Origin of the sequence: Streptomyces sp. NPDC012474, assembly GCF_042955185.1 — a bacterium.
Classification (GTDB): Bacteria; Actinomycetota; Actinomycetes; order Streptomycetales; family Streptomycetaceae; genus Streptomyces; species Streptomyces cahuitamycinicus.
Window position 1 is genome coordinate 115,344 of sequence record NZ_JBIBEP010000004.1, and the last position, 56,636, is coordinate 171,979.

The 56,636-nt window shown below is 71.6% G+C and carries 49 protein-coding genes and 1 tRNA gene (2 of these 50 cut by a window edge); 26 read left to right on the plus strand and 24 right to left on the minus strand.

From position 1 onward, the window contains the following. Positions 1–589, minus strand: the 5' end (the start) of a protein-coding gene (locus ACFY9S_RS11185) for an ABC transporter transmembrane domain-containing protein (RefSeq protein ID WP_391126586.1). 1,307 nt of this gene lie to the left of the window's left edge; only the first 589 of its 1,896 coding nucleotides appear in the window; it begins with the start codon at positions 587–589; its stop codon lies off the left edge, out of view. A 216-nt stretch (positions 590–805) separates the two neighbouring features. Here ACFY9S_RS11185 and ACFY9S_RS11190 point away from each other — a divergent pair, with 216 nt between their 5' ends. Further along, positions 806–1,789: a lysylphosphatidylglycerol synthase domain-containing protein gene (locus tag ACFY9S_RS11190; protein ID WP_391125755.1), complete on the plus strand. Its 984-nt coding sequence runs from the start codon at positions 806–808 to the stop codon at positions 1,787–1,789. Between the two features lie 262 nt (positions 1,790–2,051). Beyond that, positions 2,052–3,149 (plus strand): mechanosensitive ion channel domain-containing protein, encoded by a 1,098-nt coding sequence (locus ACFY9S_RS11195; RefSeq protein WP_391125758.1) that lies wholly within the window; start codon positions 2,052–2,054, stop codon positions 3,147–3,149. A gap of 33 nt (positions 3,150–3,182) precedes the next feature. Here ACFY9S_RS11195 and ACFY9S_RS11200 read toward each other — a convergent pair whose 3' ends face one another. Next, on the minus strand, positions 3,183–4,727 hold the full coding sequence (locus ACFY9S_RS11200) for a M1 family aminopeptidase (RefSeq protein ID WP_391125761.1): 1,545 nt from the start codon (positions 4,725–4,727) through the stop codon (positions 3,183–3,185). A 187-nt stretch (positions 4,728–4,914) separates the two neighbouring features. Here ACFY9S_RS11200 and ACFY9S_RS11205 point away from each other — a divergent pair, with 187 nt between their 5' ends. Beyond that, complete coding sequence (locus ACFY9S_RS11205; RefSeq protein WP_391125764.1) at positions 4,915–7,134, plus strand: NADP-dependent isocitrate dehydrogenase; 2,220 nt, start codon at positions 4,915–4,917, stop codon at positions 7,132–7,134. Between the two features lie 88 nt (positions 7,135–7,222). On the opposite strand, the gene ACFY9S_RS11210 is transcribed toward ACFY9S_RS11205, so the two are convergent. Beyond that, on the minus strand, positions 7,223–7,564 hold the full coding sequence (locus ACFY9S_RS11210; RefSeq protein ID WP_391125767.1) for a DUF5713 family protein: 342 nt from the start codon (positions 7,562–7,564) through the stop codon (positions 7,223–7,225). 82 nt (positions 7,565–7,646) lie between these two features. Here ACFY9S_RS11210 and ACFY9S_RS11215 point away from each other — a divergent pair, with 82 nt between their 5' ends. Beyond that, positions 7,647–8,432, plus strand: a complete 786-nt coding sequence (locus tag ACFY9S_RS11215) for an N-formylglutamate amidohydrolase (RefSeq protein WP_391125770.1) — start codon at positions 7,647–7,649, stop codon at positions 8,430–8,432. A 245-nt stretch (positions 8,433–8,677) separates the two neighbouring features. Here the strand turns inward: ACFY9S_RS11215 and ACFY9S_RS11220 are convergent, their stop codons facing one another. The 3 genes from ACFY9S_RS11220 to ACFY9S_RS11230 all read right to left on the minus strand — a co-directional run bounded on the left by ACFY9S_RS11220 (position 8,678) and on the right by ACFY9S_RS11230 (position 11,282). Continuing rightward, a complete protein-coding gene (locus tag ACFY9S_RS11220) occupies positions 8,678–9,208 on the minus strand; it encodes a hypothetical protein (protein WP_391125772.1) in 531 nt (176 codons plus the stop codon). A 5-nt stretch (positions 9,209–9,213) separates the two neighbouring features. Further along, positions 9,214–9,789 (minus strand): sigma-70 family RNA polymerase sigma factor, encoded by a 576-nt coding sequence (locus ACFY9S_RS11225; RefSeq protein ID WP_391125775.1) that lies wholly within the window; start codon positions 9,787–9,789, stop codon positions 9,214–9,216. 62 nt (positions 9,790–9,851) lie between these two features. Next, on the minus strand, positions 9,852–11,282 hold the full coding sequence (locus tag ACFY9S_RS11230) for a S8 family serine peptidase (protein ID WP_391125778.1): 1,431 nt from the start codon (positions 11,280–11,282) through the stop codon (positions 9,852–9,854). 169 nt (positions 11,283–11,451) lie between these two features. On the opposite strand from ACFY9S_RS11230, the gene ACFY9S_RS11235 reads away from it, so the two are divergent. After that, entirely contained in the window at positions 11,452–14,019 is a 2,568-nt protein-coding gene (locus tag ACFY9S_RS11235; RefSeq protein ID WP_391126589.1) for a CHAT domain-containing protein, read from the plus strand. A gap of 290 nt (positions 14,020–14,309) precedes the next feature. Here the strand turns inward: ACFY9S_RS11235 and ACFY9S_RS11240 are convergent, their stop codons facing one another. Beyond that, the gene (locus ACFY9S_RS11240; protein WP_391125781.1) at positions 14,310–16,028 is read right to left on the minus strand and encodes a LuxR C-terminal-related transcriptional regulator; all 1,719 of its coding nucleotides are present in this window, start codon (positions 16,026–16,028) and stop codon (positions 14,310–14,312) included. A gap of 98 nt (positions 16,029–16,126) precedes the next feature. On the opposite strand from ACFY9S_RS11240, the gene ACFY9S_RS11245 reads away from it, so the two are divergent. Beyond that, positions 16,127–17,212 carry a M12 family metallopeptidase gene (locus tag ACFY9S_RS11245; RefSeq protein ID WP_391125784.1) on the plus strand — a complete coding sequence of 362 codons (1,086 nt, stop codon included), beginning with the start codon at positions 16,127–16,129 and terminating at the stop codon, positions 17,210–17,212. A gap of 250 nt (positions 17,213–17,462) precedes the next feature. Here ACFY9S_RS11245 and ACFY9S_RS11250 read toward each other — a convergent pair whose 3' ends face one another. From ACFY9S_RS11250 to ACFY9S_RS11280, 7 genes are all read right to left on the minus strand, one after another. Beyond that, positions 17,463–17,540 (minus strand): 50S ribosomal protein bL37, encoded by a 78-nt coding sequence (locus ACFY9S_RS11250; RefSeq protein ID WP_370443954.1) that lies wholly within the window; start codon positions 17,538–17,540, stop codon positions 17,463–17,465. A gap of 162 nt (positions 17,541–17,702) precedes the next feature. Beyond that, entirely contained in the window at positions 17,703–18,890 is a 1,188-nt protein-coding gene (locus ACFY9S_RS11255) for a sn-glycerol-3-phosphate ABC transporter ATP-binding protein UgpC (protein ID WP_391125787.1), read from the minus strand. 26 nt (positions 18,891–18,916) lie between these two features. After that, positions 18,917–19,750, minus strand: a complete 834-nt coding sequence (locus tag ACFY9S_RS11260; RefSeq protein WP_142156932.1) for a carbohydrate ABC transporter permease — start codon at positions 19,748–19,750, stop codon at positions 18,917–18,919. Continuing rightward, entirely contained in the window at positions 19,750–20,709 is a 960-nt protein-coding gene (locus ACFY9S_RS11265; protein WP_391125790.1) for an ABC transporter permease subunit, read from the minus strand. The genes ACFY9S_RS11260 and ACFY9S_RS11265 overlap by 1 nt, the downstream gene beginning before the upstream one ends. Positions 20,710–20,779: 70 nt before the next feature. Then, positions 20,780–22,060 carry an extracellular solute-binding protein gene (locus ACFY9S_RS11270; protein ID WP_391125793.1) on the minus strand — a complete coding sequence of 427 codons (1,281 nt, stop codon included), beginning with the start codon at positions 22,058–22,060 and terminating at the stop codon, positions 20,780–20,782. Positions 22,061–22,516: 456 nt separating this feature from the next. Continuing rightward, positions 22,517–22,590, minus strand: a tRNA-Pro gene (locus tag ACFY9S_RS11275). A gap of 42 nt (positions 22,591–22,632) precedes the next feature. After that, on the minus strand, positions 22,633–22,854 hold the full coding sequence (locus ACFY9S_RS11280; protein ID WP_391125795.1) for a hypothetical protein: 222 nt from the start codon (positions 22,852–22,854) through the stop codon (positions 22,633–22,635). 264 nt (positions 22,855–23,118) lie between these two features. Here ACFY9S_RS11280 and ACFY9S_RS11285 point away from each other — a divergent pair, with 264 nt between their 5' ends. Further along, positions 23,119–23,463 (plus strand): cupin domain-containing protein, encoded by a 345-nt coding sequence (locus tag ACFY9S_RS11285; RefSeq protein ID WP_391125798.1) that lies wholly within the window; start codon positions 23,119–23,121, stop codon positions 23,461–23,463. Positions 23,464–23,476: 13 nt separating this feature from the next. On the opposite strand, the gene ACFY9S_RS11290 is transcribed toward ACFY9S_RS11285, so the two are convergent. After that, positions 23,477–24,514 carry a substrate-binding domain-containing protein gene (locus ACFY9S_RS11290; RefSeq protein ID WP_391125801.1) on the minus strand — a complete coding sequence of 346 codons (1,038 nt, stop codon included), beginning with the start codon at positions 24,512–24,514 and terminating at the stop codon, positions 23,477–23,479. Positions 24,515–24,625: 111 nt separating this feature from the next. Here ACFY9S_RS11290 and ACFY9S_RS11295 point away from each other — a divergent pair, with 111 nt between their 5' ends. Next, positions 24,626–25,789 carry a Gfo/Idh/MocA family oxidoreductase gene (locus ACFY9S_RS11295; RefSeq protein ID WP_391125804.1) on the plus strand — a complete coding sequence of 388 codons (1,164 nt, stop codon included), beginning with the start codon at positions 24,626–24,628 and terminating at the stop codon, positions 25,787–25,789. Between the two features lie 143 nt (positions 25,790–25,932). On the opposite strand, the gene ACFY9S_RS11300 is transcribed toward ACFY9S_RS11295, so the two are convergent. Then, a complete protein-coding gene (locus ACFY9S_RS11300; RefSeq protein ID WP_391125807.1) occupies positions 25,933–26,544 on the minus strand; it encodes a TMEM175 family protein in 612 nt (203 codons plus the stop codon). Positions 26,545–26,608: 64 nt separating this feature from the next. Then, positions 26,609–27,640, minus strand: coding sequence for a substrate-binding domain-containing protein (locus ACFY9S_RS11305; RefSeq protein WP_391125810.1), 1,032 nt, complete (start codon positions 27,638–27,640; stop codon positions 26,609–26,611). A 108-nt stretch (positions 27,641–27,748) separates the two neighbouring features. Between ACFY9S_RS11305 and ACFY9S_RS11310 the strand changes: the two genes are divergently transcribed. The 5 genes from ACFY9S_RS11310 (at position 27,749) to ACFY9S_RS11330 (ending at position 32,502) form a co-directional block, all read left to right on the plus strand. After that, positions 27,749–28,906, plus strand: coding sequence for a phytanoyl-CoA dioxygenase family protein (locus tag ACFY9S_RS11310; protein WP_391125812.1), 1,158 nt, complete (start codon positions 27,749–27,751; stop codon positions 28,904–28,906). Positions 28,907–28,914: 8 nt separating this feature from the next. Next, positions 28,915–29,691: an oxidoreductase gene (locus ACFY9S_RS11315; RefSeq protein WP_391125815.1), complete on the plus strand. Its 777-nt coding sequence runs from the start codon at positions 28,915–28,917 to the stop codon at positions 29,689–29,691. A 47-nt stretch (positions 29,692–29,738) separates the two neighbouring features. Next, a complete protein-coding gene (locus ACFY9S_RS11320; protein WP_391125818.1) occupies positions 29,739–30,743 on the plus strand; it encodes a Gfo/Idh/MocA family oxidoreductase in 1,005 nt (334 codons plus the stop codon). Further along, positions 30,740–31,762, plus strand: a complete 1,023-nt coding sequence (locus tag ACFY9S_RS11325; protein ID WP_391125821.1) for a Gfo/Idh/MocA family oxidoreductase — start codon at positions 30,740–30,742, stop codon at positions 31,760–31,762. The genes ACFY9S_RS11320 and ACFY9S_RS11325 overlap by 4 nt, the downstream gene beginning before the upstream one ends. Before the next feature lie 353 nt (positions 31,763–32,115). After that, the gene (locus ACFY9S_RS11330) at positions 32,116–32,502 is read left to right on the plus strand and encodes a hypothetical protein (protein WP_391125824.1); all 387 of its coding nucleotides are present in this window, start codon (positions 32,116–32,118) and stop codon (positions 32,500–32,502) included. Between the two features lie 117 nt (positions 32,503–32,619). Here ACFY9S_RS11330 and ACFY9S_RS11335 read toward each other — a convergent pair whose 3' ends face one another. From ACFY9S_RS11335 to ACFY9S_RS11355, 5 genes are read right to left on the minus strand one after another with little or no spacing between them, the layout of a single operon-like run. Next, positions 32,620–33,639: a Gfo/Idh/MocA family oxidoreductase gene (locus ACFY9S_RS11335; protein WP_391125827.1), complete on the minus strand. Its 1,020-nt coding sequence runs from the start codon at positions 33,637–33,639 to the stop codon at positions 32,620–32,622. Between the two features lie 18 nt (positions 33,640–33,657). Continuing rightward, entirely contained in the window at positions 33,658–34,560 is a 903-nt protein-coding gene (locus tag ACFY9S_RS11340) for a sugar phosphate isomerase/epimerase (protein ID WP_358277435.1), read from the minus strand. 1 nt (position 34,561) lies between these two features. Beyond that, positions 34,562–35,473, minus strand: a complete 912-nt coding sequence (locus tag ACFY9S_RS11345) for an ATP-binding cassette domain-containing protein (protein ID WP_391125830.1) — start codon at positions 35,471–35,473, stop codon at positions 34,562–34,564. Between the two features lie 5 nt (positions 35,474–35,478). Continuing rightward, complete coding sequence (locus ACFY9S_RS11350; protein WP_351333550.1) at positions 35,479–36,558, minus strand: ABC transporter permease; 1,080 nt, start codon at positions 36,556–36,558, stop codon at positions 35,479–35,481. Continuing rightward, entirely contained in the window at positions 36,558–37,577 is a 1,020-nt protein-coding gene (locus tag ACFY9S_RS11355; RefSeq protein WP_189588023.1) for a sugar ABC transporter substrate-binding protein, read from the minus strand. Before ACFY9S_RS11355 ends, ACFY9S_RS11350 begins: the two co-directional genes overlap by 1 nt. A 321-nt stretch (positions 37,578–37,898) precedes the next feature. On the opposite strand from ACFY9S_RS11355, the gene iolC reads away from it, so the two are divergent. The 8 genes from iolC to ACFY9S_RS11395 all read left to right on the plus strand — a co-directional run bounded on the left by iolC (position 37,899) and on the right by ACFY9S_RS11395 (position 49,265). Beyond that, on the plus strand, positions 37,899–38,876 hold the full coding sequence (gene iolC / locus ACFY9S_RS11360; protein ID WP_391125834.1) for a 5-dehydro-2-deoxygluconokinase: 978 nt from the start codon (positions 37,899–37,901) through the stop codon (positions 38,874–38,876). Positions 38,877–38,940: 64 nt separating this feature from the next. Then, positions 38,941–39,819, plus strand: coding sequence for a deoxyribose-phosphate aldolase (locus tag ACFY9S_RS11365; RefSeq protein ID WP_391125837.1), 879 nt, complete (start codon positions 38,941–38,943; stop codon positions 39,817–39,819). 13 nt (positions 39,820–39,832) lie between these two features. After that, entirely contained in the window at positions 39,833–40,726 is an 894-nt protein-coding gene (gene iolB / locus ACFY9S_RS11370) for a 5-deoxy-glucuronate isomerase (RefSeq protein ID WP_391125840.1), read from the plus strand. Then, complete coding sequence (iolD, locus tag ACFY9S_RS11375; RefSeq protein WP_391125843.1) at positions 40,723–42,597, plus strand: 3D-(3,5/4)-trihydroxycyclohexane-1,2-dione acylhydrolase (decyclizing); 1,875 nt, start codon at positions 40,723–40,725, stop codon at positions 42,595–42,597. The genes iolB and iolD overlap by 4 nt, the downstream gene beginning before the upstream one ends. A 41-nt stretch (positions 42,598–42,638) precedes the next feature. Continuing rightward, positions 42,639–44,132, plus strand: a complete 1,494-nt coding sequence (locus tag ACFY9S_RS11380) for a CoA-acylating methylmalonate-semialdehyde dehydrogenase (RefSeq protein WP_391125846.1) — start codon at positions 42,639–42,641, stop codon at positions 44,130–44,132. A 22-nt stretch (positions 44,133–44,154) separates the two neighbouring features. Further along, positions 44,155–44,940, plus strand: coding sequence for a UTRA domain-containing protein (locus ACFY9S_RS11385; protein ID WP_391125849.1), 786 nt, complete (start codon positions 44,155–44,157; stop codon positions 44,938–44,940). Positions 44,941–45,017: 77 nt separating this feature from the next. Next, complete coding sequence (gene galE / locus ACFY9S_RS11390; protein WP_391125852.1) at positions 45,018–46,115, plus strand: UDP-glucose 4-epimerase GalE; 1,098 nt, start codon at positions 45,018–45,020, stop codon at positions 46,113–46,115. 6 nt (positions 46,116–46,121) lie between these two features. After that, entirely contained in the window at positions 46,122–49,265 is a 3,144-nt protein-coding gene (locus ACFY9S_RS11395) for an EAL domain-containing protein (RefSeq protein ID WP_391125856.1), read from the plus strand. 49 nt (positions 49,266–49,314) lie between these two features. Here the strand turns inward: ACFY9S_RS11395 and ACFY9S_RS11400 are convergent, their stop codons facing one another. Beyond that, positions 49,315–51,123 carry a glycoside hydrolase family 15 protein gene (locus tag ACFY9S_RS11400; RefSeq protein WP_391125859.1) on the minus strand — a complete coding sequence of 603 codons (1,809 nt, stop codon included), beginning with the start codon at positions 51,121–51,123 and terminating at the stop codon, positions 49,315–49,317. 192 nt (positions 51,124–51,315) lie between these two features. Between ACFY9S_RS11400 and ACFY9S_RS11405 the strand changes: the two genes are divergently transcribed. From ACFY9S_RS11405 to ACFY9S_RS11425, 5 genes are read left to right on the plus strand one after another with little or no spacing between them, the layout of a single operon-like run. Then, positions 51,316–52,143: a glycosyltransferase gene (locus ACFY9S_RS11405; protein WP_391125862.1), complete on the plus strand. Its 828-nt coding sequence runs from the start codon at positions 51,316–51,318 to the stop codon at positions 52,141–52,143. Next, positions 52,140–53,426 (plus strand): glycosyltransferase, encoded by a 1,287-nt coding sequence (locus ACFY9S_RS11410; RefSeq protein ID WP_391125865.1) that lies wholly within the window; start codon positions 52,140–52,142, stop codon positions 53,424–53,426. Before ACFY9S_RS11405 ends, ACFY9S_RS11410 begins: the two co-directional genes overlap by 4 nt. A 9-nt stretch (positions 53,427–53,435) precedes the next feature. After that, the gene (locus ACFY9S_RS11415) at positions 53,436–54,821 is read left to right on the plus strand and encodes a lipopolysaccharide biosynthesis protein (RefSeq protein WP_391125868.1); all 1,386 of its coding nucleotides are present in this window, start codon (positions 53,436–53,438) and stop codon (positions 54,819–54,821) included. Continuing rightward, positions 54,818–55,795 carry a glycosyltransferase gene (locus tag ACFY9S_RS11420; protein ID WP_391125870.1) on the plus strand — a complete coding sequence of 326 codons (978 nt, stop codon included), beginning with the start codon at positions 54,818–54,820 and terminating at the stop codon, positions 55,793–55,795. Before ACFY9S_RS11415 ends, ACFY9S_RS11420 begins: the two co-directional genes overlap by 4 nt. After that, entirely contained in the window at positions 55,792–56,616 is an 825-nt protein-coding gene (locus ACFY9S_RS11425; RefSeq protein ID WP_391125873.1) for a polysaccharide deacetylase family protein, read from the plus strand. Before ACFY9S_RS11420 ends, ACFY9S_RS11425 begins: the two co-directional genes overlap by 4 nt. 7 nt (positions 56,617–56,623) lie before the next feature. Here the strand turns inward: ACFY9S_RS11425 and ACFY9S_RS11430 are convergent, their stop codons facing one another. Next, a protein-coding gene (locus tag ACFY9S_RS11430; protein WP_391125876.1) for a family 16 glycosylhydrolase crosses the window boundary here: on the minus strand, positions 56,624–56,636 show its 3' portion. It continues 809 nt past the right edge of the window; 13 of the gene's 822 nt are visible here — the last part of the coding sequence; the start codon falls outside the window, past its right edge — the gene reads right to left on this strand; the stop codon is at positions 56,624–56,626.

Genomic DNA, 56,636 nt, shown 5'->3' on the forward strand with positions numbered 1-56,636 from the left:
GGGCCGGGATCACGAACACCGGCAGCAGCACCAGTGCCAGCAAGGTGATCTGCCAGGACAGCGTGAGCATCACCGCGAGCGTGAGCAGCAGGGTGACGAGGTTGCTGACCACTCCGGAGAGGGTGTTGCTGAACGCGCGCTGGGCTCCGATGACGTCGTTGTTGAGCCGGGAGACCAGGGCGCCCGTACGAGTGCGTGTGAAGAACGCGACCGGCATGCGCTGCACATGGTCGAAGACGGCGGTCCGCAGATCGAGGATGAGATGCTCGCCGAGCGTCGCCGACAGCCTGCGGCCGAGGATGCCCAGCGCCGCCTCCGCCACCGCGATCAGCGCGATGAGCAGGGCGAGACGTACGACGGTGCCCTCGTCGCCGTGCGACACGATCGTGTCCACGACCGACCCGGCCAGCACGGGGGTCGCCACGGCCAGCAGGGCGGTGCCCACACCGAGCAGGACGAAGAGGGCGATGCGGCGCCGGTGGGGGCGGGCGAACGCGCCGATGCGGCGCAGGGTCGCCAGGGCGAAGGGGCGGCGCTCCCGTTCGGCGTTCATGACGCTGTGCAGCTGTGTCCACGCTGTGGTCTCCATGCTCATGGCAGCAACCGTAGAACCTCAAGCAATCTTGAGGTCAAGAAGCTCGCGTTCGGGCCCCGACATCCCGCACAATCAGCCCGATCCCCCTCTTCCCCGTCCCTCCGCGCAAAGGCCCCGATGACGCTCCCCACGCAGCCGCTTCCCGCGCGCAATCCCCAGTCCCCGCTCCCGCAACCCGCAGTTGGCCCGTCCTGGACAGGCTCCGGGGATGTGACAGCGGTACAACTCCCCGAACTCCGCCCGGGGCGACTCCCCCGTCGCGTCCCGGTGCGCCGCCTGCGGCAGATCCTGTGTCTGCTCCCGCTCCTGCTCGTCACCGTCGTCGCGGTGCAGCACCGTTCGGTGCTGGCCGCGGGTTTCGCGCATCTGCGCACCGCCGAGTGGCCCTGGCTGCTGGCCGCGGCCGGGGCGACCTGTCTGACCTGGGTCGCCGCCTCCTGCACCCGGCAGGGCGCGGTGGTCGAACGGCTGCCCCGACGGCGGCTGCTGGCCACGCAGTTCGCGGCGGGAGCGGCCAACCACCTGCTGCCGACCGGTCTTGGCGCGAGCGCGGTCAACCTGCGGTTCATGACGGTGTGCGGGCTGCCGCTCGCCCGCTCCTCGGCCGCCCTCGCCCTGTACCTGCTGGCCGAGAGCATCGGCCGGGTGGCGCTGCTGGGTGCCCTCCTCATCGCGTTCCCCGACGCGCTGCGGCTCGGCGCGCTGGTGCCGGAGACGGCGTTCGGCCCGCTGCTGGCCGGTGTCGCGGTGGTGCTCGTGATCGCCGTGGCCGTGCTCGCCCTGGTACGGCGGCTGCGCTCGGCCCTGGTGTCCTTCCTGCGGACGGCTCTCGGCGAGGCGCGTTCGGTGCACACCCGCCCGGCACGGGTCCTGGCGCTGTGGGGCGGGTCCTTCGCCTTCCCGGCGCTGCAGGCGTCCGTGCTGGTGCTGACGGGGCGGGCGCTGGGGCTGGACATCCCGCCCGCGCACATGGCGGTGGCCTACCTGGCGGCGACGGTCGCCGTCGCGCTGGTGCCCACGCCGGGCGGCATCGGCTCGGTGGAGGCGGCGTTGGTCATGGCGCTGGTGGCGGCGGGCGGCCCGGCCGCGGTGGCCACCGCCGTGGTCCTGGCCTTCCGGGTCATCACCGTCTGGCTGCCGCTGGTGCCGGGCGCGCTGACGCTGGCGGCGCTGGTGCGGCTGAAGGTGATCTGACCGGGTGGCGCGCCGGCTCGTCACGCGGCAGGAGCGCGCGTGACAGTGCGTCATGTGCGCTGACTCACCCTCCGCTCACCCCCGTCCGCGGTACGGAACCCCGTGCGGGATACGGCAGGATGAACGATCGTGCCGACCGCAGGTCAGGGTGGTCGGGCACCTTCGAGCATCCCGGAAAACGAGCAGGTGACGACGTGACGAGACTTCACATCCGGCCGTTGGCGACGGCGTTCCCCGTGGTTCCCCGCCCCGGAGGTGACCGGTGAACCGGGCCCTCACCGTGGACGATCTGCTGTTCGCCGGCATCGCCCTCGCCTCGGGCCTGCTGGCGGCGTTCGCGCTGCGCCTCCTGTTGCGCTGGCTGGGCAGGCACGCCGACCGCACCCGCTGGAGCGGGGACGACGTCATCGTGCACGCCCTGCGGGCCGTGGCGCCCTGGGCCGCGGTCGTGGGCGGCGTGGCGGGCGCGGCCGCGGTGCTGCCGCTGACCCGCACGGTGCAGCACACCACCAACCAGGTGCTCACCGTGCTGCTCATCTTCGTGGCGACGGTGTCCGCGGCGCGGGTGGTCACCGGACTGGTGCGCACCGTCACCCAGTCCCGTTCCGGTGTCGCCGGATCGGCCACGATCTTCGTCAACATCACCCGGATCCTGGTCCTGGCGATCGGCTTCCTGGTGGTGCTCCAGACACTGGGGATCTCCATAGCCCCGCTGCTCACCGCCCTGGGTGTCGGCGGCCTGGCGGTCGCGCTGGCGTTGCAGGACACCCTCGCCAACCTCTTCGCGGGCATCCACATCCTCGCGTCCAAGACCGTCCAGCCCGGTGACTACATCAAGCTCAGCAGCGGCGAGGAGGGCTACGTCGAGGACATCAACTGGCGGCAGACGACGATCCGCAACCTGTCCAACAACCTCGTCGTGCTCCCCAACGGTCAGCTCGCGCAGGCGAACATGACCAACTTCATGCGCCCCGAGGAACAGCTGACCATCCTGGTCCAGGTCGGGGTGGCCTACGACAGCGACCTGGAGCACGTGGAGCGGGTGACCAACGAGGTCATCGCCGAGACGATGACCGAGGTCGAGGGCGCGGTGCCGGACCACGAGCCGATCATCCGGTTCCACACCTTCGGCGACTCCCGGATCGGCTTCACCGTCGTCCTGGGCGTCGGGGAGTTCAGCGACCAGTACCGGATCAAGCACGAGTTCATCAAACGTCTGCACCAGCGCTACCGCGCGGAGGGCATCCGCATCCCCGCCCCGGCCCGGACGGTGGCGTTGCAGCAGGGTCCGGCCGGCATCCCGCAGCAGCGGACCGGCGCGATCGAGCCGAGCGGACTGAGTCCCGCCCGGCTCGACTGAGGGTTCGTCCCGATCAGGCTGCGGAGCCGCTCGTCACAGCGTCGCGGAGTTCTCGTGGTGGTGGCTGTCCCTCCGGTCGCGCGGTGCCGAGAGGGACGCCTTCGCCGGCGTCACGGTCCAGTCCGGGTGGCCCGGCATCCGGGGCGTCTTCGTGCCGTACAGCCAGTCCCGCAGGAAGCCGGTCAGGTCCTGGCCGGAGACTTCCGAGGCGACGGCGATGTAGTCCTGCGTGGAGGCCGAGGAGTCGCGGTGGCGCGCGAGGAAGGCGCGCTCGACAGCACTGAAGGCGGCCTCGCCGATCTGCTGCCGCAGCGCGTAGAGGACGAGGACGCCGCCGAGGTAGCGCTGACTGTCGAACAGGTTGGCCGCGTTGGGTGCGGCGACCGGCCCGGAGGTGCTGCGCCACTGGTCACCGAGGGCGTAGGTGTCCTTCATCCGGGCTTCCATGGTGGTCATGCCCTTGGAGTCGGGCCAGCCGCGCTCGTAGCGGTAGAGCAACCCGTAGAAGTCGGCGTGTCCCTCGTTCAGCCACAGGTCGGCCCAGGTGGCGGGGCTGACGCTGTTGCCGAAGTAGGAGTGGACCAGCTCGTGCATCATGTGCGAGCCGATCTTGCTCTCGTCCTGGAGGAGGTAGTTCGGCTTGTAGATCGTGAGGGTCTGGGTCTCCAGACCCGTGAAGTCGAAGGCGTCCGGGGCGTCGTTGTTGCAGGGCAGCAGGCCGTACGTCTCGAAGGGGTAGGCGCCGAGCCGCTGCTCGACCCACGACACCAGCGCCGGGGTGAGCGCCAGGGCCGGTTCCAGGGCGGCGGCCCGGGCGACGGGGACGACGTCCCGCAGCGGCAGGCCGTGGGGGCCCTGCCGGTCCTTGATCACATAGTCGCCGACGGTGATCTGGACCACCTCGGTGGCGATCGGCGAGCGCGAGCGGTACGTGTACGCGGTCCGGTCGCCGGACAGCTGCTCGGTGCGCACCAGCCGGCCGCTGGCGACGCCCCGCAGTCCGGTGGGCACGGTGAGCCGGAAGGTGAAGTCGGCCTTGTCGGAGGGGTGGTCGTTGCAGGGGAAGACGGTGTGCGCCAGGTCCGGCTGGCAGCACACCGCGAACCCGTCCGGGGTGGCCACCCAGCCGCCGGCGGGCGGCGGGATCCGGCGCGGGTCGGCGCCGTAGGCGACGCGCACCGTGATCCGGGTCTTGGCGGGGAGCTTCCGGGCGGGGGTGATCCGCAGCTTCTCGGCCACCTGCTCGAAGGCGGCCGTGCGGCCGTCGACCCGGACGGAGCGTATGTCCAGGCCGTGCGCGTCCAGGGAGAAGCGGCTCAGGGCCTGGGTGGTGCGCAGGGTCAGGGTCGCGCAGGCCTCGACGAGTTTGGTCGTGGCGTCGTACGCGAAGTCGAGGTGGTAGGCCGAGACGCGGTATCCGTCGTTGCCCAGGTCAGGGTAGACGGGGTCGCCGAGGGTCTCGGGACCCGGGCCGGCGCCGGTCCTGCCGGCCGCCTGGGCCGGTATCCCCGTGGTCAGTGCCGCCGCCGTGCCGAGAAGCGCAACGGCCGGGGCCGTCACTCTGGTGCGATATCTCATGGTCCGCTTTCGCTCGTACGGCCGGGTGGTCAGGTCCGGCCGTGGCTTGGAGTGAGTGATCTCTCTCCAGGACACGCGAGCGGCGCCATCGGTTGCACAGAACTGGTCGCGGACCCCTGTCGAGCCGAGGCCGGTCACGAGATATCTTGATGTCGAGCAATGTTGCAGACGTGGAGCGGAGCACCCGGTGACTGACTCGACCATCATCTATACGCACACTGACGAGGCCCCCGCCCTGGCGACGTATTCCTTCCTGCCGGTGGTCCGGGCGTACGCCTCGCAGGCGGGTGTCGCCGTGGAGACCCGCGACATCTCGCTGGCCGGGCGCATCATCGCCCTGTTCCCGGAGTACCTGACCGAGGACCAGCGCATCCCGGACGCCCTCGCGGAGCTCGGTGAGCTCGCCAAGACGCCCGCCGCCAACATCATCAAGCTGCCGAACATCTCGGCGTCCATCCCGCAGCTCAAGGCCGCCGTCGCCGAGCTGCAGGGCCAGGGCTACGCGCTGCCCGACTACCCGGACGACCCGAAGACCGACGAGGAGCGCGAGATCCGCGCCCGCTACGACAAGGTCAAGGGTTCCGCCGTGAACCCGGTCCTGCGTGAGGGCAACTCCGACCGGCGCGCCCCCGCCTCGGTCAAGAACTACGCCAAGTCCCACCCGCACCGCATGGGCGCCTGGTCCTCCGAGTCCCAGACCAACGTGGCGACCATGGGCCAGAACGACTTCCGCTCCACCGAGAAGTCCGTCGTGATCGCCGAGGACGGCGCGCTGCGCATCGAGCTCGTCGGCGACGACGGCACCACCACGGTGCTGCGCGAGTCCGTACCCGTGCTCGCCGGTGAGGTCGTCGACGCCTCCGTGATGCGCGTCGCCGCGCTGCGCGAGTTCCTGACCGCGCAGGTCGCCGAGGCCAAGGCGCAGGGTGTGCTGTTCTCGGTGCACCTGAAGGCGACGATGATGAAGGTCTCCGACCCGATCGTCTTCGGCCACGTGGTGCGCGCCTTCTTCCCGAAGACGTTCGCGCAGTACGGCGACAAGCTCGCCGCGGCCGGCCTCACCCCGAACGACGGTCTGGGCGGCATCTGGAAGGGCCTCGACGCCCTGCCGGAGGGCGCGGAGATCAAGGCCTCCTTCGACGCCGAGCTCGCCGAGGGCCCGGAGCTGGCGATGGTCGACTCCGACAAGGGCATCACGAACCTGCACGTCCCCTCGGACGTCATCGTCGACGCCTCCATGCCGGCCATGATCCGCACCTCCGGCCACATGTGGGGCCCGGACGGCCAGGAGCACGACACCCTCGCGGTCCTGCCGGACTCCTCCTACGCGGGCGTCTACCAGGCCGTGATCGAGGACTGCCGGGCCAACGGCGCCTTCGACCCGTCCACCATGGGCTCGGTGCCGAACGTCGGTCTGATGGCGCAGAAGGCCGAGGAGTACGGCAGCCACGACAAGACCTTCGAGGTCCCCACCACGGGCACCGTCCGCCTGGTCGACGGCAACGGCACCGCGCTCATCGAGCAGGCCGTCTCGGCCGGCGACATCTTCCGCGCCTGCCAGACCAAGGACGCGCCGATCAAGGACTGGGTGAAGCTGGCCGTCACCCGCGCCCGCGCCACCGGCGACCCGGCGGTGTTCTGGCTGGACGAGACCCGCGCGCACGACGCCAACCTGATCGCCAAGGTCAACACCTACCTCGCCGAGCACGACACCGAGGGCCTGGACATCCGGATCCTCAACCCGGTCGAGGCGACGAAGCTGTCGGTGGAGCGCATCCGCCGCGGTGAGAACACGATCTCGGTCACCGGCAACGTGCTGCGTGACTACCTGACCGACCTGTTCCCGATCCTGGAGCTGGGCACCAGCGCCAAGATGCTGTCGGTCGTCCCGCTGATGGCGGGCGGCGGCCTGTTCGAGACGGGTGCGGGCGGCTCGGCGCCGAAGCACGTGCAGCAGCTGGTCAAGGAGAACTACCTGCGCTGGGACTCCCTGGGTGAGTTCTTCGCCCTGGTTCCGTCCTTCGAGCAGCTGGCGAAGGTGGCGGGCAACGCCCGCGCCCAGGTCCTGGCCGACACCCTCGACCGCGCCACGGCGACCTTCCTCAACGAGGACAAGTCCCCGACCCGGCGCGTCGGCGGCATCGACAACCGCGGCAGCCACTTCTACCTGTCCCTGTACTGGGCGCAGGAGCTGGCCGGACAGACCGACGACGCGGACCTGGCGAAGGCCTTCGCCCCGCTCGCCGAGACGCTCGCCGCGAACGAGCAGAAGATCGTCGACGAGCTGGTCGGCGTCCAGGGCAAGCCGGTCGACATCGGCGGCTACTACCAGCCCGACCCGGCGAAGGCCGCGGCGGCCATGCGCCCGTCCACCACGTGGAACGAGGTCCTGGCGTCCCTGAGCTGACGCCCCGGGCCCCGGCGGCCCACCCGCTCCGCCCCGGCCGGCACCACGCCCGGCCGGGGCGGAGCCGTGTTCGCCCTTCCGCGCGCCCTCACCACTCCCGGGTGGCGATCAGCTCCTCCACGTCCGCGTCCGGGAAACCGTACGCACGCGCGACGAAGCCGAAGTCCTCGGCTATCTCCTCCCGGGCCACCGTCTCGATCTCGCTGCCCGCCGCCTCGAACGCGGCCTGGAGATCGTTGAACTCCTCCGTGGCCGCCCGGGTCAGCGCGTGCAGCGCGTCGAGGCCGGCGGGGCGCTCCCGCTCGATGCGCTCGCACAGGGCGAGCAGGATCGCGCGGCCTCGGTCCACGACGTGGTCCGGGTAGTAGGCGTCCTCGTACAGCCCCCGGAGGAACGGATGGGTGCTCGCCCGCTCGTTGCTGATCGGCATGGCGTCCTCGGCCTCGCAGGTCTCGGTGATGTGGCACCTTGATCCTGCCGGACACCACTGACAACGCCCTCGGAGCCGCCCCGTGACCGATGCGCCACCCTTCGAGCTGCTGCCGGGGGCCGCGGACTCCCCGGTGATCCTCCATGTCCCGCACTCCGCGCGGGAGATACCCATCGCCGTGCGGGCGGGGATCGTGCTCGGCGACGAGGAGCTGGCGCGGGAGCTGGACCACATCACGGACGCGCACACGGCGGAGATCGCCGAGCGGGCGGCCGGGCTGGCCGGCATCACCCCGTGGCGGTTCGTCAACCGGCTGTCGCGGCTGGTCGTCGATCCGGAGCGGTTTCCGGACGAGCGGGAGGAGATGCTGGCCGTCGGGATGGGAGCGGTCTACACGCGGACCACGCACGGCGGGGCGCTGCGGCGTGACGACGTCGACGTCACGCCCCTGGTCGAGCGGTACTTCGAGCCGTACGCGCGGGCGATGGCGCGGGCCGTGGCGGACCGGCTGGACACGACCGGGAGGGCCGTGATCATCGACGTGCACTCCTACCCGAGCCGGAGGCTGCCGTACGAACTGCACGGGGAGGGGCCGCGCCCGCCGGTCTGCCTCGGTACCGACTCCTTCCACACGCCTCCCGCGCTGCTCGACGCGGCCCGGGAGGCGTTCGGGGAGACGGAGCCCGACACCCCGTTCGGCGGGACCTACGTCCCGTTGGAGTTCTACGGGAAGCGGCCCGAGGTGAGCGCGCTCATGGTGGAGATCCGCCGGGACACCTACATGACCGAGCCGGGCGGCCCGGCCGGCCCCGGGCTGGAACGGCTCGGCGAGGCGCTTGCAGGGCTGGTCGACGCCGTGTCCCGCTGAACGGGCTCGAAGCGGAATCGAGCTAGGGCCTGTCGTTTGGATCAGGCCGCAGGAAATCGACGGTGCTGTTCAGCGCCGGTGAGCGGGGTCTGGTGCGTGCGGCTGCAAGGCGGAGGAGGGCGTCGACGCGATGGGGGTCCCTCCCGCGCGAGCGCAGCCGAGCGTGGGGGAGTCGGCAACCGACGACAACGCGGCAGATGTGCGTGCCAGACCCCGCGTCTGCGGCGTGATCCAAACGACAGGCCTTAGGCCCGCAGCCACTCCGTCACCACCACGTCCCCGCCGGTGCGCAACCGCAGGGCGAACGGCCCGGTCGGCGGCGCGTCGCCGGTGAAGCGGCCCAGGTCGTCGGCCATGAGCGGGGATCCGGGCCGCGGCCCGCCGAGGACCTCGATGCGGGCGGGCTGCGGCGGCAGCACCTGGCCCATCAGCCCCTGCGCGGTCACCTCGACGTCGACGGTCACCTCACCGGCCCGGAAGGTCAGCATCCGGGGCACATCGGTGAGGCCCCGGACCGGGAGGGCGTCGACCAGCGAGTCGAAGGTCAGCTCGGCCACGCGCGCGTCGAGGTCGTGCAGCGCATAGGCGTCGACGGCGATCTGCTGGAGCTCCGCCGGCACCGGGTCGAGGACGGCGGCGGCCTGCCGCAGCTCCTCCTCCAGGATCTGGGCGTCGAACTCCTCGTCGCCCCGGTCCTCTTCGCCGGACAGGTCGTCGTCGTACGGATCGTGCGGGTCGAGGTCGTCCAGGTCGTCGTCGTACCTGTCGCCGTTCATGTCGTTCACATCGCCCCCCGTGCCTCTAGCCGGGCCCGCAGACGCCGCAGACAGCGCTGGCGCAGCGGCCCGATGCTGCCCACCGCGATCCCGAGCGCGGCGGACACGTCCTGGTAGCTGGGCGGCGGCGTGGCCATCAGCACGCGCAGCAACTGCCTGCACCGCTCGCCGAGTTCCTCGAACTCCTGCCACAGCCGCCGGACGCGTTCGCTCTGCGCGGCGGCCTCCTCCGCGTCGAGAAGCGACTGTTCGGGCGTGCCGTCCTCGCTGACCCGGTCCAGCAGCCGCGGATCGTCCGTGAGGGTCAGCCGCTGCGCACTGCGGATGACCTTCAGGCACTCGTGGCGCGCGGTGCTGGCCAGCCACGCGCCCGCCTTGCCGGGCTCGCGGATCCGCCCGAGGTGCTGGGCGAAGCGGAACCAGGCCGTCTGGTAGACCTCGTGGGCGTCCGCGTCGGAGAGCCGGTGGGCCCGGACGACGGACCAGACCAGCGGGCTCAGCCCTTCCACGAGCGATTTCCAGGCCGCCGCGTCACCGTCGGCGGCTGCCTGGACGAGCGCGGCGGCATCAGTACGGTCCACGGCGGTTCCACCCCTCGGATACGGCACGTCATCGTACGCCGTGGAGGGGGCGGCTCCGGCCCTCACAGCCCGGGGCCGAGGCGCACCACCGGCACCGGGCGCCAGGTGGGCGGACGCAGCGCCGGAACCCGCGCGCCACGCACCTGCGCGACCTCCGCGTCGGCGGCGAGGAGTTGCCGCCGGGCCGCCCGCGGGTCGGTCTCCTCGTGCGCCGTCATGTGGGCGGCGACCAGGCCGGCGGTCACGGGGGTGGCGAAGGAGGTGCCGCTCCACTGCGCGTATCCCTCGAACATCACCTGGTCCGGCTTGGCGGCGTTGCCCTCGTCGCTCAGCACACCGCTGTGGCGGGGATGCCGACAGGTGCAGCCGTAGGAGAAGCCGTAACGGCAGGCCTCGTACGTGGAGTGCTGGTACACGTACGGGACGGGTGCGTCGAAGCCGGTGAGGGCGCTGGTGAGGCGCTCTCCGGGGGCGTAGACCTTCACCCAGGGGCCGTGGTTGGTGAAGCAGGCGCCGGACTCGCCGTCGCTGCGCAGCGCGCCGACCGACAGGACGGAGTCCTCCCAGCCGGGCAGATCGGCGTAGGCGGCGGGCCAGAACGGCGCGGCGCTGGCGTTGTTGCCCGCGGCGGCGACCAGCAGGGTGCGCTGTTCGCGCAGTTCCCGCATGAAGTTCTCGACGCCGAGCAGGCCGTCGGTGCGGCCGTTGGAGGTTCCGGCGGAGAGGCTGAGCACGTCGGGCCAGCCCCCGGCGTCCACGGCCTCGAAGAGCCTCTCGCCGAACTCCGACTCCAGGATGGCACCCGCGTCGTTGAGGCTGCCGCGCACGGTGATGTCGGTGTTGGGCGCGACGGCGGCGACGAGCCCGGCGATGAACGTGCCGTGTCCGACGTACTGCTGGAGGACGCCCTGGTCGTCGCACTCCTGGACCTGGGCGTCGCCGCCGGTGTGGGAGAGCAGGCCGCAGGCGCGGTAGTCGTGCATGAGGCCGGTGTCGACGACGAGGACGCCGACGGCCGTGTCCGGGTCGTGGGGTGTGCCGGCGGCGGCCGGATTGGGTGGCTCGCTGAGCGGGGCGGGGACGGGTTCGTCGCCGGGGCAGGCGTTGACCGCGATGTGCACGACGTGGTTGCGGGCGACCATCCGGTGTCCGGCCCGGGACTCGTGCTCCCGGACGGAGCGCAGGGCGCGGGCGACGGCGCGGTCGGTGTCCCGGCCGCCCTCCCCCGGGTCGCCGACGCGGATGCGGGTGATGCCGCTGCGGTTGGCCTGCGGGCCCGCGCGGCGGATCTGCTCCTGGTCGAGGTCGGGTGCCGCCGTGAAGTGCGCCCGTACCGTGTCCTCGACGATCCGCGCCTCCTCGCCGTCGCGGACGAGGACCACACCCTTCTCGTACATGAACTCCGCCGAGTCGTCCGGGCCCATCGCCAGGGGGACGTCCGGCATCGAGCGCTGGATCTGGTCGAACTGCTCGTGGAATCGCTGAGGTGCCATGGCGGGTCCTCCCGTTGGTGCGACGGCGTCGGTCGGTGCCGCTGAGCGGTCGTCATACAGAGCCACGACGCCGTCCCTTGATACACGCGGCACCTGTGGGGTGCGCTCCCGGACCACTACCATCCGAGGCGTGACAGCGGGAAGCGACTCGGTTACGGAACTGCTGCCCATGGTGTTCGCCGACCCGGGCGAGGCTCTCGCGAGGGCCCGGGCGCTGCTCGACGCCGATCCGTCCCCGTCGGCCGCCTCCGTCGCCCACCAGGTGATCGGCATCTGGCAGCGTGACTTCGGCGATCTGCGGCTCGCGCTGCACCATCTGCGGCGGGCCCGGGATTGCGCCGCGCGCGCGGACTCGGCCGACCGGGAGGCGGACGTGCTGGCCACGCTGGGCGTGGCGCTGGTGCACGCGGGCCGCACCCGGGAGGGATTGGCGGCGTTCGAGCGGGGTGTCGCGCGCGGCGGCGGGCACACCAGGGCGCGGGTGCTGTACCGGCGGGCTTACGTCTGGTGGGTGCTCGGTCACCATCGCGAGGCACTGGAGGACGTGCGCCGGGCGGTGCCGGTGCTGCGGCAGGCGGAGGACGTGATCTGGACGGCGCGGGCGCTGACCCTGCGGGCCACCGTGCATCTGGCGCTGGGGTCGGTGGAACGGGCGGAGGCGGACTTCACCGCGGCCGAGGCACTGTGGGACACCACCGGCCAGGAGCACGACAAGGCCGACGCGGTGGAGAGCCGGGGCCTGGCCGCGTTCCGGTCCGGGGACGTGCCGGTGGCGCTGCGGCTGCTGGACGAGGCGGAGGAGCGGTACGCCCGGCTCGGCACGCCGACGTTCATGCTGAACATCCGGCGCTGCGAGGTGCTGATGGCGGCCGGTCTCGCACCGGAGGCGCTGGCCGAGGCGGACGCGGCGACCGGGAAACTGGACGGGATCGGCGGGCAGTCCACCCGCAAGGCGGAGCTGCTGCTGGCCGCCGCACGGGCCGCGAGACTGGCCGGCGACGCGCACACCGCGATCGCCCGCGCGGCCCTCGCGGTGCGGCTGTTCGCCGGGCAGCGGCGCACCTGGTGGGAGACGCACGCCCGGCTGGTGCTCATCGAGGCGCGGCACGCGGCTGGGCGCGGCTCGGGGCGGCTGGTCGCCGACGCCGCCGCGGTGGCCGGGAAGCTGGCCTCCTTCGGCGCCCCGGCCGCGCCGGAGGCGTCGCTGCTCGCGGGCCGGATCGCGCTGGACCTGGGCTGGACGGCGGACGCGGAGCGGCACTTGGCCGTGGCGGCGCGCAGCCGGCGCAGCGGTCCGCCGCTGGCCCGGATGACGGGCTGGGCGGCACAGGCGCTGCGGGCGCAGGCCGCCGGGTCGGCCCGGGGTGTGCTGGAGGCCTGCCGGCGCGGTCTGGACGTGCTGGACGACCACCGGATGACGCTGGGCGCTTCGGAGCTACGGGCCCGTGCCACCGAACAGGGCGCGGAGCTGGCGGCGTTGGCGCAGCGGGCCAGTCTGGTCTCCGGCGGGCCGCGGCGGCTGCTGGTGTGGAGCGAGCGCTGGCGGGCCACCGTGCTGTCCACCCCGCCGACGAGGCCGCCCGCCGACCCGGAGCTGCTCAGCGGCATGACCGCCTTCCGTGAGATCGCCTCGCGTGCGGAGGCCGCCCGGATGGAGGGCAGGCCGGTCCCGGCGCTGGAGCGTGAACAGCGGCGCCTGGAGCGGGAGATCCGCTCCCGGACCCTGCACATACGGGGCGAGGCGCTCGGCGACGGGGACCGGTTCGACGTCGGCCGGCTGCTGGAGCGGCTGGGCGACGGGGTCCTGCTGGTGGAACTCGCCGTGCTCGACGGGCGGGTGCAGGTACTGCTGTGCGGGCGGGGACGGGTACGCCGGTTCGAGGCCGGGCTGCTCGCCGAGGCGGAGACCGAGGCCGAGCACGTACAGGCCGGGCTGCGGCGGCTGGCCCACCCCGGGGCGGAGGCCCGGCTCCCGGTGGTGGAGGCGGCTGGGCGGCGGTTGGAGGAACTGCTCCTCGGACCGGCCGCGGCACACCTGGGCGGCGGCCCGGTGGTGATCGTGCCGCCGGGGCGGCTGCACCGGGTGCCGTGGGCAGTGCTGCCGTCGCTGCGGGAGCGGGTGCTCAGTGTGTCGCCGTCGGCGGGCAGCTGGCTGCGGGCCCGGGAGACCGCCCCGCCGCCGGACGGCTGCCATGTGCTGGTGCGCGGTCCGGGCCTGGCGACCGGTGGAGCCGAGGTGCCCGAGCTGGCCGGCCGGTACGGCTGTGCGACGGTCCTGGAGGAGGACGAGGCGCGGGTGCCACGGGTGCTGGAGGAGCTGGACGGGGCGGCGCTGGCGCACATCGCCGCGCACGGCACGTTCCGTGCGGACAGCCCGCTGTTCTCCTCCCTGCGGATGGCCGACGGGCCGATCGTCGTGCACGACTTCGAGCGGCTGGACCGCAGCCCCTACCGGATCATCCTGTCCTGCTGCGACACCGCCCGCCTCGCCTCGGTCGGCGCCGACGAACTGCTCGGCCTGGTCACGGCGTTGCTGCCGCTCGGCACGGCCGGGGTGGTGGCGTGCAGCGCACCCGTGAACGACGCCGCGGTGGTGCCGCTAATGCTGGCGCTGCACAAGGGCCTCGACGCCGGGCTGTCCCTGGCGGAGGCGCTGCGCGATGCCCGGGCCTCCCAGCCGGGCGACGCCCTGCACCAGGCCACGGGGTGGGCGTTCTCGGCGTTCGGGGCGGCCTGACCCGTCCCCGCCGGTCCTGGAGCCCGGCTCAGGCCGGCTGGGCCTGCGGCACGCGGGCCGGCCACGGCAGGGCGCCGGTCGTGACTGGGCCTGCGGCACGCGGGCCGGCCACGGCAGGGCGCCGGTCGTGGCTGGGCCCGCGGCACGTAGGCCCGCAACACGGCAGAGCGCCGCGGTCGCACGCGCCGGACACAGATCGATGCATCCGGTGCGGACCGACAGGCTGAAGCGTTCGGGGCGGCCTGACCCGTCCCCCGTTCGGGTCAGGCCGCCGATCCTGGGGGCCCGACTCAGGCCGGCTGGGCCTGCGGCACGCGGGCCGGCAGCGGCAGGGCGCCGCGGTCGCTCGCGCCGAGCCGGGCGTAGGCGCTGTACAGGTGGTTGCCGACCGTGCGGACCGACAGGGTGAGGCGTTCGGCGATCTGCCGGTTGGTCAGGCCGGCCGCGGCGAGTGTGACGATCTGCCGCTGCCGGGCGGTGAGTTCTCCGAGGACCAGTCCGGACAGCGCGGGGGTGCCGGCACCCTGGCAGCGCCGGGCCAGGGCGACGGCCCGGGTACGGGAGTGCCGGGCGGCGCGCGGATCGCGGTGGGCGCGTACGGCCTGGGCATGCGCTTCGGCGGCGAACAGCAGGAAGCCGCGCCGCTCCAGTTCCCCGGCCACCTCGTCCAGGTCCTGGCCGTCGGCGCGGGTGAGCGCGTCGGCGTGCCGGGCGAAGACGCCGTCGAGCCGGCCGATGGCCTTCTCGGGGGCGCCGAGGCGGACGGCGTCGTAGGGGTCGGTGAGCGTCTCCGGGCCGAGGTCGCCCGGGCTGTCCACCGCTGCCGCGCGGTGGAGCTCCGCCAGGCAGGAGGCGTCGCCGGGGTTGCTCCGCAGGCCTTCCCGGGCCCAGGCCGCGGCCTCCCGCACCTCCCCGCGCAGCCGCGCGTAGTGGGCGCGCACCGCGGCGTACCCGGCAGGCAACGGTCCGCCCTCGGCGACCTGCCACTCCCCCACCGGTGTGGCCGTCGTCCGTACGTCGGCCCGGTCGATCCGGCGGGTCAGGGCCGAGCACTCGGCGTCGAGGGCGGCGGCGTACTCCTGCGGTGCCCGGGCCAGCCGACGGGCCCGGAGCCGGCCGGCCGCGGCCCGGAGCACCGGCCCGTACAGAGGGTGGGCGAGCCGGACGGCACCGCGGTCGTCGACCTCGATCAGGCCGTCCGACTCCAGCCCTTCGAGCACCCCGAGGTCCAGGGTGTCCAGGTCCGGGGGCAGGGGCTCGGCGAAGGCGATGCGGTCGAGAGTCTCGCGTTCGAGGCGGCAGGTCCGGCGGAGGACGGGGGCGGTGCGTTCTCGTACGGCCGCGGTCAGCGGGACCGGGCCCCGCCACGCACGTTCGCCGGTGTCCGGGACCGGGGTCAGCTGCCCGCGCACCGCCCCCAGCAGGTCGCGCAGCAGCCTCAGGTCGCCCCGGCTCAGGCGGAGCAGCCGGTTGAGGGTGAGCGCGTCGAGAGGGCCGGCACCGGCCGTGAGCAACCGGCCTGTCTCCTCCTCGGGCAGTGGCTCCAGCGCCAGGCGCGGCAGGAGTTCACCGGTCCACAGCCGGGAGACCGCGGCGGGCACGGGCGGGCCGTCGGTGGCGACGACCAGCAGCCGGGTGCGCCCGTGCACGGCGAGCTGATGCACCAGGGCGGCTGAGGCGCCGTCGAGGAGGTGCGCGTCGTCCACCAGCAGCGTGCGGACGCCGGACAGCAGCCGGACCGCGCGGTGCAGCGTGACCGACTCGGGCAGCAGATGGGCGAACGCGGCGAACGGGACGGTCCGGCTCTCGGGCGTGCCGGCCGCCCGGGCGCAGTCGGTGCCGCGGATCGCCTCGGTGACGAGGCGGGTCTTCCCGCAGCCCGCCGGGCCCGTCACGACGATGCCGCGCCGCACACCGGTCAACGACCGGCGGACCAGCTCCCGTTCGTCCTCCCGCCCGGCGAACGGCCAGGGCAGCTCCAGCGTCGTCGCGTCCCTCTCGTAAGTCATCACACAGACATGAGCGCGGCTACTCACCTTTGATACAGGGCGACTTGAGTAGCCCCCGACTCAGGCGCCGGGGCGGGCCGCAGGGCAGGCTGTGTCCCATGACCGCACGCTACTGCTCGCTGGCACAGGCGCCGGCGCCCGCCTTCGCACCGGGGCTGGCGGCCGAGCGGCTGAGCGCGCTCGTGAGCGGGCGGCGGATGTGGGTCAACGGCACCGTCGTGCACTACTGGTTCTTCGACGGTGACGCCGACGCGTCCGTCATCCCCGTGCCGGGGAGGGGGATGACGCGACGGGTGGCGTGGGCCGGCGCCGAGGAACAGCGTGACGTGGTGCGCGCGTGTTTCCGGGAGTGGCAGGACCTCGGCATCGGGATCACCTTCACCGAGGTCGGAGACCGCTCGGAGGCCGAACTGCGCATCGGGTTCCAGGCCGGCGGCGGCTCCTGGTCGAGGGTGGGCCGGGACGCGCTGTCGGCCGGCGGGCAGGACCGCACCATGAACTTCGGCTGGGACCTGACCGCGCCCGGGGAGCGCGGGACGGCGCTGCACGAGATCGGGCACGCGCTCGGCCTGCAGCACGAGCACCAGAGCCCGTTCGCGGGCATCCATTGGGACGACGAGGCCGTCTACGCCGAACTGGCGGGCCCGCCGCACCACTGGAGCCGGGAGCGGACGCACTGCAACGTTCTGCGCAAGCTCGGCCCGGACGAGGCCAACGGCTCCGCCTGGGACCCGCAGTCGATCATGGAGTTTCCGTTCGCGCCGGGTCTGATCCTGGAGCCGGAGGAGTACCGCGGTGGCCTGAACCCGCCCGGCACCCTGTCGGCCGCCGACAAGGAGGCCGTGCTGCGCTGGTATCCGCCGGCGCATCCGCAGGGTTCGCCCGCGCTGGTGCCGTTCCGTTCGGCACCGCTCGGCGTCGGCCCCGGCGAGCAGGCGGACTTCGAGATCGACCCGCCGGAGACCCGCACGTACACGCTGGGCACCTTCGGCGACTGCGACGCCGTCATGGTGCTCTTCGAGGAGCGGGACGGGGAGCCCCGCTACCTCGCCGGCCGGGACGACGGGGGAACTCCGCACAACGCCACGATCGGCGTCCGGCTCGTCAGGGGCCGCCGCTACGTCGTCCGCGTACGCCTGTACTCCGCCTGGGGGAGCGGCGGGGCGGCGGTGATGTGCTGGTGACGGCACGGATCCGCCGCGCGGGCACCTGAGCCACAGTCCGGCACCGGGGGAGCGGTCGGGGACGTCGCCCATGGGGGTGGGTGACGTCCCCGACCACGCCATGTGCCGGCGGCCGGCGGCGGTCGGCCGGGCGAGGTGCCGCCCGCCTGTGACACCACCGAGCGATCGACAGCCGTACCGTGCCTGCGAACGCAAACGGGTGCGTGGCACCTGCCACCCACCCGAAGCGCCGGCGCGCCCGCAAAGCTCCTCAGGACTGCGGACGGCTGCCGTGGTTCGCGCCGTTCTTGCGGCGGGCCTTCTTCTTGCGACGTCGCTTCGACGACATCGAACCTCCTCTTTCCGGCTTTCGGTCACTGTTCACCGGATTGTCGCGTCCGGTGACTACAGAGCCACTTTCCAGCCGACGCGACGGCAAACACACACGATGCGGATGCACACGGGTGGCCTGCATCACGGTGGTGGCCCGGCTCGGCCACGTGGAGCCTCATCAGTCCGCCCGCACCGGATGCGTGAGGTTCGCTCCGGTCGCCGGGTCGAACACGTGAGCCTTGGCCATGTCGACCCGCAGCTCCACCGGTTCTCCCTCGCGGGCACGCGTGGCGGCGTCCAGGCGGGCCACGAGGTGAGTGGTGTCGGCGCCGGTGTCGCGCAGGCCCGAGTCCTTGGCGAGCTCCTCCAGTTCGGTGGTCGTCGCTGGCCCGCCCTCCGCGGCGAAGTAGACGTACGCATCGGAGCCCAGCGACTCCAGCACCTCCACGGTGGCGGTGACGACCGGGCCCGTCCGGCCCCGGTCATGTGACAGGGCCACGTCCTCGAATGCCTCCGGTCGCAGCCCGACGATGACCTCGCGGGGCGCGTTCTGGCGTTCCAGCGCCTGCCTCGTACGGTCGTCGAGGGCCAGGTCGCCCAGGGGTGAGCGCAGGGCACCGCCCTCCAGAGTGGCGTTCAGGAAGTTCATCGCCGGGGAGCCGATGAAGCCCGCGACGAAGATGTTGCGCGGCAGGTCGTACAGCTCGGCAGGTGTGCCGATCTGCTGGACCAGGCCCTGTCTCATGACCACGACGCGGTCGCCCAGCGTCATCGCCTCGGTCTGGTCGTGAGTGACGTACACGGTGGTCGTGCCGAGGCTCCGCTGCAGCCGGGAGATCTGGGTGCGCATCTGGACCCGGAGTTTTGCGTCCAGGTTGGACAGCGGCTCGTCCATCAGGAACGCCTTGGGATCACGGACGATCGCCCGCCCCATGGCCACCCGCTGGCGCTGACCGCCCGAGAGGTTGGCGGGCTTGCGGTCCAAGTGCTCGCTCAGATCGAGGATTTGGGCGGCGTGCGTCACCTTGGCGTCGATGGTGTCCTTGTCCACCTTGGCCAGGCGCAGCGGGAAGCCCATGTTCTCCCGGACGCTCATGTGCGGATACAGGGCGTAGCTCTGGAACACCATGGCGACGTCGCGTTCCTTGGGAGCCAGGTCGTTGACGACGCGGTCTCCGATGCGCAGGGTGCCCTCCGTGATGTCCTCGAGTCCGGCGATCATGTTCAGGGTGGTGGACTTGCCGCATCCCGACGGACCGACCAGGATCACGAACTCGCCGTCGGCGATCTCGAGGTCCACGTCCTTCACGGCGAGGGACCCGTCGGGAAAGCGCTTGGTGACTCCCTCAAGGATGATCTCGGCCATGGATGGTGCCTCCTTGCCTTCCCCGTTCAGCCCTTGACTGCCCCGGAGGTCAGTCCGGCGACGATCCGCCGCTGGAAGAGCAGGACGAAAACGATGATCGGGATGGTGATGACCACAGCGGCGGCGGCGATCGACCCTGTGGGCTGCTGGAACTGGGAACTCCCGGTGAAGAACGCGATCGCGGCGGGCACGGTGCGCGCGGACTCAGTGGACGTCAGCGAGATCGCGAACAGGAAGTCGTTCCAGCAGAAGATGAACACGAGAATGGCCGTGGTGAACACGCCCGGCGCGGCCAGCGGCGCGATGACCAGCCGAAAGGCCTGCGCGGGCGTCGCCCCGTCGACCTTGGCGGCCTTCTCCAGATCCCAGGGGATCTCCCGGAAGAACGCCGACAGGGTGTAGATCGCGAGGGGCAGGGAGAAGGTCATGTACGGGATGATCAGCCCGATCCAGGTGTCGAAGATCCCGATGATCCGCTCGATGTTGAACAGCGGTGACACCAGGGAGATCGGCGGGAACATGGCGATCAGCAGTGACATGCCGATGAGTACCCGCTTTCCGGGGAACCGCAGCCGGGCCACCGCGTAGGCGGCCATGGTGCCCAGGGCCACCGCGATCACCGTGGCGATCAGGGCGATGCCGATCGAGTTGATCAGCGCACGGGTGAACTCGGCGGTCTCGAAGATGCCCCGGTAGTTCTCCCAGGTCCAGTCCCGGGGGATGTAGTCACCGTCCGTCAGGGTGCCGGGGTCCTTGAACGACAGCGCGGCGATCCACCACACCGGGAACAGGGCGTACAGCACCACCACCACGTTCAGGACGCCCCATCGGGCGGCATGTGTCTTTCCCACGGCGGCCATCAGCGCTTCACCTCCGCGCCGGGTGCGGCGGCGCCGAACAGTTTGACGAAGGTGAAGGCGATGATCCCGACGCAGATGAAGATCAGGACCGAGATCGCCGACCCGATGCCGAGGTTCAGCGCGGTGAACAGGTTGTCGTACCCGAGGATCGACAGAGAGCCGGTCCCCTGGGCGCCCGCGGTCAGGATGTAGATGTTGTCGAAGATCCGGAACGCGTCCAGTGTGCGGAAGAGCAGGGCCACCAGGATGGCCGGTTTCATCAGCGGCAGCATGATCTTGGTGAAGCGCTGCCAGGCGGTGGCACCGTCCACCATGGCCGCCTTGAGGGTCTCCTCGGGGACCAGCGCTAGGCCCGCGAGCAGCAGCAGGGCCATGAACGGCGTCGTCTTCCACACCTCGGCGAGGATGATCAGCCAGAGGGCGGGCCACTGCTCGGTCAGCGGAGCCTCTCCGCTGGGCAGCAACTCGGCGAGGTATCCGAGGTCCGGGGTCCAGGCGTACTGCCAGGAGAAGGCGGCGACCACGGTGACGATCCCATAGGGAACGAGGACCGACGTGCGGACGACGCCGCGCCAGAAGATCGTGCGGTGCATCACCAGGGCGAGCCCCATTCCCAGGACCAGTTCGATCGCCACGGACACCGCGGTGATGAACAGCGTGACCCAGAAGGCGTCCCACCAGAACGGGGAGGACAGCACCGCCCCGTAGTTGCTCAGGCCCACGAACTCAGCCCGTCCCGGAAAGCGCAGGTCGTACCGCTGGAGGGACAGATAGACGGCGTACCCGATGGGGTAGGCGGTCACGGCGATCATGACGACGACGGCGGGCGCGCAGAGCAGCCAGCCGAGCCGCCGCTCCTGCCGGGCGCCCGCCGACAGTGCCGCCCGGTCCGGCCCCTTCTGCTCCGTCTCCGCTTCGGGGGGCGGTGGGGTTCCGGCGGGTTGCGCCCGTGTGCTCATCTCGGGCCGCCCGGGGACGAGGCCCGCGCGCTGCGGCGCCGGGCGGCGAAGTGGTGCGGGAGGTGGTGGTTCACGGGATCACACCCTCGGATCGCAGGGCATCGTCGATCTGCTCCCTGATGGTGTTGACGGAGCTCTCCGGTTTGATCCCGGACGGCGGAGACAGCGTGTGGGAGACCGCGATCGACACGTTCTGGTAGACCGGAGTGATCGGGCGCACGCTCGCCGACTCCAGGGCGGCCAGCACCTCCGCGGAGAAGGGGTACTCCTTCATGAACGCGGGCTCGTCGTACAGGGCGCGCAGGGTGGGCGGCAGGCCGCCCTCGAGCGCGGCGGTGAGCTGGTTCTCCCGGTTGCGTAGGCACAGCGCCGCCTCGAAGGCCAGGTCGGGGTGGCGCGAGTAGGCGCTCACCGCCAGGTCGATGCCGCCGATGGTGGGCCGTGCCGGGCGGTTCGCGTCGACCCGGGGGTACGGCGCCCAGCGGAAGTTCTTGAACAGCTCGGGGTTGTTCGCCTTCATCGACGGATAGACGAACGGGTAGTTGAGCTCGAACGCCGCCACCCCCGACTCCATGGCGAGGCGGTTCTGGTCCTCCATCTGGTTGGGCAGGGAGGGGTCCGCGGCCGGGGACGTCGCCAGCTCACGCATGATTTCGGCGGCCCGCACAGCGGGAGGACCGAGGGAGGGCTCGGTCGCGCTCGCGTTGAGGATGGAGCCGCCCGCGCTGTTGATCAGGGTGTTGAACCAGGCGGTCAGGCCCTCGTACTGGGCACCCTGGATCTCGACGAAGTGCGGTTTGCCCTGCCGGGCGAGGGCGCCGGCCATGTCCAGCATCTCGGCCCAGGTCCGGGGCGGTGTGGGCACCAGGTCCTTGCGGTACCACAGGAGCTGGGTGTTGGTGTTGTACGGGACGGCGTACAGCTTGCCCTTCCAGGTCGAGGTCTGCAGCGGTACGCGCAGAGTGCCCTCGACGGCCTGCCGCTTCGCCGCTCCCGTCCATTCCCGGATCCAGCGCGCCTCGGCGAACTCCGCCGCCCAGGTGACGTCCAGGCCCAGGATGTCGAGCGAGTCGTCCTCTGCGGCGAGCCTGCGGACCATCTGCTGACGCTGGCCGTCGGCGGCGCGCGGGAGCTTGTTGTAGCTGATCCTGTAGCGGCCGCCCGACGCCTGGCTGCACCGGTCGGCCGCTTTCTGCAGCGCACCGGAGTCGTCCGGGAAGTTGTACCAGTTGAGGGTGGGTCTGCCGGAGCCTTCGTCACTGCCACAGGCGGCGAGCGCCGACGCCAGCAACGGCAGTACGGCGAACGCCCGCAGCCATCGCGTCCCTCTGGGATGTCCCCTCGCGTGCACGCGCTCCACACCTCGCTTCCGGACGGTGGCACGGGCTCGGGCCTCGCAGTGTTTACCTCCCGGCGAACACTAAAGATCACCCAAGGCAACATCAAGGACATATGACACCAAAGGACTTATTTGGCCAGATCTGAGGCAGACACGGCGAGGTGAAACGGGGCCGACGAGGGATACAGCAACGGGCCCTGCCGTCACCTACCTCCGCCGTCGGGGCATCCGTCACAGGTGCCCAAGGTGTCCGGACTCAGAGGGAAAGGCCCGTTGGCCTTGGGGAGCTGCCGAGGCAGGCCGCCGAGAGGGGACCGCCCGGGGACGGCGCCGCCCCTACGAAGAAAAGGGCTGACGCACGGGACCAGCTCAGTCAAGAGCTCTGGTATCCAACCGGCCCCCGAGAATGATCAAGGGGTCGCTTCAGATCTCCTCTGAAAACGACCCCTGACCCGCGACTCCGTAAAGTCGGGACGACAGGATTTGAACCTGCGACCCCTTGACCCCCAGTCAAGTGCGCTACCAAGCTGCGCCACGTCCCGTTGCGCATCGCTCGGTGAACCGCGCGATCACGCAGGTCAACCCTACCGCATGGGGAATCCTCCCCCGGCCCGCGCCGACGGCCGGTCCGGGCGCCGGGTCCAGCCGGCGAGACCCACCGTCGAGACGGCGACGGCGAGGACGGCCCACCAGGGGAGGTTCGCCTTGGTCGCGTGTCCGGCGCAGGCCGCCACGGCCAGGAGTGCCGTGACGGCTCCCCCCGACAGCCCGGTCCGCCGGGCGGGTCGTCGCCCCGTCTCGTCCACGTCCTGCTCCCCCTTCACCCACGCACTCGCATGCCCCTGAACATCTCAACTCCCGGGCATATGCCGCAAACAATACGCGAGTCCGCGAGAACTCCCGACCAGGGCATAGGGGTTGAGACGGACAAAGGCGGTGGGCCGGGGGGCTCCCGTCCCAACCGGGCTCGCGACCTCAGCGGCAGGGACGACGGTGTGTCCGGCGGGCCCGCCCGGCACCCCACACTCTGTCCAGGCCGCTCCTGCGCTCACCGGGGCTAGGGTCGCCGCATGACGCACAGCTTCGTACTGCACATCCCCGACGCCGAGCTCGAACCCGAGCCCCTCGCACCCGGGCAGATCGTCTCCGGGACGCCCGAGGTGACCGGCAAGGTGGTCTGGGAGTCGGAGGACGGCCGTCGGATGCGGGGCGTCTGGCAGATCACGCCCGGCGTGGTCACCGACACCGAGGCCGACGAGCTGTTCGTCGTGATCAGCGGTTCGGCGACGATCGAGGTCGAGGGCGGACCGACGCTCACGGTCGGACCCGGCGACCTGGCCGTCCTGCGCGAGGGCGACCGTACGACGTGGACGGTGCACGAGACCCTGCGCAAGGCGTACGCGATCAACCTCTGAGCGAGATGGGCGATCAGGGCGCCGGCGCCGTCGTCCCCCTGATCTCCAGGGTGGGCGTGGCGAGTTGGACGCGGCCGGCTCCGCCGGGGCCCACGAAGCGCTCCAGGAGGCAGCGGGCCGCGCGGCGGCCGACCTCGTGGCTCGAGTTGTCGACCGTCGTGAGCCAAACGTGCCGCAGCCGGGCGATGCTCGTGTTGTCGTAGCCGACGACGGACAGGTCGCGCGGGACCCGCAGCCCCATCTCCTCGGCCGCCGAGAGCACGCCGATGGCGGCCATGTCGTTGACGGCGAAGACGGCCGTGGGCCGTTCGGGGCCGCTGAGCAGCCGGACGGTCGTGCGGTAGCCGCCCTCCTCGGTCATGTCGCTCGGCTCGACCACCGCCAGCTCCGCGAGGCCGTGCCGGCGCATGGTCGCCTCGAAGCTGCCGCGCCGCAGCCCACCCACCACGCCGTAGCCCGCGATGTGCGCGATACGGCGGTGCCCGAGGCCGATCAGGTGCTCGGCGACCAGCCGGGCGCCCCGCTCGTCGTCGCCCGCCACGACGTCGACGCCCGGCGGTGCCGGTTCGCGGGAGCCGGCCAGCACGACCGGGATCCGCTCGGCCACCGCGCCGAGGGCCGCCGGGTCGGGCAGCGTGCCGACCACGACCAGGCCGTCGACGCGCAGGTCCAGCAGCGGGTCGGCCGGATCCTGGCCGGTGCGGCGGTTGAGACGGGCGTCGGCCAGCAGCATGTGCAGGCCGTTGGCGTGCAGCAGGGAGTTCAGCCCTTCGAGGAGGTCGACGAACCAGGGGTTGCGCAGGTCGTTGAGGAGGACACCGACCATGAGGGTTCCCCCTGCTCGAGCGACGTCGAGGGCTGGAGGGAGGGTCCGCTGCTCGCTGAGGCTCCGGGCGGCGGCGTTGGGCCGGTAGCCGAGCTCCTGGGCGGCCCGGAGCACGGCGTCCCGCTTCTCGGGCCGTACCTGGCCGGAGCCGCGCAGCACGAGGGAGACCAGCGACTTGGAGACACCGGCTCGTTCGGCCACGTCCCGGATCGTCGGCTGTCTCATGAGATGGACCGTTCCATGTGGCGCACGGGCTTGTCAAAGGGTTGACAGCGTCGGCAAACCCCGCCCAGGGTGGCCTGGACAAGTTCTGGAACGGTCCAAAGAGGGGCTCTCATGGTGGACACGCTCGGCGTAGCCGTCGTCGGATTCGGCTGGATGGGGCGGGTGCACACCCAGGCGTACGCGCGTGTGCGCCACCACTATCCGCGGCTGCCCCTCGTTCCGGAGCTGGTGACGGTCGCGGAGGAGGTGCCGGGCCGGGCGGAGGAGGCCGCCGCACAGTTCGGGTTCGCCTCCACGGCACGCGACTGGCGCGAGGTGGCCGCCGACCCGCGGGTCAAGGCGGTCAGCATCACCGCGCCGAACTTCCTGCACCGCGAGATCGGTGTCGCCATGGCCGAGGCCGGCAAGCACATCTGGATCGAGAAGCCGGTGGGTCTGTCCGCCGAGGACGCCCGTGCGGTGGCGGACGCGGTGGCCACGGCGGGTGTGCAGGGCACGGTGGGCTTCAACTACCGCAACGCGCCCGCTGTCGAGGCGGCCCGCGAGCTGATCGCCTCCGGGGAGATCGGCACGGTCACACACGTCCGCGTCCGGCTGTTCAGCGACTACGCTGCCCACCCCGAGTCCGCGCTGACCTGGCGGTACGAGCGGGAGCGGGGCGGCAGCGGGGTGCTGGGCGACCTGGCCTCGCACGGCGTTGACCTGGCCCGGTTCCTGCTGGGCGACATCACGTCCCTCGCGGCCGACACGGCGGTCTTCCTCCCGGAGCGGGCCCGCCCGGCCGGCGCCACGGCGGGGCACAGCCGCGCCGCCGGAGGTGAACTGGGCCCGGTGGAGAACGAGGACTACGTCAGCTGCCTGCTGCGCTTCGCCTCCGGGGCGCGCGGTGTCCTGGAGGCCTGCCGGGTCTCGGTCGGTGAGCAGAACAACTACGGCTTCGAGGTGCACGGCACGAAGGGAGCCGTGTTCTGGGACTTCCGCCGCATGAACGAGCTGGGCGTCAGCCGCGGCACGACGTACCAGGACCAGTCCGTCACCACGGTCTACGTCGGCCCGGGCGACGGGGAGTTCGCCGCCTTCCAGCCGGGCGCGGCCAACGCGATGGGGTACGACGACCTGAAGGTCATCGAGGCGTACCGCTTCCTCACGTCGGTCGCCGAGGGCACCGCGCACGGAGCGACGCTCACGGACGCCGTGCACAGCGCGGCCGCGCTGGACGCGATGGCACGGTCGGCGCGCAGCGGCACGTGGGCACAGGTGGCCGGGCGGGCCTGAAGCGATACGGGCGCAGGCGGCCGGGCGGCCTGAAGCGGTACGCGGGCGAAGGTGGCCGGGCGGCCTGAAGCGATACGGGCGAAGGTGGCCGGGCGGCCTGAAGCGATACGGGCACAGGTGGCCGGGCGGCATGAAGCGGTCCGTCAGCCCCGGGTCTGGAGGCGTCGGCCCAGGTAGACCTTCACCGGGACGAGGACGAGCCACAGCCACATGATGGCGGGGCCGGTCACGAAGACCAGCGGCACGGTGACGAGGAAGACCACCACGATCGTGGCGCTGTCGAGGAGGTACAGCGGGGTCGTCGCGTCGGTGGGCGTGCCGTGGCGCAGCCAGGGGCGCCTGGCCAGGACGGCCGCGATCGCCACATGGCAGGCGCCGAGCGCGGCGACCGCCCCGGCGTAGACGGCGACCGTCAGGGACTGGTCGCCGTACTCGGCAAGCAGCCGGGTGGGGAAGGGCACGAGGGCCGCGACGCCGAACCCGACGACGGACAGGCCGACCACCTGCGCGTCGACCTCACGCACCCCGCGGAAGATCCTGCGGTGGTCGCGCCAGTAGCTGCCGAGCACCGCGACGCTGAGCGCGTAGGCCCCGAGGTCGGGAAGCACCCGGCGCAGGGCCTCCTGGTACTCGTCGGGCTCCAGGTCCCGGGGCACGTAGAGATCCAGGACGAGCAGGGTGATGGCGATGGCGAACACGCCGTCGGCGAGCGCCAGCAACCGGCCCGGCCCGCCGTCCGGGCGTGATGTCCACATGGGCCCGACGGTAGGCGCAGTGCGGGCCCCGCTTCCGTATCCACGCCCGGCCTTGCCGTCCGGATCACACGGCCGCCTGCGGTGGCATGTTGTACGGCGTCACCACCTGGATCGCCGACGGCAGGGTCGGACCCGCCGGGGGCAGCGCGTCGTGGGCGCGCATGACGGTGTGGCAGGCCTCGCGGACGTCCTGGCGGAGGTCGTGGTGGAGCACGGCGGACAGCCGGTGCTCGCGCAGCAGCCGGGTGTTGTCGTGGTCGAGGTCGTGCGCGACGAACACCGCGCAGTCGCGGCCGAGGTCGTCGAAGGCCCGCAGTGTCGCGATGTTGCCGCCGCCGATCGAGTACACCGCGCGGATGTCCGGGTCGCGTTCCAGTGCGGCCCGGACGAGGTCGTACTGGGTGGCGTCCAGGCCCTGCCCCTCGGCGATCTCGACCAGTGTGCGCTCGGGGTGCCGGGCGCGCATCGCGCTGCGGAAGCCCATCTCGCGCTCTTCCTCGTTGCGGAAGAAGCCGCTGCTGAGGCTGGTGAGGATGTTGCCCGGGCGCCGGCCCAGCCACTGGCCCATCAGGTAGGCGGCCGTCGCTCCCGCCGCCCGGTCGTCTATGCCGACGTAGGCGCGGCGGGTGCTGGCGGGCAGGTCGGTCACCAGCGTCACGACCGGGACGCCGGCGGCTTCGAGGCGGCCGACCGCGGCGGTGACCTCGGGGACATCCGGGGCCTTGAGGATCACGCCCTGCGAGCCGCGCCGGGCGATGCGGTCCAGGATCCGCACCAGCTCCCCGGCCGGGCCGGTCTCGCGGAAGTGGAAGCGGGAGCGCAGCACCGCCGGACGCAGGGACGGCAGCTCGGCCTCCAGGGCGGCACGGACGGCCGTCGTGAACCGTTCGGGCGCCTGCATCACGATGTCGACCATGAACGTCCGGCCGACGAGGCGGACCTGGGTGCGCTGCCGGTCGAGGTCGGCGATGGCCTGGCGGACCTCCCGTGCGGTGCTCTCGCGCACGCCTCCCCTGCCGTTCAGCACCCGGTCGACGGTCGCCTCGCTCAGGCCCGCCTGCCGTGCGATCTCCCGGATCGGGAACGGGTGGCCCATGCGCCGGCTCCTTGAGGGGTTTTTGATGGCTCGCTGCTGGTTGTTCGAGGTGTTTGTACTGACAAGAATGGCAGGGCTGCGTCGCTCCGTGACCTCGAAAGGACGACGATGTCCTTCACTTCCGTCCACCACCGTGCCTGGCTGTCCGAGCAGGACTGCGATCTCGGCGCGTTCCGCGCGCTGGTCGAGCGGGCCACCGACCCCGCCGACTACCCGCACGCGTCCGCCGTGGAGCGCAACGTGCCCGTCTACGACTGCGGCCTGATCGAAGGCGACCGGGTGGTCCAGGCCGAGCTGGTGCGGGCGCTCGCCGACGGGCCCGGCATCGTGGTCTTCCGCGGCGCCTTTCCCGACCCCCGGGTCGTGGACCGGGCCACCGACGTGTTCGAGGCGCTGATCGCCGAGCAGCGCGCCTCGGGCGCGGCCGCCGGTGACCACTTCGCCAAGCCGGGCGCCAACGACCGGGTGTGGAACGCGCTGGAGAAGGCGGCCCTCCGCGACCCGGAGGCGTTCGCCGACTACTACGCGAACGAGGTCCTGGCCCTGGTGGCCACCGCCTGGCTGGGCCCCGGCTACCAGGTCACCTCCCAGCTCAACGTGGTCAACCCGGGCGGCGCCGCGCAGGACGCGCACCGCGACTACCACCTGGGCTTCCTGACGAACGAGGTCGCCGCCGCCTACCCGGCGCACGTGCACCGCCTCTCCCCCGCGCTGACGCTGCAGGGCGCGGTCGCGCACTGCGACATGCCGGTGGAGTCCGGGCCGACGATGTACCTGCCGCACTCGCAGAAGTACGAGCCGGGCTATCTCGCCTGGCGGCTGCCGGAGTTCCGGGCGTACTTCGAGGCGCACCAGGTGCAGCTGCCGCTCGCGAAGGGCGACGCGGTGTTCTTCAACCCGGCCCTGTTCCACGCGGCCGGCACCAACCGCTCCGCGGACATCCGGCGCATGGCCAACCTGCTCCAGGTGTCGTCCCCGTTCGGCCGTGCCATGGAGACGGTGGACCGGGAGGCGGTGTCCAACGCGGTGTACCCGGCCCTCCTCAGGCGCAAGGCCGAGGGTGCCGACCAGGCGTGGCTGGACCATGTGGTCGCGGCGAGCGCCGAGGGCTACCCCTTCCCCACCAACCTCGACAGCGACCCGCCGGTCGACGGGCTGGCCCCGCCCTCGCAGGCGGATCTGATGCGGCGGGCGCTGCGCGAGGAATGGACGCCGGAGGCGCTCCGGGCGGAGCTGCGGGCCGGTGCCGAACGGCGAGAGAGCTGAGGAACCCGATGGGACTACTCGACGACAAGGTCGTCCTGGTCAACGGCGGAAGCCAGGGGGTCGGCGCGGCCATCGCGCGGGCCGCGGTGCGCGAAGGGGCGGTCGTGGCCGTCACCGGGCGGCGTCCCGAGCCCGGCGAAGCCCTGGTGGAGGAACTGACCGCCGCGGGCGGCAAGGCCCTGTACGTGCGGGCCGACCTGTCCGACGCCGAGCAGGCGAAGGCCTCGGTGGCCCGGGTCGTGGAAACGTACGGCCGGGTCGACTGCCTCGTGAACTCGGCCGGACTGACCTCCCGCGGCACGCTGCTCGACACCACGCCCGAGCTGTTCGACCAGCACATCGGGATCAACCTCAAGGGCCCGTTCTTCGCGATGCAGGCGGCGGTGGCGGACATGGTGGGGCGCGAGGCGCCCGGCACGGTCGTCAACATCATCACCTCGTCGGCCCACGGCGGGCAGCCGTTCCTGGCGCCGTACGTCGCCGCCAAGGCGGGGCTGATCGGCCTGACCCGCAACGCCGCGCACGCCCACCGCTGGGACCGGGTCCGGATCAACGGCCTCAACATCGGCTGGACGGCGACGGAGGGCGAGGACGCCACGCAGCGGGCCTTCCACGGGGCCGGGGACGACTGGCGTGACGAAGCCGCCGCGAAGCTGCCCATGGGCAAGCTCGGCCAGCCGGACGAGATCGCCGACTTCGTGGTCTTCCTGCTGTCGGACCGGTCCGGGGTGGTCACCGGATCGGTCATCGACTGGGACCAGAACGTCCTCGGCGGACTCGACTGAGCCCTCTCCGCAAGCAACCCTCCCCCTCCTCTAGGAGCAACACCCCCATGCGTATCGGAATCCTCGGCCTCGGCCGCATCGGCGCCTTCCACGCCGAGACCCTCTCCGGACTCGACGCCGTCGACTCCCTCGTCGTCACCGACCCGTTCGCGGACGCCGCCAAGGCCGCCGCCGAGCGGTTCGGGGCGGACGTCGTGGACTCCCCGGATGCGCTGCTGGCCGCCGGCGTGGACGGCATCGTCGTCGCGGCCGCCACGGACGCCCATCCCGCGCTGATCCTCGCCGGTGTCGAAGCCGGTGTCCCCGTCTTCTGCGAGAAGCCAGTCGCCCGGACCATGGCCGAGGGTGTCGAGGTGCTCAAGGCCGTCCGCGGCCGGGACGTGCCGATCCAGATCGGCTACAACCGCCGTTTCGACGCCGGGTTCGTCAACGCCCGGGCCGCCGTGCAGAGCGGTGAGCTCGGCACGCTGCACACGGTCCGCTCGACCACGCTGGACCCGGCGCCGCCGCCGGCCGCGTACATCGCCGCCTCCGGGGGCATCTTCCGCGACTGCTCGGTGCACGACTTCGACATCATCCGCTGGGTGACCGGCCGCGAGGTGACCGAGGTGTACGCCGTGGGCGGCAACCGGGGCGCCGACTTCATCAAGGAGGCCGGCGACGCCGACACCACCGGCGCGATCCTCACCCTGGACGACGGCACCCTCGCGGTCGTGTCCAACTCCCGCCACAACGCCCGGGGTTACGACGTCCGCATGGAGATCCACGGCTTCCAGGACTCCATCGCGGTGGGCCTGGAGGACAAGCTGCCGCTGCGCTCCGTCGAGCCCGGGGTGACCTTCCCGGCGGGCACGCCGCACGACTTCTTCATGGACCGCTTCACCGACGCCTACCGCGCCGAACTGACCGCGTTCACCGAGGTCGTCGCCGGCACCCGCCCCTCCCCCTGCACGATCGAGGACGCCCTGGAGGCGGGCTGGATCGCCGACGCGTGCACCCTGTCCCTGCGCGAGCACCGTCCCGTGACGATCGAGGAGGTACGGCAGGCATGAGCGACACGGGCCGGGAGCCCCTGCGCATAGGTGTGCTGGGAGCCGCGCGGATCACCGAACGCTCCCTGATCGACCCGGCCCGGGCGACCGGCCACCGCCTCGTCGCGGTGGCCGCCCGCGACCGCCCCCGCGCCGAGGCGTTCGCCGCCCGGCACGGCGTGGAGCGGGTGGCGGGCTCGTACACCGAGCTGATCGCCGACCCCGAGGTCGACGTCGTCTACAACCCGCTCGCCAACGGCCTGCACGGCCCGTGGAACCTGGCCGCCCTCGCGGCCGGCAAGCACGTGCTGTCGGAGAAGCCGTCGGCGAGCAACGCGCAGGAGGCGGCGGAGGTACGGCAGGCCGCCGGGAAGTCAGGGACGGTCTTCATGGAGGCCTTCCACTACCTCTTCCACCCCGTCACCCGCCGCCTCCACGAGCTGCTCGCCTCGGGCGAGCTGGGCGAACTGCGGCACGTCGAGGCGATGGTCGCCATCGCCGCGCCGCCGGACACGGACCCGCGCTGGTCACTGCCGCTGGCCGGCGGCGCCCTGATGGACCTCGGCTGCTACAGCCTGCACGCGCTGCGGATGCTCGCCCCCTGGGCGGGCGGCGCCCCACGCCCGACCGCGGCCCGGGCCGGTGAACGCACGGGCTCGCCCGGTGTCGACGAATGGCTCGACGCCGACCTGGAGTATCCCGGTGGCGCGACGGGCTCCGCCCGCTGCCACATGGCCCACGACGGCCTGGACATGGGCATCAGGATCATCGGCTCCCGGGGCGAGGCGACGGCCCCGAACTTCGTCCTGCCCCAGCTGGACGACCGCATCGTGATCCGCACACCGCAGGGTGAGCGCACGGAACTGCTCGGCACGCGCTCGTCGTACACGTACCAGCTGGAGGCGTTCGCGGCCCGGGTACGGGGCGGTGCTCCGCTGCCGCTGGACGCGGACGACGCGGTGACGACGATGGAACTCATCGACGCGTGCTACCGGGAGGCGGGGTTCGAGCCGCGTCCGCGTACGGCACTCACGGGCTGAGAGAGCGTCGGCGGCGACGATCGGGCGTGTGTTGAGGGCAGTTGACGGTGATGCCCTGGATCGGGCGGTGGGTGCCTGCCTCGCGGACCGGCGCCGTACGGCAGTCGACTCAGCCGGCACCTCCGAGTCAAACCCGAATACGCACTCCGATTCCTGGGTGTGACGGATATCCCGGACACTCCAGAAATTTAATCAAATCCTCCGGGGCGAATGATTCGGATTGGCGGACCTCCCTTCGAAAAGGCACCCGCAATCTTCCGAGAACCAGCCACCCAGCAGATCATTTCATGTACCCTCCAACTGGCCAGCGCGCCACAGGAAGTGGCGTCAGGGGGAAACAAGGAGGCAGCAACGTGAAGGCCAGGAGACTAATCGGTGCCGGGGTCGCAGCAGTGGCGATGACGGCCATGGCGTCCGCACCGGCAGCCGCCGATGAGGTGGTCACCGGCGGCAACGTGGAAATGGTGATTTTCGGCAGCGGTACTCGCGTCGACTCTGTCACTATCCACGGGATCCCGGAACCCCAAGGCCCTGCCCAGTATCAGTTCACCTATTACGCCACCACCTCGCCGACCAAGACGCACACAAAGATTTGCGGTGGCAGCAGCACGGGGGGCAGCTGCAGTCACAAATTCAAAATCAATGCCACATACGCCAAGGGAGTCGGAATCAGAAGCTGCGGGTCGATCAAGCGTGTCGACAACCAGCAGATACTCGGAACTGCCTGCAAGAAGTGGTGATGGAGTAAAGCCTCGCCTGGCGCGGCGCACTTCACGATGATTGCGGACTTTCCGCCCCGACTGGGAGTCGGGGCGGAAGTCGTAAGAGGCGTGAGACAGGGCTTGATCAAGCGGGACTCACTGGTACAGGGCGGGCTTCTCCACCAACGCCACCTCTACGCGGCCCCCGTCCTGAAGTGCCCGCACGCCCGCTTCGCACACCGCCGCCGCGGCGTAGCCGTCCCAGGTGCTCGGGCCGGTGACCTCGCCGCGGCGGGTGGCGTCGACCCAGGTCTGGATCTCCTGGTCGTAGGCCGTCTCGAAGCGTTCGGTCCAGTCCTGGGCGATGGTGCCGCCCCAGCGGCCGGCCATGTTGGTGACCAGGGCGTGGCCGTCGCCGATGCGGGCGGTGCCGCGTTCGCAGACGACCTCGGCCTGGACCTGGTAGCCGAAGCCGCAGTTGACGAAGATCTCGACGTCGCTGAGGGCGCCGCCGTCGGTCTCGAAGACGACGAACTGGGGGTCCTGGAGGGCGTCCGGTGCGCTGGCCGAGGGGGTGGGGCGCAGCACCGTGACGGCGGTGATCTCGTGGCCCAGCAGCCAGCGGGTCGCGTCGGCCTCGTGGGCGACGGAGTCGCTGATCAGCATGGAGCTGGTGAAGAAGGGCGGGCTGGCGACGTTGCGGTGCCGGTTGTGCAGCATGAGCGGACGGCCCAGCTGACCCGTCGCCAGCAGGGCCTTCAGCTTCGCGTACTCGGGGTCGTAGCGGCGCATGAAGCCGACCTGGACCAGGCGGTGGCCGAGTCGCTGTTCGGCTTCGAGGACGCGCAGCGCGGAGGCCGCGTCGGGGGTGAGCGGCTTCTCGCACAGGACGGGCAGATCGTGCTCGAAGGCGGCGAGGAGGGTGGCCTCGTGGGCCGGGCCCGGGGAGGCGATCAGGACGGCGTCCACGTCGGCCGCCGCCATCGCGGCAGCCGGGTCGGTGTGGGCGGTGCAGCCGCCGACACGGGCGGCGACGGCCTTCGCGCGCTCCGCGTCGACGTCCACGACGGCCGCCACCCGTGCTCCGCTGGTGACTTCGTGGATGCGGCGCACATGGTCGGCGCCCATCCTTCCGGTACCGATGACCGCGACTCCCAGAGGGGCACGCTCCGTCATGGCCGTCCTTTCGGGTCGTCAGGCGCCGCAGGACCGCAGGAACTTGCGGGTGCGCACCGCGATCGGCAGCGGCTTGTCCGGCTCGCAGGGGTACATGTCCTGCTCGACGATGGCGAACAGGTCCACACCGAGCTTCTGGGCGGCCGTGAGGACGGGGCCCAGCTCCGGGACACCGGCGGGCGGTTCGCACATCACACCGCGCGCGACGGCCGGGCCGAACGGGACCTCGTTCTTGACGACGTCGGCGAGGATCTCCGGGTCGACCTGCTTGAGGTGCAGATAGCCGATGCGCTCGCCGTAGGTCTCGATCAGCTTGACGCTGTCGCCGCCGCAGTAGGCGTAGTGCCCGGTGTCCAGGCAGAGGTTGACGGCGTCGGAGTCGGTCGAGTCGAGGAACTGCTCGACGTGCGCCTCGGTGTCGATGTGGGTGTCGGCGTGCGGGTGGACGACGATGTCCAGGCCGTACTTGTCCTTCACCTCGCGACCGAGGCGCTCCATGCCCGTGGTGAGGTTGCGCCACTGCTCGGTGGTGAGCTCCGGCGCCTCCAGAATCTCGGCGGTCTTGTCGTCGCGCCAGAAGGACGGGATGACGACCAGGTGCTTGGCGTTCATCGCCTGGGTGAGCGCGGCCACGTTGCTGACCTGCTCCCAGGTGGAGTCCCACTCGGAGGGGCCGCGGTGCAGTCCGCAGAAGATGGTGCCGGCGGAGACCTTCAGGTTCCGCTTGGCCACCTCGTCGGTGAGCCGGGCCGGGTCCGTCGGGAGGTAGCCGTACGGGCCGAGTTCGATCCAGGAGTAGCCTGCCTCGGCTACTTCGTCGAGGAAGCGTTCCCAGGGCACCTGCTGGGGGTCGTCGGGGAACCAGACGCCCCAGGAGTCGGGGGCGGAGCCGACCCGGATGCGGTCGAGCGCGAGGGCCATGTCAGGACTTTCCTTCCGAGGACGTGGCTACGGGAGCGGTGAGGTCCCCCTCTTCGGGGAGCTCTTCGACGTCGACTCCGTGAACCTGTGACAACTCGTGCTTGAGAGAGGCCAGTTCGGCGCCGCCCGCCATGTGGTTGGTCAGCTCTTCGAGGCTGACGTCGCTGCGGGAGGCGGACAGTTCCATGGTGCCGAGGCGCAGCACGCTGAAGTGGTCGCCGACCATGTAGGCGTGGTGCGGGTTGTGGGTGATGAAGATGACGCCGAGGCCCTTCTCGCGGGCGGCGGCGATGTACTTCAGCACCACACCGGACTGCTTGACGCCGAGGGCGGCGGTCGGCTCGTCCAGGATGAGGACGCGGGCGCCGAAGTAGACGGCGCGGGCGATGGCGACGCACTGGCGCTGGCCGCCGGAGAGCGTGCCGATGGGCTGTTCCATGTCGTCCAGGACGATGCCCATGTTGCGCAGCTCTTCGTCCGCGGTCTTCTTCATCGTCTCGATGTCGAGACGGCGCACGGGCCAGGGGCCCTTGGTCATCTCGGAGCCGAGGAAGAAGTTGCGCCACACCGGCATCAGCGGGACGACCGCGAGGTCCTGGTAGACCGTGGCGATGCCCTTGTCGAGGGCCTCGCGCGGGGTCGAGAAGCGCACCGGTTCGCCGTCGACGAGGAACTCGCCCTCGGTGTGCTGGTGCAGACCCGAGATGATCTTGATGAGGGTGGACTTGCCGGCGCCGTTGTCACCGAGGACGCAGGTCACCCGGCCGGGGTGGACTTCGAGGCTCACGCCGTGCAGGGCGCGGATGTTGCCGTAGGACTTGCCCGCGTCCTTCAGCTCGATCACGGGACGCTCGTCCGCGGGCCGGGTGTCCTTCAGAACGGCCCCGTGGGTGCCGGTGGAGTTGCTTGTCATTCCGATCACCTCCGGGTCGCTTGCTTGCGGACCCACAGATTGACGAGGGTGGCGCCTACGAGCATCACGCCGAGGAAGGTCTTGAACCAGTCGGGGTTCCAGGTGGCGTAGACGATGCCCAACTGGACCAGGCCGAACATGAACGCGCCGAAGACCGGGCCGATGATCGTGCCGTAACCGCCGGTCAGCAGACAGCCGCCGACCACCGCCGCGGCGATGTAGATCAGCTCGTTGCCCACGCCCTCACCGGACTGCACGGTGTTGTACTGGAACAGGTTGTGCATGCCGACGAACCAGGCGCCGAAACCGACCAGCACGAACAGCGAGATCTTGGTGAAGTTCACCGGGACGCCGACGGCGCGGGCGCTGTCCTTGTTGCCGCCGACCGCGAAGATCCAGTTACCGTACTTGGTGCGCAGCAGGACCCACGTGGCCAGCGCCGCGAAAGCCAGCCACCACAAGACAGTGATCTTGACGTTGACTCCGCCGACGTCGAAGGACGAGGCGAACAGGGCCTTGGCCTGGTCGAAGCCGTCCATGTCGCTGATGTCGTCCGTGGCGACGTTGCCGGTGACCAGCTTGGTCACCGCCAGGTTCACGCCCTGCAGACCCATGAACGTGCCCAGGGTGACCAGGAAGCTCGGCAGCCCGGTCTTCACCAGCAGCCAGCCGTTGAAGAAGCCGATCGCAAGCGACACCACCAGGGCCGCGATCACGCCGACCCAGACGTTCAGGGTCAGCTCGAAGGCGGTCATGCTCGCCGTCAGCGCCGAGGCGACCGGCGCGACGCCGGAGGACAGGTCGAACTCGCCGCCGATCATCAGCAGCGCCACGGGCAGGACCATGATCCCGATGGTCGACGACTGGTAGAGGACCGTCGACATCGAACTGCCCTGGCGCAATGTCGGCGCCATGATCAGGAAGAAGACCAGGATGGCCAGGGCGCCGAGGAAGACGCCCACCTCGGGCCGAGCGAGCAGTCTCAGCACCAGGGAGCGCTGCTGGGTCCGCCCGTCCTTCTCCTTGCCCGGGCCGGAGACCGGCGGTGAAGTCACCGCCGGCTCAGCCTGCTGGGTCATGCTCATCACCGGGTGCCCTTCGCGGCGAACTCGGCGATCTTGTCGACGTTGGACTTGTCGACGAAGGCCGGGCCGGTCAGCACGGGCTGCTCGCCGCCGCCGCTGTAGTTGCCGTTGTTCTTGTAGAGCCACAGACCGTCGACGGCCAGGTAACCCTGCAGGTAGGGCTGCTGGTCCACCGCGAACTGGATGTCGCCGCTCTTGACGGCCTTGATGAGTTCCTTGTTGAGGTCGAAGGTCGCGACCTTCGCCTTGCTGCCGGCATCACTGACCGACTGCACCGCGGTCAGCGCGAACGGGGCTCCGAGCGTGACGACGTAGTCGATGGAGGAGTCCTGCTTCAGCTTGGCGGTGAGCGTCGACTTCACCGACGGCTTGTCCGCGCCGTTGACGTTCTGGACGTCGAGCTTGCCGTCGAAGGTCTTCTCCACGCCGTCGCAGCGCTGGGTGAGACCCACGTTGCCCTGCTCCTGGATGACACAGAGGGCGTGCTTCGCACCGACCTCGTTGAGCTTCTTGCCGAAGGCCTCGCCCGCGACGGACTCGTCCTGGCCGAAGAACTCCAGCATGTTGAACTGCTTCCAGTCGCTCAGGCCGGAGTTGAGGCCGACGACGGGTATGCCGGCCTTGTCCGCCTTGCCTATGACGCCCTTCATGGCGTCCGGCTTGGCGAGTGTGACCGCGATGCCGTCGACCTTCTGGTCGATCGCGGTCTGGACCAGGTTGGCCTGGTTGCCCGCGTTCGGGTCGGCCGAGTAGATGAGCTTGATGTTGTCCTTGGCGGCGGCGGCCTCGGCGCCCTTGCGGACGGTGTCCCAGAAGGTGTCGCCGGGCGCCTGGTGCGTGACCAGGGCGACGGTCATGCGCGGCGTGGTCGCCTTGCCGGCCGACGCGTCCGCGGCGCCTTCCTCGGACTTTTTGCCTCCGGAACTGCTGGAGCAGCCGGCGAGGGTCAGGGCCGCTGCCGCGGCCACGGCGACGACGGGCGCGAACCTGCGAGAGCGGGGGTGAGAAGAGCGGTCCATCTTTCCTGGCACCTCACTGTGCTACTGCGGGGGAAAGGAAGGGATCACGAAGGGATCCGTGGTCCCGGAGCCTTACGGAGTCCGGATCATGATGCCGCAAACACACTGTTGCGATGCCACGGGATCCAAGTCCCTGCCGCGCTCGCTGTCAATACTTTGTTAAGACATCATTTCACTAGCAGGTCCGAATGTAAGTACAAACTATTGACAGCGGCGCCCTCGGAGCCCTAAATCTGAGGTGCGGCAGGTCCATGGATCCACGCCCCCACCGTGTCAGGGCGCTTCAGGACCCGCATCCCCAGCTTCCCGAGGAGGTCGCGCATGGCCGAGACAGCCCAGTATTTCGATGTGATCACGATGGGCCGCATCGGGGTCGACCTCTACCCCCTGCAGACGGGCGTCCCCCTGGAGAAAGTGGAGACGTTCGGGAAATTCCTGGGAGGTTCCGCAGCCAATGTGGCGGTCGCCGCGGCCCGCCTGGGACGCCGTACGGCGGTGATCACGCGCACCGGCGACGACCCCTTCGGCACGTATCTGCACGAGGAGCTGAAGGGCTTCGGCGTCGACGACCGCTGGGTCACCCCGGTCGGCGCGTACCCGACGCCGGTCACGTTCTGCGAGATCTTCCCGCCGGACGACTTCCCGCTGTACTTCTACCGCCGTCCCAAGGCCCCGGACCTGGAGATCCACACCGACGAGCTGGACTTCTTCGCCGTCCGCGGGGCCCGGATCTTCTGGATCACCGGCACCGGCCTGAGCGAGGAGCCGAGCCGCTCCGCCACGCTCGCCGCCCTCAAGGCCCGCGACAAGTCCGGCATCACCGTCTTCGACCTCGACTGGCGCCCGATGTTCTGGCGCGACCCCGAGGAGGCCCGCCCGTACTATCGCGAGGCCCTGCGGCACGCCACGGTCGCGGTCGGCAACCTCGACGAGTGCGAGATCGCCACCGGCGTGCGCGAGCCGCAGGCCTGCGCGGACGCGCTGCTGGAAGCCGGCGTGGAGCTGGCCGTCGTCAAGCAGGGCCCCAAGGGCGTCCTGGCCGTGCACCGCGACGGCACCCGGGCCGAGGTCCCGCCGGTGCCGGTCGAAGTGGTCAACGGTCTGGGCGCGGGTGACGCCTTCGGCGGCTCGCTCTGCCACGGTCTGCTCGCCGGCTGGGACCTGGAGCGGACCATGCGCCACGCCAACACCGCCGGCGCCCTCGTCGCCTCGCGTCTCGCCTGCTCCTCCGCGATGCCCACCGAGTCCGAGGTCGCGGACCTCCTCGCCGGGGTGCCGTCGCCGAGCACGAGTCGCTGATGCGCCGCCGAGCACGAGCCACTGATGCCGTCGCCGAGTACGAGCCACTGAAACGGAGCCTTCCTTGAACATCGGCATCCCCGACCTCACCACGGTCAGAGCGCGCAACCCCGAGGCCGTCGCCGAGGCGGCGGCCCGGCGGACGCGGCGCCCGCTGCTCGGCGACAGCGGCCGCCTGATGATCGTGGCCGCCGACCACCCGGCGCGCGGCGCCCTCGGGATCGGCGACCGGCGCCTGGCCATGGCCAACCGCGCGGACCTGCTGGAGCGGCTGTGCACCGCGCTGTCGCGGCCCGGCGTCGACGGGGTGCTCGCCACCGCGGACATCCTGGAGGACCTGCTCCTGCTGGGAGTGCTGGAGAACAAGGTCGTCATGGGCTCGATGAACCGCGGTGGCCTCGCCGGCGCCGCATTCGAGATGGACGACCGCTTCACCGGCCACCGCGCCGAGGACATCGCCCGGCTCCGCTTCGACGCGGGCAAGCTCCTGGTCCGCGTCGACTACGACGATCCGGGCTCGCTGACCACCCTGGAGTCCACGGCCCGGGCGATCGACGCCATGGCGGAGCGGCGGCTGCCCTTGTTCGTCGAGCCGTTCATCTCCCGGCGGGTCGACGGCGGTGTGCGCAACGACCTGTCCGCAGAGGCCGTCACCCGCTCCGTCGCGATCGCCTCGGGCCTGGGCGGCACCTCCGCCTACACCTGGCTGAAGCTGCCCGTCACCGACGACCCGGACGACATGGCCGAGGTGCTGGAGACCTCCACCCTCCCGGTCGTGCTGCTCGGCGGCGAGGTGGGCGAGGACCAGGAGGGCGCCTACGAACGCTGGCGCAAGGCCCTGCGGCTGCCCTCCGTCCAGGGCATGGTCGTCGGGCGGTCGCTGCTCTACCCGGCCGGGGGCAGCGTGGAAGAGGCCGTGGACACGGCCGTCGGTCTGCTGTGATCCGGAGGATGCAATGACGTACCACCTTCCCGCCGGCAAGGCCCTCGGCGGCCCCTACACCGTCGACGTCACACCCGAGAAGGCCGGCTGGGGCCACTCCAGCCTGCGGGTCCTGGAGCTGCCGCCCGGCGGCGCGCACTCCTTCGACACCGGTGACAGCGAGTGGATCGTCGTCCCGCTGAGCGGCGGCTGCACGGTCGCCGCCGGGGACGACTTCGGCCAGGAGACCTTCGAACTCCAGGGCCGTGCCGATGTGTTCAGCGGTGTCAGTGACTTCGCGTACGTGCCGCGCGACGCCCGGGTCACCGTGACGTCCACCGGGGGCGGCCGGTTCGCGCTGACCGGCGCGCGCTGCACCCGCCGGCTGCCCGCCCGCTACGGCCCGGCCTCCGAGGTGCCCGTGGAGCTGCGGGGCACCGGGAACTGCTCCCGGCAGGTCAACAACTTCGGCGCGGCCGGGGTCTTCGAGTGCGACAAGCTCATCGCGGTCGAGGTGATCACCCCGGGCGGCAACTGGTCGTCGTTCCCGCCGCACAAGCACGACGAGCACCGGCCGGGCGAGGAGTCCGTGCTGGAGGAGATCTACTACTTCGAGTTCGCCGGCCACGACGGCATCCCCGGCCTCGGCTACCAGCGCGTCTCCCCGTCCGGCCCGGGCCGCGAGACCGACGTGCTGGCGGAGGTCCGCGACGGTGACGTCGTCCTGATCCCCGACGGCTGGCACGGGCCGTCCATGGCCACGCCCGGCCACCACATGTACTACCTCAACGTCATGGCGGGCCCGGAGGCCGAGCGCGCCTGGCTGATCTGCGACCACCCCGACCACGCCTGGGTCCGCGGCACCTGGCCCGACCAGCCGGTCGACCCCCGCCTCCCCCTCTACACCGCCCCGGAGACCTCCGTATGAGCGCCCCCACCCGCAGACTGACGACCGCCCAGGCGCTGGTCCGGTTCCTGTCCGCCCAGTACACCGAGCGGGACGGCGTGCGGCGCCGGCTGATCGCCGGGACCTGGGGCATCTTCGGCCATGGCAACGTTGCCGGGGTCGGCCAGGCGCTGCTGGAGGCGGGTGAGGAGGTCATGCCGTTCCACCAGGGCCGCAACGAGCAGTCCATGGTGCACGCGGCCGTCGGCTACGCCCGGCAGCTGAACCGCCTCTCCGCCCAGGCGGTGACGACCTCGATCGGCCCGGGCGCCACCAACCTGGTCACCGGTGCCGCCCTGGCGACGATCAACCGCCTGCCGGTGCTGCTGCTGCCCGGCGACTACTTCGCCTCGCACGCCCCCGATCCGCTGCTCCAGCAGCTGGAGCACCCGGTCGAGGCCGATGTGTCGGTCAACGACACGCTGCGCCCGGTGTCGAGGTACTTCGACCGGATCACCCGCCCCGAGGCGCTGATCCCCTCGGCGCTGCAGGCGATGCGGGTGCTGGCCGACCCGGCCGAGACCGGCGCCGTCACCCTCGCTCTGCCCCAGGACGTGCAGGCGGAGGCGTACGACTGGCCGGAGGAGTTCTTCGCCGAGCGCGTCTGGTACGTACGGCGTCCCGCACCGGACCCGGTGGAACTGTCGGCCGCGGTCGAGGCGATCCGGTCGGCCGAGCGGCCGCTGATCGTGGCGGGCGGCGGCGTCCACCACAGCGAGGCCGAGGCGGCGCTCAAGGCGTTCGTGGAGGCCACCGGCATCCCGGTCGCCTCCACCCAGGCCGGCAAGGGCTCCCTGCGCCACGACCACCCCGCCGACCTCGGCGGCATCGGCCACACCGGGACGGCGGTCAGCGACGAACTCGCCCGCACCGCCGACCTGGTGATCGGCGTCGGCACCCGGTACACCGACTTCACCACCGCCTCCGGCACGCTCTTCCAGAACCCTGACGTGCGGTTCCTCAACCTCAACATCACCGGCTTCGACGCGCACAAGCTGGCGGCGCGGACGCTGGTGTGCGACGCGCGGTCCGGCCTGGAGAGGCTGCTGGAGGCGCTCTCGGGCCACCGCGTGAGCGAGGCGTACGAGGCCGGGTACCGCGCCGGCAAGGACCGCTGGGAGGAGGTCGTCGAGGCCGCCTACCGGGCCGGCGACGAGAACGCGGTCCCGACGCAGACGCAGGTGCTCGGCGCGCTGGACGCGGCCGTCGGCGACGACGACGTGGTGATCAACGCGGCCGGTTCGCTCCCCGGCGACCTGCACAAACTGTGGCGCTCGCGCAGCCCGCGCCAGTACCACCTGGAGTACGGCTACTCCTGCATGGGCTACGAGATCCCGGCCGGCATCGGCGTCCAGCAGGCCGCCCCGGGCACCCCGGTGTGGGCGCTGGTCGGTGACGGCACCTACCTGATGATGCCGACGGAGATCGTCACGGCCGTCCAGGAGGGCCTGCCGCTCAACATCGTCCTCATCCAGAACCACGGCTACGCCTCCATCGGCGGTCTGTCGCAGGAGACCGGCGGCGAGCGGTTCGGCACCGCGTACCGCTTCCGGGCCCCCGACGGCACCTTCACCGGCGCCCCGCTGCCCGTCGACCTGGCCGCCAACGCCGCCAGCCTCGGTATGGAGGTGCTGCGCGCCAAGACCGTGCGTGAGCTGCGCGAGGCGCTCGCAGCGGCCCGTGCCTCGGACCGGCCGACGTGCGTGTACGTCGAGACCGACCCGACGCCCACCGCTCCCCCGGCCGAGGCCTGGTGGGACGTGCCGGTGGCCGAGACCGCCTCCCGCGAGGCGGCCGTCGAGGCCCGCGAGCGCTACGACCGCCAGGTGGCGGACCGCCGCCGCCACCTCTGAACTCCCCCTGAACTCAAGCTTCACGAAAGGCCCCCCGCACCATGAAGACCATCACCCACTGGATCGACGGCAAGCCCGTCGAGGGCACCTCCGGCCGCTTCGGCCCCGTCTACAACCCGGCGACCGGCACCCAGGAGAAGCAGGTCGCGTTCGCGTCCGTCGACGAGGTCGACACCGCGGTCGCCTCCGCCAGGGCCGCCTTCGAGCACTGGGGCGAGTCCTCCCTGGCCAAGCGCACGGCGATCCTGTTCAAGTACCGCGAGCTGCTCGACGCCCACCGCGACGAGATCGCCGCGCTGATCACCGCCGAGCACGGCAAGGTGCACTCCGACGCGCTCGGCGAGGTCGCGCGCGGCATGGAGATCGTGGAGCTGGCGTGCGGGATCTCCGTCCAGCTCAAGGGCGAGCTGTCGACCCAGGTGTCCACCCGGGTCGACGTGGCCTCGATCCGCCAGCCGCTGGGCGTGGTCGCGGGCATCACGCCGTTCAACTTCCCGGCGATGGTGCCGATGTGGATGTTCCCGCTGGCCATCGCCTGCGGCAACACGTTCGTGCTGAAGCCGTCCGAGAAGGACCCGTCGGCCTCCCTCAGGCTCGCCGAGCTGGCCACCGAGGCCGGTCTGCCGGAGGGAGTCCTGAACGTCGTGCAGGGCGACAAGACGGCCGTGGACCGCATCCTGGAGCACCCGGACATCGAGGCGGTGTCCTTCGTCGGCTCGACGCCGATCGCCAAGTACATCCAGTTGAAGGCCGTCGAGCACGGCAAGCGGGTGCAGGCCCTGGGCGGCGCCAAGAACCACATGCTGGTGCTGCCCGACGCCGACCTGGAACTCGCCGCCGACCAGGCGATCAACGCCGCGTACGGCTCGGCGGGCGAGCGCTGCATGGCCGTGTCGGTGGTCGTGGCCGTCGGTGACATCGGCGACGAGCTGGTCGGCAAGATCGCCGAGCGGGCGAAGAACCTGACGATCGGCCCCGGCGACGACCCGGCCTCCGAGATGGGCCCGCTGATCACCCGCGAGCACCGCGACAAGGTGGCGTCCTACGTGGCGTCGGCCGCCGAGCAGGGCGCCGAGGTCGTGGTCGACGGCACGGGCTTCTCGGTGGACGGCCACGAGAACGGCTTCTTCCTCGGCGTCTCCCTGCTGGACCGGGTGCCGCTGACGGCGGACGCGTACCAGGACGAGATCTTCGGCCCGGTGCTGGCGGTCGTTCGGACGGAGACGTACGAGGAGGCCATCCGGCTGATCAACTCCTCCCGCTGGGGCAACGGCACCGCGATCTTCACCCGCGACGGCGGCGCCGCCCGCCGCTTCCAGCTGGAGGTCAAGGCGGGCATGGTCGGCGTGAACGTCCCGATCCCGGTCCCCGTCGGCTACCACTCCTTCGGCGGCTGGAAGGACTCCCTCTTCGGCGACCTGCACATCTACGGCAACGACGGCATCGCCTTCTACACCCAGGGCAAGGTCATCACCACCCGCTGGCCGGACCCGGCCGACGGCGGTATCAACCTCGGCTTCCCGAGCAACTCCTGACACCCGGAGGGGGGGTTCATCCATGGCGAAGACCGGTGACCGGGCCCGCACCAAGGCGGCCTCCGCGCTCGGCTCGCTGGACTTCGCCCTGGACCGGGGCAGCCCCGTGCCGCTCTACCACCAGCTCGCGCAGCAGCTGGAGGCGGCGATCGGGCACGGGGTCCTCGCCCCGGGGAACCTCCTGGGCAACGAGGTCGACCTGTCCGTGCGCCTCGGCCTGTCCCGCCCCACCGTCCGCCAGGCCATCCAGTCCCTCGTCGACAAGGGGCTGCTGGTCCGGCGGCGCGGGGTGGGCACGCAGGTGGTGCACAGCCAGGTCAGACGCCCACTGGAACTGAGCAGCCTCTACGACGACCTGGAGACGGCGGGGCAGGGGCCGGCCACCGAGGTCGTGCGCAACGAGGTCGTCCCGGCCCCCTGCGACGTGGCCGCCGCCCTGGGGGTGCCGGAGGGCAGCGAGGTGACCGTCCTGGACCGGCTGCGCCTCACCCACGGCCGGCCGGTGGCGCTGCTCCGCAACCACCTGCCGGTGCACCTGCTGGACCTCGACAGCGCTCGCCTGGAGTCGACCGGCCTGTACCGCGTGATGCGCTCCGCGGGCATCACGCTGCACAGCGCCCGCCAGACCGTGGGCGCCCGCGCGGCCACGGCGCAGGAGGCGGCCCGCCTGGACGAGTCGGAAGGGGCGGCGCTGCTCACGATGCGGCGCACGGCGTACGACGACACGGGGCGGCCGGTCGAGTACGGAACGCACATCTACCGGGCCTCGCTCTACACGTTCGACTTCCAGTTGCTGGTGAGGCCTTGACCCACCCACGCATTCGGGTGCAAAGTCGTACATATACACCGTAAACATACGGTGCCACCCGATGCGAGAGTGCTGGCATGGCCCGCAGGCAGCAGTCGACGAACGCGCGAGGAGCCGGCTCCTCGTGGGCGCCCTCGACTGTCCTCGTCACCGGCGGGGCCGGTTTCATCGGCAGCCACACCTGTGTGGAACTGCTGGACCACGGCTACGAAGTGATCGTGGTCGACGACTACTCCAACAGCACACCGCAGGTCTTCGCCCGGGTGGAACGGATCGCCGGCCGCTTCGTCGGCGCCGTCTACGAGCTGGACATCCGTGATCGGCACGCCCTCTCGGCCGTTTTCGACCGACACTCCGTGGACGCCGTCGTGCACTTTGCCGCGCACAAGGCGGGGGGCCTGTCGACACGGATGCCCGTCACGTACTACGACACCAACGTCGGCGGCACCACCGCCCTGCTGCGGACCATGCACGAGCACGGGGTGCACCGGCTCCTCTACGCGTCCTCCTGCTGGCTCTACGGCGACTCCGGAGGCGGCCCGCTCGACGAGAACGCCCGGATCCGGCCCGGGACGCCGTACGCGGCCTCCAAGTGGATGTGCGAACAGATCCTCGCGGACGTGTGCCACCGTCATCCCGAGTACACCGTGCTGAGCCTGCGCTACCCCGTCCCTGCCGGGGCCCACCCCAGCGGACTCATCGGCGAGGACCCGCGCCACACCGAGAACCTGCTGCCGCACCTCGCCCAGGTGGCTGTCGGCCGACGCGACAAACTCTCCGTCTACGGTGACGACTACCCGACCCGCGACGGCACCGGGGTCCGGGACTATCTGCACGTCATGGACGCCGTCGAGGCGCACCGCGTCGCGCTGGACCACCTGGCAGGCCCGCCGGGCATGCAGGTGTACAACCTGGGGGCGGGCGCGGGAAGTTCGGTCCTCGACGTCATCGCGGCGTTCTCCCGGGCCAGCGGCAGGTCGATTCCGTACGACATCGCGCCGCGCCGGCCCGGAGACGTCGCCGAGCTGGTCGCCGACGCGACGGCCGTGGGGCGCGCCTGGGGCTGGCATCCCACCCGGGATCTCGCCGACGTGTGCCTGGACGCCTGGCGCTTCCAGCGGCTCAACCCGCACGGTTACGACGACACCGCGCGGCGGCCGGAGACGAAGGAGTAGGCCGCCGTGCGGGCCCCGCGGACCGGCAGAGGCGGCCCGGCCCGACGCCTGTCGGCCGGCTACCTCGTGCTGGTCGTGATCCTCACTGTTCCGTACCTGTCCGTTCCCGCCCTGCGTACGCCGCTGTGGGCCCTCATCGGGGTGGCCGGGACCGCGGCCGTCCTGACCGGGGTGCGGGTCCATCACCCCCCTCGGGTCCGGCCGTGGCTGCTGCTCGCCGCCGGGCTGCTGGCCTTCACCGCGGGCGGCATCTTCTCCCACGCGCAGGAGGCCTACTTCTCCGCGTCGAACCCGTTCCCGTCCCCGGCGGACGCCTGCCGGCTCGCCGTGTTCCCACTGATCGCCATGGGCCTGACCGGTCTGCTGCGCTACCGCTGGACGGGCCGTGACCTGCCCGGTCTGCTCGACGCCGTGGTCATCACCGGCGGGCTCGCGCTGCCGGTGTGGGTCTACCTGGTGCAGCCTCTGGCCCGGCAGGAAAACCTGACCTGGCAGCAGCGTGCGCTCAGCGTCGCCCTTCCGCTCGGGGACATCCTGGTGCTGGCCCTGCTGGTCCGGTTGCTCTCACGCTGCCCCGCCGCCGGCGCCGACCGGGCCGGCCGACTGCTCGTCCTGGGCGCGCTCACCCTGCTCGGCTTCGACATCGCGCAGGGTGTCCTGCGGCTCAACGGCTCCTGGCAGGCGGGCACGCTGCCGGACTTCGGAGGCATCGCGTTCTGCACCGCCTGGGGCCTGGCCGCACTGCACCCCTCGATGGCCCGGGTGACCGCCCCCGACTCGCCGCCCCAGTCGCTGCTGCCGCCCCGCCGCCGGCTGCTGCTGCTCGCCGCCGCGACCCTGGTCCCTCCCGTGATCCTCACTCACGAGGAGAGCGACGGCCTGGACTACGACGCGACGGTGCTGGCCGCGTTCTCCGGCGCGCTGTTCCTGCTGGTGATCTTCCGGCTCACACTGATGGTCGTCGCCCACCGCAGGGCCATGACGCGGGAGCTGGCCCTGCGCACCGCGGCCGCCTCTTTGATGGGGGCCTTCTGGCCGGAGGAGATCGCGCGGGCCTGCGACACGGCGGTCACGTCCCTGTTCGGGTCGCAGCGCCGGCATCTCACCCTCCTGCTGTCGGCCGGAGAGGCCCGGGACCTGTACGCCCGGCTGGAGCGCCGCCCCGCCGGGGCCGACGACGCCGGCGCGCGGGGCGGGCCCGCCGCGGTGGCCCGCAGCCGCACGGTCATCGTCCCGTCCGCCGTGCTGGGGCCAGAGCTCGCCGCCCGGCTCGGCACGCTGCCGGCCGCCCTGCTCTGCCCCTTGGTCCAGCCTGAGCAGCCGGCCGGCGGCGAGCTCCCGGGAGCGCTGGTGGCGGCCGGCTCCGAGCGGCAACTCGTCGAGATGCGGGGGTCCTTGGAGCTGCTCGCCTCGCAAGCGGGGCTCACGACGGAACGCATCGCGCTGCGACGGGAGGTCATTCGCAAGGAGAGCGAGGCCTACTTCCGCACCCTGGTGCACAACGCCTCGGACGTCATCCTCATCGTCGACGACGACACCACCGTCCGCTACGCCAGCCCGTCCGCGGCGACCGTGTTCGGCCGTACCGAACTCACCGGGACACGGCTGCCCGACCTGGTGGATCCCCGGGAACGGGACCGGGCCGCGCGGACCCTCGCGGCCACGGGCGACAACGGCCCGCAGGAAGCGCACGACACCTGGCTGGTGCTCCGGGACACGGACCGTATCGAGGTGGAGGTGCGCTGCCGCGACCTGCGCCGGGACCCGACCGTGGGCGGCCTGGTCGTCACCCTGCGGGACGTCACCGAGCAGCGTCAGCTGGAGCACGAACTCACCCGGAGGGCCTTCCACGACTCCCTGACCGGCCTGCCCAACCGCGCTCTGCTGCTGGAGCGGACCGAACGCGCACTGCGCCGCGGCCACCGGGAGTCGACGACCACCTGTCTGCTCTTCGTCGACCTGGACGACTTCAAGATCGTCAACGACACGCTCGGCCACTCGGTCGGCGACCGGCTGCTGTGTGCCGTGGCCGAGCGCCTGTCGGGGACGCTGCGCCGTACCGACACCGCGGCGCGGCTCGGCGGCGACGAGTTCGCCGTGCTGATCGAGAACGCGGAGCAGCCACTCGACGCCGAAGTGCTGGCCGCCCACGTGGTCCGGACGCTGAGCCGGCCGTTCCATCTGGACGCGGAGACGGTGAGCGTCTCGGCCAGCGTGGGCGTGGCCACGGCGGAGGACAGCACGAACGCCGGGGACCTGCTGGCACTGGCCGACCTGGCCCTCTACGCGGCCAAGACGTCCGGCAAGCGCACCTGGCGCCGGTTCCGGCCCCAGCAGCGGATTCGTGTGGTGGAGCGGCACGAGCTGCAGGCTCGGCTCGACCGGGCCGTCAGCAAGGAGCAGTTCGGCGTGCGCTATCAGCCGGTGGTGGACATCGCGCGCGGCGACGTCGTGGGTTTCGAGGCCCTGGTCCGCTGGCCGGAGCTCGGTTCCGATCCGGTACCTCCCGGGCAGTTCATCCCGCTCGCCGAGGAGACCGGGCACATCTCGGCGCTGGGCGCCTGGGTGCTGCGCAGGGCCACGGCCGACCTCGCCCGGCTCCAGCACCGCACGCCGGGGTTCGACCCGCCGTACCTCAGCGTCAACGTGTCGGCCCGGCAATGGCGGGACACCAGCTTCCTGGACGAGGTGTGCACCGCCCTGGACACCACCGGCCTCGCCGCGGGCACCCTGCAGCTGGAACTCACCGAGTCGGTGCTCATGCGGCGGACCGAGCAGATCGACGCCCAGATCCAGGCGCTGAAGGAACGCGGGGTGCGCATCGCGGTCGACGACTTCGGCACCGGGTTCTCCTCGCTCCGCTATCTCCGTGACTTCCCCATCGACGTACTGAAGATCGACAAGTCGTTCATCGACGGCATCCCGCAGGACCCCCAGCAGGTGGCCCTGGTCGAGGGCATCGTCCATCTCGCCGACACCCTGGGCCTCCAGGTGATCGCCGAGGGCATCGAGGAGGAGCCGCAGCAGGAACTGCTGGCGGACATCGGATGCCGGTACGGGCAGGGATTCCTGTTCGCCCGTCCCTTGACGCTGGAGCAGGGCGAGGCCGTGCTGCGGCAGCGGAACGACGGTCGGCGGGCGGCCGGTTGAGGACGAGGACCGCCGGCTTCACCACTCGGGCCCCCCGACTTCGCCGGCTTCACCACCGGGCCCCCGGACTTCGCCGGCTCCACAGGGACGCCGGTGACAGTCCGAACGCCGTCTCCACCAGCGCGATGTGGCTGAACGCCTTGGGCGCGTTGCCCAGTTGGCGGCCCGCGACCGGGTCCCACTGTTCGGCCAGCAGACCGACGTCGTTGCGGGTGGCGAGGACCCGTTCGAAGGCCTCCTGGGCCTGCCGGCGATGCCCTGTGGCGGCGAGGGCGTCGGCGTACCAGAGGGAGCAGGAGACGAACGTGCCCTCCGCGTCGTCCGGTTCTCCCGGCCCGGCGCCCTGTGTGTACCGCCGGACGAACCCCCCGTGATCGAGCCGGCTCAGTGCGCGCACGGTGGCAGTCACCCGCTCGTCGCGGGCGGGCAGGAACCCGACCCGGGGGATGAGCAGCGCCGAGGCGTCCAGGCCGGGCGCGCCGTAGGACTGCACGAAGGACCGCTGGGCGGTGTCCCAGCCCTCCCGGCAGACCTCCCGGTGCACCTCGTCGCGCATGGCCCGCCACTGCCCGGAGGAGCCGTTGCGCCCGAGCAGCTCGCCCATGCGCAGGGCGCGGTCGGCGGCCACCCACGTCATGACCTTGGAGTGCACGAACTGCCGTCGCCGGCCGCCCACCTGCCACAGGCCCTGGTCCGGTTCGCGCCAGTGCCGCAGCAGGAATCCCATGAGCGACTCGACCAGCTCCCACACGTGGGCCGGCATCGGGATCCCGGCGCGCAGCGACAGCCACAGCGTGTCCATGACTTCGCCGTACAGGTCCAGCTGGAAGCAGCTGACCGCCGAGGTCCCGAACCGCACGGGCCGGGAGCCCTCGTACCCGGGCAGCCAGGGCGCCTCGGTCTCGGGCAGCAACCGCTGCCCCTTGACGCCGTAGACCGTCTGCAGGTCGGCGGGATCACCGGCGACGGCCCGCACCAGCCAGTCCAGCCAGGCCGTGGCCTCGTCCCGGTATCCACTGCGCAGCAGGCAGGACAGGGTCCGGCTGGAGTCGCGCAGCCAGCAGAACCGGTAGTCCCAGTTGCTCTCACCGCCGATGTTTCCGGGCAGCGAGGTGGTGGGGGCGGCGACGATGCCGCCCGTGGGGGCGTAGGTGAGGGCCTTGAGGGTGATGAGGGAACGCACCACCGCGTCCCGCCACGGTCCCTGGTAGCGGCACTGGGCGGCCCAGCGACGCCAGAAGTCGACGGTCTCCTTCACGGCGGTCTCCGCCGGGACGGACATGGGCGAGGGAGGGGCGGTGCGGTGCGAGGGGGTCCACCCCAGGGTGAGGGCCAGCCGGCGCCCGGCCGTGACGGTGAATTCCCAGACGGTGGCGTCCTGGTCGCCCCGGTCCCGCACCTGGCCTTCGGCGCCGAGCCAGACGGCGTCCGGGCCGGCGACCGCGACGGTGCAGTGGCCGACGTCCCGGACCCAGGGCACGATCCGGCCCTGGTGGAAGCGGAGCCGCAGGTCGCTGCGCAGGTCCACGGTGCCCGAGAGGCCCTCGACGAGCCGGACGATACAGGGCACGTCGGCCCGCGGAGGCATGAGGTCGGTGACGCGCACCGTCCCCGTGGGGGTCTCCCACACGGAGTCGAGGACCAGCGTGTCGGCGCGGTAGGAGCGGCGCGTGCACAGGCCGCCGGAGACGGGGGCCAGACCCCAGTGTCCGTTGTCCTCGGTGCCCAGCAGGGCCGCCAGGCAGGCCGGGGAGTCGAAGCGCGGCAGGCAGAGCCAGTCGATCGACCCGTCCCGGCCGACCATGGCGGCCGTCTCCAGATCGCTGACGAGGGCGTATTCCTCGATGGATGCATTCATGATCGGGGGCTACGCCGTCGTGCACTTTGCCTCCTTCCACCGTAACGCGGACAAAGCGCACCGCACAGGCCTCCCCGGCCACGGATAACGCGCAGCTCTTGACCGCGGGGACAAAAGGGGCAAGATGTACGTATACGGCGTAAATATATGGCGTCTCCTCCACGGGAACGCTCCACCGGAAGACACGGCATCATGAAAAACACGCACTACCCGACCGAGCACCCCTCCTTCGTCGCCCAGGCCGACGGCAACGGCTCCGGCCACACCGACCGGGCCGCGCACCCGCTGCGCCGGGCCGGGGACCGCCCGCCGGCCCGCGCCACCGTGAGCCTGGTCGTCCCCGCCCGCAACGAGGCGCGCAACATCCCCTGGGTCTTCGAGCAGATCCCGGAATGCGTCGACGAGGTCATCCTGGTCGACGGGGACTCCGTCGACTGCACCGTGCACATGGCGACCCGGTGCCTGCCGACCGTCCGCCACGTCGAGCAGAGCGGCCCGGGCAAGGGCAACGCCCTGCGCACCGGCTTCCTCTCCGCGACCGGCGACCACATCGTGATGATGGACGCGGACGGCAGCATGCTGCCCGGAGAGATCCCGCACTACCTGCACTTCCTCGACAACGGCTTCGACTTCGTCAAGGGCTCCCGGTTCATCGCGGGCGGCGGCTCCCTCGACATCACCCGCATCCGGCGGCTCGGCAACCAGGTGCTGCTCACCGCCGTGAACCACCTCTACGACGCCAAGCTGACGGACCTGTGCTACGGGTTCTGCGCCTTCCGCCGCGACTTCCTCGACGACCTCGACCTGCACTCCTCGGGGTTCGAGATCGAGACCGAGATGATCGCGCACGCCCTGCGTTCGGGACTGCGCATCGCCGAGGTCCCCAGCCTCGAACTGCCCCGCCGCAGCGGACGTTCCAACCTGCACGCGATCTCGGACGGCCGCCGGGTGCTGCGCACCCTGCTGTCCGAGCGGCCCGGGGCCCGGCCCGCCGCACGGGCCGCGGGGAGTCCGGCATGAGTGTCACCCGGCGTCCGGCCGCAGCTTCCCGCCCTCCGGCGAGGGACCCGGGCCCGGCCGGACCCGCGTACGCGCCGGTCGCGGTCGTCGACATGGATCTGACGCGGCCCTACGAGTTCCGCCGGCCCGGGGGCCCGGGACCGGTCCGCCCGACGGCGCCGGTGCTGGCCCTGGTGCGGCTGCGCGGCCGTCCCCTGGGACTGGTCACGGCAGCCGGCGAAGGAGGCGGCGCGCCCGAGGACCTGTGGCGGTCGGCGGCGGACACGGCACGGCAGCGGTTCCTGCTCCCGCGCGGGGTGAATCCCACCCGGGCGCCCGTGCTCGCACCGCCGTCCATGAGCGTGATCATCGCGACGCACAACCGGCCACGGATGCTCCGGGAGTGCCTGAACTCCCTGCTGCGGGTGGACTATCCGCACTTCGAGGTGATCGTCGTGGACAACGCCCCGGCCGACGACTCGGCCGAACGGCTGGTCCGCGACGCGTACGGGGGCCGGGTCCGCTACGTCCGGGAGCCGGCGGCCGGCCTGGCCCACGCGCACAACCGGGGTCTGGCCGCCGCCCGCGGCGAGATCGCCGCCTTCACCGACGACGACACCCTGGTCGATCCGGGCTGGCTCGGCGCGATCGCGGACGGCTTCGGCCAGGACCCCGGAGTCGGCTGCGTCACCGGACTCATCGTCCCGGCCGAACTGGAGACCGCGGCCCAGGCGGCACTGGAGCGCCATGGCGGTTTCGCCAAGGGGTACACACCGCGCACCTGGTCCCTGCGCCACCCGCCGAAGGACCCCCTGTTCCCGTTCACGGCGGGGCGCTTCGGCTCCGGCACCAACATGGCCTTCCGGATGTCCGCGCTGCGGGCGCTGGGCGGCTTCGACCCGGCCACGGGCACCGGAACCCCCGCCCGCGGCGGCGACGACCTGCTCGCCTTCTTCCGGGTCCTGACGGCCGGTCACACCCTGGCCTACCAGCCGGACGCGATCGTCTGGCACCGCCACCGCCGTACGCAAGACGCCCTGGACGCCCAGGCGTTCGGCTACGGTGCCGGGCTCGGCGCGTACCTCACCGGCGCCCTGGTGAACGAGCCCCGCATGATCCCGGCCCTGCTGCGCAGGCTGCCCCGGGGCGTCCGGTACGCGCTGGCCCAGGCGCACAGCACAGCTGAGGCGGACACGACTCGGTCGCGACGGCTCGCCCGCCTGGAACTGCGCGGCCTGCTGTACGGGCCGGTCGGTTACCTGCGCAGCCGCCGACGGAACCACACCGGCAGCGCCGGGGCCTGAGGAGAGACCGTGTACACGACCCAGGAGACAAGGCCCCAGGAGACGGACGACAGGCCCGAGGCCACGGTTGCACCCGGCCGGGGCCGGTCACTGACCACGGCGGTCCGTGCCGGGATCGCCCGGGTCCTGCCCAGCGAGCCGCTGGTGCGCAACGGCCATCTGCTGGCGATCAGTTCCCTGGTCAACGCGGGAGTCGGCGCGATCTTCTGGCTGTTCGCCACCCACTGGTACGACGACGAGGTCGTGGGCGTGAGCTACTCCGCCCTGTCCGCGTCCCTGCTGCTGGCCAACATCGGCCAGCTCAACCTCAACGACTTCCTGATCCGGTTCCTGCCGTGCTCGGGGCGGCAGACCCGCAGACTCCTGCTGACCTGCTACGCGGTGACCGCCTCGTGGAGCGCCCTGGTCTGCCTCGTCTTCGTCCTCCTCGTACCCGCCTTCTCGCCCGAACTGGCCTTCCTGCGGGACCCCCTGGTCGCCGTCTGGTTCGTGGCGGCGACCGCCGCGTACACCATCTTCGTCCTGCAGGACGGGGCGCTGACGGCGATGCGCCGCCCGGGCTGGGTCGTGGCGGAGAACATGGTCTTCGCCTTCGTCAAGATCGCGCTGCTCGCCGGTGGTGCGCTCCTGGTCCTGAAGACCGGAATCCTCCTGTCCTGGGCGGGAGCCCTGCTCGTCTCCCTCCTCGTGGCCAACTACCTCCTGCTGCGACGGGCGGTGCCGCGCCACGAGCGGGAGAACCCGGACGCCGTGCGCCCGCCGCGGCTGCTCAGCTACGCGGCGGCCGACTACACGGGCTCCCTGTTCCGGATGGCCGCCTACACACTCGTGCCCCTGATGGTGCTGAGCGCCCTCGGAGCGAAGCAGAGCGCCTATTTCTCGCTCGCCTGGATCATCGGCTACGTGCTGTTCCTGGTGGTGCGCAACATGGGCAGCTCGCTGGTCGTCGAGGCGGTGCGCCGCCCCGAACGGCTCGCGGAGCACGGGCTGCGGGTACTGCGCCACTCCGGGATGATGCTGGCCGCCGGTGTCGCCGTGATCGTCGCCGCGGCCCCCTGGATCCTGAAGCTGTTCGGGCCCGGCTACGCCGAGAACGGCACCACCCTGCTGCGGCTGCTGGCCCTCTCCGCACTGCCCAACCTGGTGTTCAGCGTGGCCGTGGACGTGCTACGGGCCCGGCGCCGCATGCGCCTGGTGGTAGGGCTCCAGGTCGCCCTGTGCGTGCTGGTGCTGGGCATGGTCCAGCTCCTGCTGCCGGTGTTCGGCGTGACGGGTGCCGGTATCGCCTGGCTGGCGGCCGAGTGCCTGATCGCCGTGCCCCTGCTGATCCGGCGGTCCCGCTGGCTGGTCCCCGCGTCCGGGACGCACCTCACGACCTCCGGGAGAACCTCATGAACAGCGCACCCAGCCTCTCGGTCGTCGTGTGCGCCTACACGCTCGACCGCTGGGAGGATCTGCAGGCCGCCATCACCTCCGTCCAGTCCCAGCGCCGTCCGCCGGACGACGTCGTGCTGGTCGTCGACCACTGCCCGGAACTCCACCGGCTCGCAGGCCGTCTGCTGCACGGTGTCCGGGTGCTGCCCAACCAGCAGCACAAGGGCCTGTCCGGCGCCCGGAACACCGGCGTCGAGGCGGCCGTCGGGGACGTGGTGGCCTTCCTCGACGACGACGCGACCGCCCACCCCTCATGGGCGGACCGTCTGCTGGCCGACTACCGCGACCCCCGGGTCCTCGGAGTCGGCGGGCTCGTCCTCCCCCGGTGGGAGACGGGCCGGCCCGCCTGGTTCCCCCCGGAGTTCGACTGGGTGGTCGGCTGCTCGTACCGCGGTCTGCCCGAAGAGCGCGCGCCGATCCGCAACTTCATCGGGGCCAACATGTCCTTTCGCAAGGACGCTCTCCACGCGGCCGGCGGCTTCCGCACGGACCTGGGGCGGGTGGGCACGCGGCCCCTGGGCTGCGAGGAGACGGAACTGTGCCTGCGCATCAGCTCCCGCCGCCCGGACGCCGTTCTGCTCTACGACCCCTCGGCGGCCGTCCGGCACCGGGTCCCCGCCGCACGCGCCATGTGGTCGTACTTCCGGTCGCGCTGCTACGCCGAAGGACTCTCCAAAGCCCTCGTGGCCCGGTACACCGACGGCCACGGCGCCCTGTCCAGCGAGCGCGCCTACCTCACGTCGACCATCCCCCGGGCCTTCCGTGAGACCCTGCGCCCGGGCCGGCCCGCTCCGGTGCGTACCGCCCTCGCTCTGGCCCTCGGTGTCGGCGCCACCGCCCTCGGATACGTCGTGGGCTCGGTGCGCGCCCGGCGCACCGCCGTCCCCGCCACCGGACCGGTCGACCACGCAGCCGTGAAGGGGAGCCCGGCATGACGTACCAGCCCGTCCCCGTGTTCCTGTACCACTCGGTGTCGGCCGATCCGCCCTCGTGGATCGCCCCGTTCACCGTGTGCCCGCGTGTCTTCGCCGAGCAGCTCGACCTCCTCGCGGACAGCGGTCTCGAGGTCGTCCCGCTGCGGCGCCTGATCGCCGCGCTGCGCGGCGGTCCGCCGCTGCCGGCCCGGTCCGCCGTGCTGACCTTCGACGACGGGTTCGCCGACTTCCACTCCACCGTGGCCCCGCTGCTCGCCGCCCGGGGACTGCCGGCGACCCTCTACGTCACCACCGGTGCGCTGGGCGGCCCGTCCTGGCCCCCGGAGCACGGCAGCCTGCTTCCGCCCGCCCCGATGCTGACCTGGCGTCAGGTACGGGAGCTGGACCCGTTCGTCGAGATCGGTGGGCACACCCGGACCCACCCGCAGCTGGACGTCCTCCGCCGACAGGCCGTCCAGGAGGAGGTCCGGGGGTGCAAGGCCCGTCTCGAGGACGCCCTAGGGCATCCCGTCGATGCCTTCGCCTACCCCCACGGCTACTCCAGCCGTACGGTCCGCCGAGTGGTGGACGAGGCGGGCTGGACCTCGGCCGCGGCCGTCCGGTACGGCCTCAGCTCCGGCGCGGACGAACCTCTGCGCATCGCCCGGCTGATGGTGCGCGCCGACACCTCCCGGGACCGCTTCCTGGCCTGGGCCCAGGGGGCGGGCGCACCCGTGGCCCCGTTTCCCGAGCGGGCCGGCACCAAGGCCTGGCGCGGCTACCGGCGGCTGCGGGCCGGTGTCGGCCACCCCCAGCCGCCGCTGCGCACGCCCGTTCGATGACGGTCCGTCAGTCCTGCCAG

Bases quoted from the DNA above. Each gene is read 5' to 3' on its own strand.
- ACFY9S_RS11200 (WP_391125761.1), bottom strand. From the start codon at position 4,727: ATGAGATATCGCACCAGAGTGACGGCCCCGGCCGTTGCGCTTCTCGGC.
- ACFY9S_RS11210 (WP_391125767.1), bottom strand. From the start codon at position 7,564: ATGCCGATCAGCAACGAGCGGGCGAGCACCCATCCGTTCCTCCGGGGG.
- ACFY9S_RS11220 (WP_391125772.1), bottom strand. From the start codon at position 9,208: ATGAACGGCGACAGGTACGACGACGACCTGGACGACCTCGACCCGCAC.
- ACFY9S_RS11230 (WP_391125778.1), bottom strand. From the start codon at position 11,282: ATGGCACCTCAGCGATTCCACGAGCAGTTCGACCAGATCCAGCGCTCG.
- ACFY9S_RS11235 (WP_391126589.1), top strand. From the start codon at position 11,452: ATGGTGTTCGCCGACCCGGGCGAGGCTCTCGCGAGGGCCCGGGCGCTG.
- ACFY9S_RS11240 (WP_391125781.1), bottom strand. From the start codon at position 16,028: ATGACTTACGAGAGGGACGCGACGACGCTGGAGCTGCCCTGGCCGTTC.
- ACFY9S_RS11245 (WP_391125784.1), top strand. From the start codon at position 16,127: ATGACCGCACGCTACTGCTCGCTGGCACAGGCGCCGGCGCCCGCCTTC.
- ACFY9S_RS11250 (WP_370443954.1), bottom strand. From the start codon at position 17,540: ATGTCGTCGAAGCGACGTCGCAAGAAGAAGGCCCGCCGCAAGAACGGC.
- ACFY9S_RS11255 (WP_391125787.1), bottom strand. From the start codon at position 18,890: ATGGCCGAGATCATCCTTGAGGGAGTCACCAAGCGCTTTCCCGACGGG.
- ACFY9S_RS11260 (WP_142156932.1), bottom strand. From the start codon at position 19,750: ATGGCCGCCGTGGGAAAGACACATGCCGCCCGATGGGGCGTCCTGAAC.
- ACFY9S_RS11265 (WP_391125790.1), bottom strand. From the start codon at position 20,709: ATGAGCACACGGGCGCAACCCGCCGGAACCCCACCGCCCCCCGAAGCG.
- ACFY9S_RS11285 (WP_391125798.1), top strand. From the start codon at position 23,119: ATGACGCACAGCTTCGTACTGCACATCCCCGACGCCGAGCTCGAACCC.
- ACFY9S_RS11290 (WP_391125801.1), bottom strand. From the start codon at position 24,514: ATGAGACAGCCGACGATCCGGGACGTGGCCGAACGAGCCGGTGTCTCC.
- ACFY9S_RS11295 (WP_391125804.1), top strand. From the start codon at position 24,626: ATGGTGGACACGCTCGGCGTAGCCGTCGTCGGATTCGGCTGGATGGGG.
- ACFY9S_RS11300 (WP_391125807.1), bottom strand. From the start codon at position 26,544: ATGTGGACATCACGCCCGGACGGCGGGCCGGGCCGGTTGCTGGCGCTC.
- ACFY9S_RS11305 (WP_391125810.1), bottom strand. From the start codon at position 27,640: ATGGGCCACCCGTTCCCGATCCGGGAGATCGCACGGCAGGCGGGCCTG.
- ACFY9S_RS11310 (WP_391125812.1), top strand. From the start codon at position 27,749: ATGTCCTTCACTTCCGTCCACCACCGTGCCTGGCTGTCCGAGCAGGAC.
- ACFY9S_RS11315 (WP_391125815.1), top strand. From the start codon at position 28,915: ATGGGACTACTCGACGACAAGGTCGTCCTGGTCAACGGCGGAAGCCAG.
- ACFY9S_RS11320 (WP_391125818.1), top strand. From the start codon at position 29,739: ATGCGTATCGGAATCCTCGGCCTCGGCCGCATCGGCGCCTTCCACGCC.
- ACFY9S_RS11325 (WP_391125821.1), top strand. From the start codon at position 30,740: ATGAGCGACACGGGCCGGGAGCCCCTGCGCATAGGTGTGCTGGGAGCC.
- ACFY9S_RS11335 (WP_391125827.1), bottom strand. From the start codon at position 33,639: ATGACGGAGCGTGCCCCTCTGGGAGTCGCGGTCATCGGTACCGGAAGG.
- ACFY9S_RS11340 (WP_358277435.1), bottom strand. From the start codon at position 34,560: ATGGCCCTCGCGCTCGACCGCATCCGGGTCGGCTCCGCCCCCGACTCC.
- ACFY9S_RS11345 (WP_391125830.1), bottom strand. From the start codon at position 35,473: ATGACAAGCAACTCCACCGGCACCCACGGGGCCGTTCTGAAGGACACC.
- ACFY9S_RS11350 (WP_351333550.1), bottom strand. From the start codon at position 36,558: ATGAGCATGACCCAGCAGGCTGAGCCGGCGGTGACTTCACCGCCGGTC.
- ACFY9S_RS11355 (WP_189588023.1), bottom strand. From the start codon at position 37,577: ATGGACCGCTCTTCTCACCCCCGCTCTCGCAGGTTCGCGCCCGTCGTC.
- iolC (WP_391125834.1), top strand. From the start codon at position 37,899: ATGGCCGAGACAGCCCAGTATTTCGATGTGATCACGATGGGCCGCATC.
- iolB (WP_391125840.1), top strand. From the start codon at position 39,833: ATGACGTACCACCTTCCCGCCGGCAAGGCCCTCGGCGGCCCCTACACC.
- iolD (WP_391125843.1), top strand. From the start codon at position 40,723: ATGAGCGCCCCCACCCGCAGACTGACGACCGCCCAGGCGCTGGTCCGG.
- ACFY9S_RS11380 (WP_391125846.1), top strand. From the start codon at position 42,639: ATGAAGACCATCACCCACTGGATCGACGGCAAGCCCGTCGAGGGCACC.
- ACFY9S_RS11385 (WP_391125849.1), top strand. From the start codon at position 44,155: ATGGCGAAGACCGGTGACCGGGCCCGCACCAAGGCGGCCTCCGCGCTC.
- galE (WP_391125852.1), top strand. From the start codon at position 45,018: ATGGCCCGCAGGCAGCAGTCGACGAACGCGCGAGGAGCCGGCTCCTCG.
- ACFY9S_RS11400 (WP_391125859.1), bottom strand. From the start codon at position 51,123: ATGAATGCATCCATCGAGGAATACGCCCTCGTCAGCGATCTGGAGACG.
- ACFY9S_RS11405 (WP_391125862.1), top strand. From the start codon at position 51,316: ATGAAAAACACGCACTACCCGACCGAGCACCCCTCCTTCGTCGCCCAG.
- ACFY9S_RS11410 (WP_391125865.1), top strand. From the start codon at position 52,140: ATGAGTGTCACCCGGCGTCCGGCCGCAGCTTCCCGCCCTCCGGCGAGG.
- ACFY9S_RS11420 (WP_391125870.1), top strand. From the start codon at position 54,818: ATGAACAGCGCACCCAGCCTCTCGGTCGTCGTGTGCGCCTACACGCTC.
- ACFY9S_RS11425 (WP_391125873.1), top strand. From the start codon at position 55,792: ATGACGTACCAGCCCGTCCCCGTGTTCCTGTACCACTCGGTGTCGGCC.